Annotated in this window: 38 protein-coding genes and 3 pseudogenes; 24 read left to right on the plus strand and 17 right to left on the minus strand. The window is 63.7% G+C overall.

Translation table 11 applies throughout. The features are described 5' to 3' along the window. A partial coding sequence (locus IVB32_RS03140; protein ID WP_247409748.1) for an AGE family epimerase/isomerase occupies positions 1-793 on the plus strand: 793 nt, incomplete at its 5' end. Here IVB32_RS03140 and IVB32_RS03145 read toward each other — a convergent pair. From IVB32_RS03145 to IVB32_RS03170, 6 genes are all read right to left on the minus strand, one after another. Further along, a complete protein-coding gene (locus IVB32_RS03145; RefSeq protein ID WP_247370117.1) occupies positions 790-1,632 on the minus strand; it encodes an ABC transporter ATP-binding protein in 843 nt (280 codons plus the stop codon). The two genes, IVB32_RS03140 and IVB32_RS03145, sit on opposite strands and share 4 nt — an antisense overlap. A 160-nt stretch (positions 1,633-1,792) precedes the next feature. After that, a complete protein-coding gene (locus tag IVB32_RS03150; protein ID WP_247409750.1) occupies positions 1,793-3,076 on the minus strand; it encodes an ABC transporter substrate-binding protein in 1,284 nt (427 codons plus the stop codon). Positions 3,077-3,122: 46 nt separating this feature from the next. Then, a complete protein-coding gene (locus IVB32_RS03155; protein ID WP_247409752.1) occupies positions 3,123-4,196 on the minus strand; it encodes a branched-chain amino acid ABC transporter permease in 1,074 nt (357 codons plus the stop codon). A 3-nt stretch (positions 4,197-4,199) separates the two neighbouring features. Continuing rightward, positions 4,200-5,093, minus strand: a complete 894-nt coding sequence (locus IVB32_RS03160; protein WP_027519025.1) for a branched-chain amino acid ABC transporter permease — start codon at positions 5,091-5,093, stop codon at positions 4,200-4,202. A 220-nt stretch (positions 5,094-5,313) separates the two neighbouring features. Then, on the minus strand, positions 5,314-7,245 hold the full coding sequence (locus IVB32_RS03165) for a long-chain fatty acid--CoA ligase (RefSeq protein WP_247409754.1): 1,932 nt from the start codon (positions 7,243-7,245) through the stop codon (positions 5,314-5,316). Further along, positions 7,242-8,063: an ABC transporter ATP-binding protein gene (locus IVB32_RS03170; protein WP_247409756.1), complete on the minus strand. Its 822-nt coding sequence runs from the start codon at positions 8,061-8,063 to the stop codon at positions 7,242-7,244. The genes IVB32_RS03165 and IVB32_RS03170 overlap by 4 nt, the downstream gene beginning before the upstream one ends. 331 nt (positions 8,064-8,394) lie before the next feature. On the opposite strand from IVB32_RS03170, the gene IVB32_RS03175 reads away from it, so the two are divergent. The 3 genes from IVB32_RS03175 (at position 8,395) to IVB32_RS03185 (ending at position 13,244) form a co-directional block, all read left to right on the plus strand. Next, a complete protein-coding gene (locus IVB32_RS03175) occupies positions 8,395-9,072 on the plus strand; it encodes a Crp/Fnr family transcriptional regulator (RefSeq protein ID WP_026233339.1) in 678 nt (225 codons plus the stop codon). 146 nt (positions 9,073-9,218) lie between these two features. Beyond that, on the plus strand, positions 9,219-12,542 hold the full coding sequence (locus IVB32_RS03180; RefSeq protein WP_247409758.1) for an adenylate/guanylate cyclase domain-containing protein: 3,324 nt from the start codon (positions 9,219-9,221) through the stop codon (positions 12,540-12,542). A 21-nt stretch (positions 12,543-12,563) separates the two neighbouring features. Next, positions 12,564-13,244, plus strand: a complete 681-nt coding sequence (locus IVB32_RS03185) for a redoxin domain-containing protein (protein ID WP_085348726.1) — start codon at positions 12,564-12,566, stop codon at positions 13,242-13,244. 16 nt (positions 13,245-13,260) lie between these two features. On the opposite strand, the gene IVB32_RS03190 is transcribed toward IVB32_RS03185, so the two are convergent. Then, on the minus strand, positions 13,261-14,100 hold the full coding sequence (locus IVB32_RS03190) for a uroporphyrinogen-III synthase (protein WP_247409760.1): 840 nt from the start codon (positions 14,098-14,100) through the stop codon (positions 13,261-13,263). A gap of 141 nt (positions 14,101-14,241) precedes the next feature. Here IVB32_RS03190 and purU point away from each other — a divergent pair, with 141 nt between their 5' ends. After that, entirely contained in the window at positions 14,242-15,105 is an 864-nt protein-coding gene (purU, locus tag IVB32_RS03195) for a formyltetrahydrofolate deformylase (RefSeq protein WP_085348724.1), read from the plus strand. Positions 15,106-15,139: 34 nt separating this feature from the next. Here the strand turns inward: purU and IVB32_RS03200 are convergent, their stop codons facing one another. After that, the gene (locus tag IVB32_RS03200) at positions 15,140-15,424 is read right to left on the minus strand and encodes a hypothetical protein (protein WP_018457287.1); all 285 of its coding nucleotides are present in this window, start codon (positions 15,422-15,424) and stop codon (positions 15,140-15,142) included. Between the two features lie 531 nt (positions 15,425-15,955). Between IVB32_RS03200 and IVB32_RS03205 the strand changes: the two genes are divergently transcribed. The 6 genes from IVB32_RS03205 (at position 15,956) to IVB32_RS03230 (ending at position 21,818) form a co-directional block, all read left to right on the plus strand. Continuing rightward, positions 15,956-17,146 carry an ABC transporter substrate-binding protein gene (locus IVB32_RS03205; RefSeq protein WP_247409762.1) on the plus strand — a complete coding sequence of 397 codons (1,191 nt, stop codon included), beginning with the start codon at positions 15,956-15,958 and terminating at the stop codon, positions 17,144-17,146. A 166-nt stretch (positions 17,147-17,312) separates the two neighbouring features. Beyond that, on the plus strand, positions 17,313-18,182 hold the full coding sequence (locus IVB32_RS03210) for a branched-chain amino acid ABC transporter permease (RefSeq protein ID WP_007601971.1): 870 nt from the start codon (positions 17,313-17,315) through the stop codon (positions 18,180-18,182). 8 nt (positions 18,183-18,190) lie between these two features. Continuing rightward, complete coding sequence (locus tag IVB32_RS03215) at positions 18,191-19,219, plus strand: branched-chain amino acid ABC transporter permease (protein ID WP_247409764.1); 1,029 nt, start codon at positions 18,191-18,193, stop codon at positions 19,217-19,219. Beyond that, entirely contained in the window at positions 19,216-19,971 is a 756-nt protein-coding gene (locus tag IVB32_RS03220; RefSeq protein WP_085384715.1) for an ABC transporter ATP-binding protein, read from the plus strand. The genes IVB32_RS03215 and IVB32_RS03220 overlap by 4 nt, the downstream gene beginning before the upstream one ends. Next, complete coding sequence (locus IVB32_RS03225) at positions 19,964-20,680, plus strand: ABC transporter ATP-binding protein (RefSeq protein ID WP_085384716.1); 717 nt, start codon at positions 19,964-19,966, stop codon at positions 20,678-20,680. The genes IVB32_RS03220 and IVB32_RS03225 overlap by 8 nt, the downstream gene beginning before the upstream one ends. Before the next feature lie 19 nt (positions 20,681-20,699). Further along, complete coding sequence (locus IVB32_RS03230; RefSeq protein ID WP_247409766.1) at positions 20,700-21,818, plus strand: cobalamin-independent methionine synthase II family protein; 1,119 nt, start codon at positions 20,700-20,702, stop codon at positions 21,816-21,818. Positions 21,819-21,912: 94 nt separating this feature from the next. On the opposite strand, the gene IVB32_RS03235 is transcribed toward IVB32_RS03230, so the two are convergent. Next, positions 21,913-22,998 carry an acyltransferase gene (locus IVB32_RS03235; RefSeq protein ID WP_247370137.1) on the minus strand — a complete coding sequence of 362 codons (1,086 nt, stop codon included), beginning with the start codon at positions 22,996-22,998 and terminating at the stop codon, positions 21,913-21,915. A 541-nt stretch (positions 22,999-23,539) separates the two neighbouring features. Next, positions 23,540-25,241: pseudogene (locus IVB32_RS03240) on the minus strand (caspase family protein). Between the two features lie 172 nt (positions 25,242-25,413). Between IVB32_RS03240 and IVB32_RS03245 the strand changes: the two are divergent. The 4 genes from IVB32_RS03245 to IVB32_RS03260 all read left to right on the plus strand — a co-directional run bounded on the left by IVB32_RS03245 (position 25,414) and on the right by IVB32_RS03260 (position 31,193). Further along, a complete protein-coding gene (locus IVB32_RS03245; RefSeq protein ID WP_018457294.1) occupies positions 25,414-26,769 on the plus strand; it encodes a hypothetical protein in 1,356 nt (451 codons plus the stop codon). Between the two features lie 60 nt (positions 26,770-26,829). Beyond that, on the plus strand, positions 26,830-28,026 hold the full coding sequence (metK, locus tag IVB32_RS03250; protein WP_204511798.1) for a methionine adenosyltransferase: 1,197 nt from the start codon (positions 26,830-26,832) through the stop codon (positions 28,024-28,026). A 126-nt stretch (positions 28,027-28,152) separates the two neighbouring features. Further along, positions 28,153-29,574, plus strand: coding sequence for an adenosylhomocysteinase (ahcY, locus tag IVB32_RS03255; protein ID WP_007601979.1), 1,422 nt, complete (start codon positions 28,153-28,155; stop codon positions 29,572-29,574). 158 nt (positions 29,575-29,732) lie between these two features. Beyond that, positions 29,733-31,193 (plus strand): NAD(P)/FAD-dependent oxidoreductase, encoded by a 1,461-nt coding sequence (locus IVB32_RS03260; RefSeq protein WP_247409768.1) that lies wholly within the window; start codon positions 29,733-29,735, stop codon positions 31,191-31,193. A gap of 19 nt (positions 31,194-31,212) precedes the next feature. Here the strand turns inward: IVB32_RS03260 and IVB32_RS03265 are convergent, their stop codons facing one another. Further along, complete coding sequence (locus tag IVB32_RS03265) at positions 31,213-32,448, minus strand: YbfB/YjiJ family MFS transporter (RefSeq protein ID WP_247409771.1); 1,236 nt, start codon at positions 32,446-32,448, stop codon at positions 31,213-31,215. 29 nt (positions 32,449-32,477) lie between these two features. Then, a complete protein-coding gene (locus IVB32_RS03270; protein ID WP_247409773.1) occupies positions 32,478-33,188 on the minus strand; it encodes an SDR family NAD(P)-dependent oxidoreductase in 711 nt (236 codons plus the stop codon). Between the two features lie 214 nt (positions 33,189-33,402). On the opposite strand from IVB32_RS03270, the pseudogene IVB32_RS03275 reads away from it, so the two are divergent. The 3 genes and pseudogenes from IVB32_RS03275 (at position 33,403) to IVB32_RS03285 (ending at position 35,692) form a co-directional block, all read left to right on the plus strand. Next, positions 33,403-34,326, plus strand: a pseudogene (locus IVB32_RS03275) (LysR family transcriptional regulator). Positions 34,327-34,472: 146 nt separating this feature from the next. Then, positions 34,473-34,676 carry a hypothetical protein gene (locus IVB32_RS03280; RefSeq protein ID WP_247409860.1) on the plus strand — a complete coding sequence of 68 codons (204 nt, stop codon included), beginning with the start codon at positions 34,473-34,475 and terminating at the stop codon, positions 34,674-34,676. Between the two features lie 85 nt (positions 34,677-34,761). Then, positions 34,762-35,692 (plus strand): annotated as a pseudogene (locus IVB32_RS03285) (aspartyl/asparaginyl beta-hydroxylase domain-containing protein). A gap of 37 nt (positions 35,693-35,729) precedes the next feature. Here IVB32_RS03285 and IVB32_RS03290 read toward each other — a convergent pair. Then, positions 35,730-36,242, minus strand: coding sequence for a hypothetical protein (locus IVB32_RS03290; RefSeq protein ID WP_247409775.1), 513 nt, complete (start codon positions 36,240-36,242; stop codon positions 35,730-35,732). 131 nt (positions 36,243-36,373) lie between these two features. Between IVB32_RS03290 and IVB32_RS03295 the strand changes: the two genes are divergently transcribed. Next, complete coding sequence (locus IVB32_RS03295; RefSeq protein ID WP_247409858.1) at positions 36,374-36,832, plus strand: nuclear transport factor 2 family protein; 459 nt, start codon at positions 36,374-36,376, stop codon at positions 36,830-36,832. A 141-nt stretch (positions 36,833-36,973) separates the two neighbouring features. Then, positions 36,974-38,314, plus strand: a complete 1,341-nt coding sequence (locus IVB32_RS03300; RefSeq protein WP_247409778.1) for an MFS transporter — start codon at positions 36,974-36,976, stop codon at positions 38,312-38,314. A gap of 64 nt (positions 38,315-38,378) precedes the next feature. On the opposite strand, the gene IVB32_RS03305 is transcribed toward IVB32_RS03300, so the two are convergent. The 3 genes from IVB32_RS03305 to galE all read right to left on the minus strand — a co-directional run bounded on the left by IVB32_RS03305 (position 38,379) and on the right by galE (position 42,050). Then, the gene (locus tag IVB32_RS03305; RefSeq protein ID WP_247409780.1) at positions 38,379-39,080 is read right to left on the minus strand and encodes a fumarylacetoacetate hydrolase family protein; all 702 of its coding nucleotides are present in this window, start codon (positions 39,078-39,080) and stop codon (positions 38,379-38,381) included. A 35-nt stretch (positions 39,081-39,115) separates the two neighbouring features. After that, the gene (locus tag IVB32_RS03310; RefSeq protein ID WP_247409781.1) at positions 39,116-40,918 is read right to left on the minus strand and encodes an ABC transporter ATP-binding protein; all 1,803 of its coding nucleotides are present in this window, start codon (positions 40,916-40,918) and stop codon (positions 39,116-39,118) included. Between the two features lie 118 nt (positions 40,919-41,036). Continuing rightward, positions 41,037-42,050 carry a UDP-glucose 4-epimerase GalE gene (gene galE, locus IVB32_RS03315; protein WP_247409782.1) on the minus strand — a complete coding sequence of 338 codons (1,014 nt, stop codon included), beginning with the start codon at positions 42,048-42,050 and terminating at the stop codon, positions 41,037-41,039. Positions 42,051-42,175: 125 nt separating this feature from the next. Between galE and IVB32_RS03320 the strand changes: the two genes are divergently transcribed. Then, entirely contained in the window at positions 42,176-43,213 is a 1,038-nt protein-coding gene (locus tag IVB32_RS03320; protein WP_247409783.1) for a glycosyltransferase family 4 protein, read from the plus strand. 177 nt (positions 43,214-43,390) lie between these two features. Here IVB32_RS03320 and waaF read toward each other — a convergent pair whose 3' ends face one another. Next, a complete protein-coding gene (gene waaF, locus IVB32_RS03325; RefSeq protein WP_247409784.1) occupies positions 43,391-44,461 on the minus strand; it encodes a lipopolysaccharide heptosyltransferase II in 1,071 nt (356 codons plus the stop codon). Between the two features lie 192 nt (positions 44,462-44,653). Between waaF and rfaD the strand changes: the two genes are divergently transcribed. The 3 genes from rfaD to IVB32_RS03340 all read left to right on the plus strand — a co-directional run. Beyond that, positions 44,654-45,634: an ADP-glyceromanno-heptose 6-epimerase gene (rfaD, locus tag IVB32_RS03330; protein WP_247409786.1), complete on the plus strand. Its 981-nt coding sequence runs from the start codon at positions 44,654-44,656 to the stop codon at positions 45,632-45,634. 11 nt (positions 45,635-45,645) lie between these two features. Next, positions 45,646-47,130 (plus strand): D-glycero-beta-D-manno-heptose-7-phosphate kinase, encoded by a 1,485-nt coding sequence (gene rfaE1, locus IVB32_RS03335; protein ID WP_247409788.1) that lies wholly within the window; start codon positions 45,646-45,648, stop codon positions 47,128-47,130. After that, positions 47,127-47,997: ligase (locus IVB32_RS03340; RefSeq protein ID WP_247409790.1), on the plus strand; the 871-nt coding region annotated here is incomplete at its 3' end. The genes rfaE1 and IVB32_RS03340, both read left to right, overlap by 4 nt.

The raw sequence follows: 47,997 nt of genomic DNA on the forward strand, positions 1-47,997 counted from the left end.
GCGCGACGCCTACGACCACGCCTTCATCCTGTTTGCGCTCGCGGCCGTCTATGCGCTCGACCAGGACGCGCAAATTCGCGCCGAGATCGACGCGCTGCTCGCCTTCCTCGACGGCCATCTGCGCTCGCCGCACGGCGGCGTCCACGAAGGCCTTCCGGTCTCGCTGCCGCGCCGGCAGAACCCGCACATGCATCTGTTCGAGGCGATGATCGCGTGCTTCGACGCGACCCACGATTTGTCGTTCCAGAACCGTGCCGGCGAGTTCTTCGCGCTGTTCCTCGCCAATCTCTACGACAAGCGGACGCGCGCGCTCGGCGAATATTTCGAAGAGGACTGGTCGAAGATCGCGCCAGTCAGCGTCGAGCCCGGCCACCAGGCGGAATGGGTCTGGTTGCTGAAGGGGTTCGAACGCATCACGGGCTGCCCGACCGGACAGCGGCGCGCCGAGCTGCTGGAAACCGCGCTGCGCTATCGCGACGACGCCACCGGCTGCCTGATCGACGAGGGTGACGACGCCGGCAACATTCGCCGCACTACGCGCCGGCTGTGGCCACAGACCGAGATTGCGAAGGCGTGGATCGCGCAGGCCGAATCCGGCGAGGCGGGCGCGGCGGAGGAGGCGCGCATGGCGCTGGCGCGGCTCGAAAGCCATTATCTCAGCCATCCCGTGCGGGGCGGCTGGTATGACCAGTTCGAGCGCGACGGCAAATCGCTGATCGACACCATTCCTGCGTCGTCGTTCTATCATGTTCTCTGCGCAGTCACGGAAGCGGAACAGGTATTGGAAGGTTAGAGCCAGCGCTTGCGCCGCTTGAAGCTCTTGAGGTTCTTGAAGCTCTTGCGCTGGTCGCCAGCGCCGCCGAGATAGAATTCCTTGACGTCCTCGTTGTCGCGCAATTCGTCCGCGGTGCCGTCGAGCACGACCTTGCCCTGCTCCATGATGTAGCCGTGGCTTGCCACCGACAGCGCAGCGCGGGCGTTCTGCTCGACCAGGAGAATGGTGACGCCGAGGTCACGATTGATCTTGTGGATGATCGAGAACACCTCTTTCACCAGCAGCGGCGACAGACCCATCGAGGGTTCGTCCATCAGGATCATCTTCGGGCGCGCCATCAGCGCGCGGCCGATCGCGAGCATCTGCTGCTCGCCGCCGGAAAGATAACCAGCCAGTCCGGTGCGCTCCTTCAGGCGCGGGAAATAGTTGAAGACCATGTCGAGATCGGCGCCAACCTCGCGGTCCCTGCGGGTGAAGGCGCCGAGCTTGAGATTTTCCAGCGAGGTCATGTCGGCGACGATGCGCCTGCCCTCCATCACCTGGAAGATGCCGCGGCGAACGATCTTATCGGGATCGATGCCGTTGATGCGCTCGCCCTCGAACAGGATCTCGCCACGCGTGACTTCGCCGTCCTCGGTCTTGAGCAGCCCGGAGATCGCCTTCAGCGTCGTCGACTTGCCGGCGCCGTTGGCGCCGAGCAGCGCCACGATCGCGCCCTTGGGCACGTCGAGGCTGAGACCGCGCAGCACCAGGATGACATCGTCATAGACGACCTCGATGTTGCGCACGGCGAGGAGAGGCGGCGCGGGTACAGCGCCTGGGGAGGGACGAGAAGCTGCTTCATGAATTTCGGTCATGTCTCATACTCCGCTGTCGTCGCCCGGGTTGACCGGGCGACCCTGTATTCCAGAGACGCCTGACACTTACGGAGAGGCCGCGGCGTACTGGATCCCCCGCTCCAGTGCGCGCTGCGCACAAGGCGGGGGATGACATTTGTGTGTGAGGTAAGCGCTAAGCTCACCAGCCCAGCAATTCCGGCTTGCGCGGCAGCTCGACCGTCTTGACCTTCTCGAGTTTGATCGCGCCCTTGGACATGAGGTCGTTGAGGTCGCCGTCGGTCGCGCCCGCAATCTTGGTGCGGTAGAGGTCGACCTTCAGCGTGCCGCGGTGGTCCTTGTCGGTCCAGGTCGAGGGATTGCAGACGCCTTCCATGCCGGCCGGCACCCAGTCCTTCTTCTGGTAGAAGCCCTTGGCGACGTTCTCGCCGGTGGCGCCGCCGTTCTTGGCGGCCCAATCGATCGCCTCCTTCATGTAGAGCGCCGAGCACACCGCCGCGATGTAGTGCACGGGCCGATAGACCTTGCCGGTCGGGTCGGACATCTTCGAGATCTCCATGACCGTCTTCATGCCGGGCGCATCGCCGCCCCAGCTCACAGCGGTGCGCAGCGGAAAGATCACGCCGTCGGCGGCATCGCCGGCGGTCTTGGCGGCGTTCTCGTCCATGCCCCAGACATTGCCCATGAACTGGATGTCGACTCCGGCGGTCTTGCAGGCCTTCATCACCGAGATGTTGGAGGCGGCGGTGTTGCCGAGATAGGCGTAGTTGGCGCCCGAGGATTTCAGGCTCAGGCACTGCGCGCTGTAGTCACCCGGCGCGAGCGCGAACACCAGCGGCGGTAGCACCTCGAAACCGAGTTCCTGCGCCATGGCTTCGCCGGCGGCCTTCGGTGCGTTCGGATAGGGGTGGTTGGCGCCCATGTGGACGAATTTCGGCTTGCCGGACTTGCCCTTGGCCTTCCAGTCCTCGGCCGCCCACATCAGCATGGCGCGGAGCGAGTCCGAATAGCTCGGGCCGTAGAAGAAATTGTACGGCGCGGGCTTTGCCTTGCCGCTGATACCTTCGGGGTCGGTGAGCGCGGCGGCATAGGAGCCGGACATGTCGGGGATCTTGTCTTGTGCGAGGAAGCCGGTCAGCGCCTCGGTGTCTGCCGTGCCCCAGCCCATGATGGCCGCGACCTTGGAGTCGGGCGCCGACCACTTCTTGTAGAGCGCGATCGCGCGCGGCACCTGGTAGCCGTAATCGTTGGTGTCGACATTGAGCTGCTTGCCGCCGACGCCGCCGTTCTTGTTGACCCAGACGAAGGTGTCGGCGACGGCCTGGCCATAGGGTGTGCCGACGTCGGAGGTGCCGCCGGAATAATCGGCGAGGTGCCCGATCGCGATCTGCGCCTGCGCGCTTGCCGAGAATGCGGCGATCGCCAGCGCCAGCGACGCGGTGCTCAAAAGGGATTTTGTCTTCATGGGTTGCCTCCTCCTGTTTATTTGTTGGTTAGCGAGTTGCCCGCGCTCAATGCGAGAACGGGTAGAGTTTCCAGTACGCCTTGATCTGTCGCCAGCGATGGGCGAGCCCGTCGGGCTCGAACATCAGGAACGCGATGATGATCACCCCGATCGCGATCTCGCGCAGGAAGGTGATGTTGTTGTTGAGCGACAGCGCCTTGTCGATTGCGCCGCCCTTCAGCGCAACGCTGAGGAACTCCATCGTCTCGGGCAGCAGCACCACGAACGCGGTGCCCATCAGCGTGCCCATGATCGAACCGCTGCCGCCGATGATGATCATGGCGAGGAACAGGATCGAACGTTCGATGCCGAAACCCTCTTGCGATACCACGAGCTGGTAGTGCGCATAGAGCGCGCCGGCGATGCCGGCGAAGAACGCGGCAAGGCCGAACGACAGCGTGCGATACTTTGTGAGATTGATGCCCATGATCTCCGCGGAGAGATAATGGTCTCGGATTGCCACCAGCGCGCGGCCGTCGCGGGAGCGCATCAGATTGGTGACGAGGACGTAGCTTGCAACCACGTAGGCGAGCACAACGTAGAAATATTGCTTGTCGCCGCGCAGCGTGTAGCCGAAGATCGAGAACGGATTGGCGCTCGCCGGCACCGAGCCGCCGGTGAACCACTCGGCGCGGGAGAAGAAGTCGAGCAGGATGTATTGCGCGGCCAGTGTCGCGATCACTAGGTAGAGCCCCTTCAGGCGCGCCGCCGGGATGCCGAAGATCAGCCCGATCAGCGCCGTGATGATGCCGGCAAGCGGGATCGCGAAGAAGACCGGGATCGGCGTGTTGTTGGAGATGTAGGCCGAGGTGAAAGCGCCGAGCAGGAAGAAGGCGGCATGGCCGATCGAGATCTGGCCGGTGAAGCCGACCAGGATGTTCAGCCCCAGCGCCGCGATCGAGAAGATGCCGATCTGGATCAGGATACTGAGCCAGTAACCGCTGAAGAACTGGGGCGCGAAGCACAGCAGCAGCACGCCGACGATCGCAAAATTGCGGCTGGTCGTGGTCGGAAAGATCGTGGTGTCGGCCGCATAGGAGGTGCGGAAATCACCAGCAGGGATGAGGGCGGGGCCGGCCATGGATCAGATCCGTTCGATGTCGTGGGTGCCGAACAGGCCGTACGGCTTGATCATCAGCACGATGATGAGGACGTAGAACGGCGCGATCTCGTAGAGATTGCCCCAGTGAAGGTATTCGCTGTCGACATATTGCGCGATGTTCTCGAGGAGTCCGATGATGATGCCGCCGAGCACCGCGCCGCCGACGGAATCGAGCCCGCCGAGGATCGCCGCCGGAAACACTTTTATGCCGTAGGCGGCAAGGCCCGAGGATACGCCGTTCACGACCGCGACGACGACGCCCGCCACCGCCGAGACCGTTGCGGAGATCGCCCAGGCCATCGCGAACACGCTTTTGACGGAAATGCCGAGCGACTGCGCGACCTGCTGATTGAACGCGGTGGCGCGCATCGCAAGGCCGTACTTTGACGCGCGGAAGAACCAGGCCATGCCGATCATCATCGCGATCGAGACGACGAGGCTCATGACATAGACGGTTTGGATCTGAAGCCCGAGCAGGCTGACGGACTGGCTCTCGAACACGCGCGGGAACGGCTGCGGATTCACGCCGAACATCCATTTTAGCGTCGCCTGCAGCACGGTGGACAGGCCGATCGTCACCATGATGACCGAGATGATGGGTTCGCCGATCATCGGTCGCAGGATCAGGACCTGGACCGCGATGCCGAACACGAACATGAACACCAGCGTCATCGGCATGCCGATCCAGAACGGCACCTGGTATTTCGCGAGCAAGGTCCAGCACACCCAGGCGCCGACAAGCAAGAGCTCACCCTGCGCGAAATTGACGACCTGGCTAGCCTTGTAGATCAGCACAAAGGACATCGCGACCACGCCATAGAGCGTGCCGACCACGAGGCCGTTGACCAGGAGCTGGATGAGGAAGGCGGTGTTCATGAAGTGGTGCTCGCTGACAAATCCGGCGCGCTCTTCCCCTCTCCCCTTGTGGGAGAGGGTGGCTCCGCGAAGCGAAGACGGGTGAGGGGTTGTCTCAGCAGTAAGGGCGGGGAGAGAGGACCCCTCACCCGAGTGGGGTCTTGGCTAATAGCGGAGATGCCCTCTCCCGCAAGGGGAGAGGGCGCATCGACCCGCATCGCGCTCTCGGTTCGAAGTAGGCTCACTCCGCGGCCTCCGCCATGTGCCCGGGTCCGCCCAGGTCCACGACCCTCAGCGTTGTACGTACGCGCTGCGTGCTGCCGTCCTGGAAGCGGATCACGGTGTCCACGGGGATGTCGGCCTGGCCGCGGTAGATCGCGTCGATGATGCCTTCGTATTTTTCGTTGATGACGCTGCGGCGCACTTTCCGCGTGCGGGTGAGCTCGCCGTCGTCGGCGTCGAGCTCCTTGTAGAGCAGCAGGAAACGGGAGATGCGCTGTGCCGGCGGCAGAGTCGCGTTGACGGTCTCGACTTCCTTCTTGAGTAGCGCATAAACCTCGGGCCGCGAGGCCAGGTCGCTGTAGGTCGTAAACGAGAGCCGGTTCTTCTCCGCCCATTTCGAGATGATGGAGTAGCGGATGCAGATCATTGCGGCGAGCGCGTCGCGGCCCGAGCCCAGCACCACGGCTTCGGCGATATAGGGGGAGAACTTCAGCTTGTTCTCGATGAATTGCGGCGAGAAGCGCTCGCCGCGCGAGGTCTCGGCGAGATCCTTGATGCGGTCGATGACCACGAGCTGACGGTTCGCGTTGAAATAGCCGGCGTCACCGGACAGCATCCAGCCGTCCTTGATGTCGGCTACGCTCGCCTCCGGGTTCTTGTAGTAGCCGAGGAACATGTTGGGATGCCGCACCACGATCTCGCCGACGCCGTGGACGTCGGCATTCTCGATGCGGATCTCGACGCTGTCGGCCATCGGCACGCCCGTCGTGTCGGGATCGACCTTGCCCGCGGGATGCAGCGTGTAGGCCCCCAGCAGCTCGGTCTGGCCATAGAGCGTGCGCAGCGGCACGCCCATGGCCTGGAAGAACTTGAAGGTCTCGGGCCCGAGTGCCGCGCCGCCGGTTGCGGCTGAACGCAGGCGGGTGAAGCCGAGGCGGTCGCGCAATGCACGGAACAGGATCGCGTCGGCAAAGCCGGAACGCTCGCCCTGTTCGAGCGCGGCAAGCCCGCTCTTCATGCCGATGTCGAACAGGCGCTGCTTGAACGGGGTTGCGTCCATCACCCTGGCGCGGACATCGGCGGCGATCGATTCCCAAACGCGCGGTGCAAACAGGACAAACGTCGGTGCGATCTCGCGCAGATCGTTCATCATGGTCTCGGGCTCTTCGACGAAGTTGATCTTCATCCGGCACAAGAGGCCTTTGCCGAGTACATAGACCTGCTCCATGATCCAGGGCAGCGGCAGCACGGATACGTATTCGTCGTCCGGCCCTTTCGGGTCGAAAGCGAGATAGGTCGCGCAATGGCCGAGCACGCGGCCGGCGGCGAGCATCGCAAGCTTTGGATGCGAGGTGGTGCCCGATGTCGTGCAGAGGATCGCGACGTCCTCGCCCTTGGTCGCGTCCACCAGCCGGTCGTAAAGTTCCGGTTCGCGCGCAGCCCGCGCCCGGCCGAGTTCGGCAAACGTCTCCGCCGGCATCAAACGCGGATCGTCGTATTTCCGCATGCCGCGCGGATCGGAATAGATGATGTGCTTCAGCTTTGGGACGCGGTCTGCCAGGGTAAGCAGCTTGTCGACCTGCTCCTCGTCCTCGGCGAAAACGAGCTGCGCCTCGCCATGATTGAGGAGATACGAAGCTTCTTCGTCGAGCACGTCGCGGTAGAGCCCGAGGCTCAAGCCTCCAACCGCATGAGTGGCGATTTCCGCCGCGACCCAGTCCGGCCGGTTGTCGCCGATGATGCCGATGACGTCTTGGCGCCCGAGGCCCAGTTCGACGAGGCCGAGCGCGAAATCGCGCACCCGCGTCTGGTAGTCGTTCCAGGTGAACGGGCGCCACAGCCCAAGATCCTTCTCGCGCAGCGCAATTTCGTTGCCGTACTCCTTCGCATTGAGCCGGAGCATCTTCGGATAGGTGTCGGCCTGAGCAACGCGGCCTGCGTAATCCATCATGCCGCGCTCTCCTGCGCCGGCGGAGCATCGTCAGGATCGACCAGCACCTCGTCCTCTTCGCCAAGGTAGGCGCGCCTGACGTGTGGATCAGCGAGCACGGCGGCCGGATCGCCCTCGGCGATCTTGCGGCCGAAATCCAGCACCATGACGCGGTGGGAGACGTCCATCACCACGCCCATGTCGTGCTCGATCATCACTACGGTCATGCCGAACTCTTCGTTGAGATCGACGATATAGCGGGCCATATCCTCCTTCTCCTCGAAGTTCATGCCGGCCATCGGCTCGTCGAGGAGAATGAGGCGCGGCTCCAGCGCCATGGCGCGGGCGAGCTCGACGCGCTTACGCAAGCCGTAGGAGAGAGTGCCGGCCGGCGCCTTTCGCACCGACTGGAGATCGAGGAAATCGATGATTTCTTCCACCTTGCGGCGGTGCTCGAGCTCTTCCTTGCGCGCGCCGGTGAGCCAGTACAGCGAGCCCGTGAGAAAATTGTTCTTCAGGAGGTGATGGCGGCCGACCATGATGTTGTCGAGCACGCTCATGTGGTGGAACAGCGCCAGGTTCTGGAAGGTGCGGCCGATGCCGAGCGACGCGCGCGCGTTGGGCGTCAGGCCGGTGATGTCGCGGCCCTGGTAGAACAGCTGGCCTTCGGTCGGCTTGTAGCGGCCGGAAATACAGTTCACGATCGAGGTCTTGCCGGCGCCGTTGGGTCCGATGATCGAGAACAGCTCGCCTTCCCTGATGGCGAAGCCGACATCGGTCAGCGCACGAACACCGCCGAATCGCAAGGACACGCCGCGCACTTCAAGACTGGTAGCCACCAAACAGATCCCTCCCGGTGATGGCGCTTTCAGCGGCGCTCTTCGTCCGTTCTATCGGGCGATCCTAGTACGACCGTGCCGGTGAGGCCATGCAGCAGATGGTCTCGACCGGAGCCGCGCCGCTCTCGTTCCCGTTTGGGATCAAAAGCCGCATCGCCCGAGGTGGTCCTCAATAGGGGAAAGCGCTATTTTGAAATGTCTCCCGCCTGACAATTCTGCGACAAAGTTTTTTGGATGGGGATCATCCATCTTTCGTCGGATGGCGGTCGAAAGGGTCATGCTGCGTTGCAGCAAAACAGGAGTGACGAGCGGTGCGGCTGGCTTCGGGATCATGATTTCAGAGGATCAGCTGAAGCGCGTCGCTGCTTGGTCGCGCGAGCTCACGCAAGCGGAGATCGAGGTCGCTCGTACCGGGATCACGGAGCGGTCCTACGGCACTGGCGAGACCGTCTTCATGCGCGGCGATACGTTCGACTATTGGGCAGGCATGGTCTTCGGCCTTGCCCGGATGGGTGGGGTCTCGCGCGACGGCAAGGAGACGAGTCTTGCCGGGCTGACGGCAGGGGCCTGGTTCGGCGAGGGCAGCGTGCTCAAGAACGAGCCGCGCCGCTACGACGTGGTCGCGCTGCGCAACAGCCGTGTTGCGCTGATGGAGCGCAGCGCCTTCATGTGGCTGTTCGAGAACAGCGTCGGCTTCAACCGCTTCCTGGTGCGCCAGCTCAACGAACGGCTCGGCCAGTTCATCGGTATGCTCGAGGTCAACCGCACGCTGGATGCCACTGCGCGGCTTGCCCGCAGCATCGCCTCCCTGTTCAATCCGATCCTCTATCCGGAGTCCACCGCGCATCTGGAGATCACCCAGGAAGAGATCGGTGCGCTTTCCGGCATGTCCCGCCAGAATGCCAACCGCGCGCTGAACCGGCTGGAGAAGGAGGGCTTGCTCCGGCTGGAATATGGGGGCGTGACTATTCTGGATATCGAACGGCTAAGGGGGTACGGGGAGGAGTGAAGCCGCGTTCGCGGCCGCAACTGCGAGCGCCGCAAACCCATTCGCTTGCTCTTCCGGCACGACGCGCCCATCCTTGCCGAGATCCTGGGCCCATCTGACCGGGTCCAGCAGGCTGCGCCATCGCGGCGCCCGCGGGGTCTCGACCCATGAACTGCTCCTGTTGCGGTTCCGAGGTTCAGAGCGGCTTTGCTTTCTGCCCGAAATGCGGCACGAAGCAGCCGAACGCCTGCCCCGGCTGCGGCTATGCGTGCGCACCGGATTTCGCGTACTGCCCGAAATGCGGCGCCCTCGTCAGTGAAGCCTCCAAGTCCGGCGGGCAGGCATCAATGCGGGCCAGCCGCGTGACAGTCCCGACCAGTGCGTCCTCGGCACCGCTGGCGCCGACGGCGGAAGCCCAATACGGGTTTCAATCGCAGCCGGACAAGATCGACAGCGAAGCCAACCGCCGCACCATTACCGTGCTGTTTGCCGACCTTAGCGGCTTCACCACGATGAGCGAGCGACTCGATCCTGAAGTCATGCAGGCGCTTCAGAACGAATTGTTCGAGGAGCTAACGGCGGCGGTGCAAAGCTTTGGCGGCTTCGTGGACAAATTCATCGGCGACGCGCTGCTTGCGCTATTCGGAGCGCCGGCCGCGCACGAAGACGACCCCGAGCGGGCCGTCCGCGCCGCGCTCGACATGATCGGCCGAACGGCGCAACTCAGCGAACGTGCAAAGGCGTATGCTGGGTCACCGCTCCTGCTTCATGTCGGCATCAACACCGGGCACGTGGTTGCTGGCGGACTGGGTGTTGGAGTTGCCAAATCCTACTCGGTCACGGGCGATACGGTGAATACGGCTCAACGATTGCAGTCGATGGCTTCCACGGGCGAGGTGCTGGTCGGGCCGCTGACCTACCGTCTTACGCGGCATGCATTCTCATATGAATCGCTTGGCGAGGTCTCGCTGAAGGGCAAGATGGGCAGCGTCCTGGTCCATCGCTTGAACGGACCGCTTGACACGCCCCGTGCGGCACGCGGCCTCGATACGCTGGGCCTGAGTGCGCCGGTGATTGGGCGCGACGCCGAGCTCGGCCGTCTAGTCGACAATCTTGATCTCGCGTGTGGCGGCGCGGCGCAGCTGGTGCGGCTGGTCGGTGAAGCCGGCATCGGCAAAACGCGTCTGGTGGACGAATTCGTTGCCCACGCCCGCGATGAGGACCGTTTCGCCGGCGTGGCGATCCGGCGCGCTGTCTGCTCGCCGCTGGGCGAACAGTCCTATGGCACCCTTGCCGCTGTGCTGCGCAGCGCCTACGGCATCGCGCAGAAGACGACCGTGGCGGAGGCCCAGGCCAAGCTGGCGACGGCACTGTCGGAGCTCGGCCTTGCGGTCGAAGAGGCCGATCGCCTGATGCCCCTTTATTTCCACGTTCTCGGCCTCGGCGATCCGGAGGCCGCGCTGCAGCACGTCGAGCCCGAGCAGCTTCGGCGGCAGATATTCTTTGCGATTCGTACCGTGTTCGAACGGCGCCTGGTCCTGTCGCCGCTCCTGATCATTGTCGAGGATCTGCACTGGGCCGATGCCGTATCGCTTGAAGCGCTGCGGTTCCTGATGGACCGGCTGGAGCGTACGCGGCTGATGCTGTTGTTTACGCATCGGCCTATGCTGGAACTGGATCAGTTCGGCTCGGGGCGGATCAGCCATACAACCCTTCGATTGCTTCCGCTTGGTGATGCAGACGGACAAAAGCTGCTCGCGGCCTACTTCAGCCACGGTTGGAGTGAACCGCCGGGAAATCTGTTCAGTCGAATCCTGGAGCGCGCGGGCGGCAATCCACTCTTCTTTGAGGAAATCATCCGCGGTCTCATCGAAGCTGGCGCCTTGGAGCGTGACGGCTCACAGTGGCGGATCAAGTCAGATGAAGCCGCCGCCGATATACCGGCAAGCATTCAGGCCCTGTTACTGGCGCGCCTGGACCGGCTGCCGCATGAGGTGCGCCGCTTGGCCCAGGAGGCCGCGGTGATCGGCCCACGTTTCGATGCGGCTCTTCTCGGTGCGATGGCATCGCAGCGGACGAAGGTGGAAGCGGGGCTCGAACTTCTGTGCGATGCCGAGATTGTCGTGGAGGTCGCGGGCGCGAACTCGATCTCGCTGCGATCTTATCGCTTTACGCAAACCATGCTTCAGGACGTGATCTATCAAAACCTGCTCTTGCAGCGTCGGATCGAGCTCCATGGACGGATTGGTGCCGCGCTGGAGCGGCTCTATGGCAATGAGCCCGAGCGCCTCGAGGACCTCATACTGCTCGGACATCATTTCAGTCTGAGCGCGACCAAGCCGAAAGGTGCGCGCTATCTGCGCGCGGCCGGCGATCGCGCCCGCGCGACCTACGCCAATGACGATGCCATCCGCTTCTACCAACAGGCTCTCGCCGTGTTGTTGGCCGGCGGGGAACGGGAGCCCGAACGCCTGATCCTCTGCGAGCGGATCGCGGAGCTGTGTGCCGCGGCCGGCCGGAGGATCACGGCTGAGGAGCACTACCACAGTGCGCTGGAAGGTCATCGCAATGCGGAGGACCGCATCGGCGAAGCGCGAATTCTCCGCAAGCTTGGCCGATTGTTGTGGGACGCCGGCAAGCGGATCAAGGCAGAGGCGCATTATGCCGAGGCGGCCGAACGGCTGGGAGGGACCGACGCGCCCATCGAGTGGGCGCACCTCCTGCAAGAGCGCGGCCGTCTTTCGTTTCGCACGGGCGATCACGTGGCCGCCGCGAGATGGGCGGACGAGGCGCTTGGCTACGCCCGAAGCGTACCGGCGGACGCCGACAGGCAAGTCGGATTCGAGGCGGCGCGCGCCATTGCAGAGTCGCTCAACACCAAGGGGGTGGCACTGGCGCGGCTTGGCCGACACCAGGAGGCGGTGCGCGAGGTGGAGCAAAGTGTCGCAGCAGCCGAGGCCGCCGGGCTCCTCAACGTGGCCTGCCGCGGCTACACCAATCTCGGTGTGCTCTACACGATTGTCGACCCGGCGAAAGCCGTGGAGGTTTGCCGGCGCGGACTCGATGTCGCGTGTCGGATCGGCGATCTCGGGTTCCAGGCGCGCCTTCTTGCCAATTTTGCTGTTGCCTGTTGCACCTTCACGGACAAATGTACTGAGGAGGGGGTGCCGGCCGCCGAAAAGGCGATCGAAATCGACCGCGCGCTTGATCAGCGCGAGCATCTCTCCGTGCCGTTGATCGTGCTCGGGCAAATCCATCAATGCCATTTCCGGCCCGATCTGGCTGCTCGTTGCTACAATGAGGCAATCGAGTTGGCCAGCGAAACCGGCGAGCCGCAGCAGCTGTTTCCATGCTATGATGGTCTTGCGACGCTGAACCTTGATCGAGGCGACATGCCCGAGGCCGAGCGATATTTCGCGCTGGCACAGGACGTCTGCACGCGGCACGGGCTTGATCCCGCAGGGCTGATCGTACTGCCGTTTCTTGACTAGATCATGTGAAGGAGTGCCATCATGTCTGAACGTCACGTCGAGGGACCACTTCAACCGGGCGATCGTGCACCGAACGTCGTGCTGGACGCGATCACACGCGACGGAAAGATCGCGCTCGAAGACTTTCGCGGACAAAGCCCGATATTGGTGGGCCTGTATCGGGGGCTGCATTGCCCATTCTGCCGCCGCCATATCGCGGCACAGGCGCAACTTGATGCCGCCTTGCACGAGAAAGGCGTCGAAAGTCTCACGGTGGTCAACACGCCGATCGAGCGCGCGCGACTCTATTTTCGTTACCATCCGTTGCCCAACCTGCTCGCTGCGTCCGATCCCGAGCGGCTCTCGCACCGCGCGTTCGGCCTGCCCAATCTCGAGTTCACGGAGAACGAGACCGAGTGGCCGCACAAGGTCGGCATGAACGTGGTCATGAGCATGCAAGTCGACATGCCCGGCGAATTGCCCGCCCCGATGAACCGGCCCGCGGCCGCGGAGTACCTGAATAACAAGGACGGCTATGAGATAACGGAAGCCGATCAGCGCATGGCGGCAACCGGCCAGGGCCAGCTCTTCGGGCAGTTTCTGCTCGACCGCGAGGGGGTTGTGCGCTGGAGCTTTACCGAGGTGCCCGAAGGCGGCCATCGCATGTTTGCCGCGCCGAGCCCGCAGGAGCTGATGTCGGCCGCCTCGCAGATGGCAAGCTAGGCACCGCGTCAGGCGATCATTCCGCCACCTTCGGCCGCTTGTCCACCAATGCTGCCGCCATCGCCGAGATCAGCGGGCGCATGAAATAGTGGTCTTCCACCGGCGAGACGTCCGTGCGCAAACCATGCGCGGTGAGCTCGCCCGAGACCGCCGGTCCGACCGACGCGATCAGCGTCCGCTCGAGGCCCGCGCGCAGCTTCGCCTCGCTGCCGTGGGCTCTCGCAGCTTCGATCAGCCGTCGGACCTGGCCGAGATTGGTCAGCGCGATCGAATCGATCCGCCCTTCGGCCATGTCATCAATGGCGGCGACGATGTTGGCGTCCGCCGCCTTGGTGTCATAGGCATAAGGCAGCACGGTATCGACTTCGGCACCTTGCGCCGACAGCGCACCGGTCAGCGCGCTGTGATCCTTGTCGGGATAGAGCTGGAGGCCGAGGCGGTGCCCCTTCAAATCGAGCTTGCCGAGCATCTCGATCACGCCCTGGGTGGTCGGCTTTTCCGTGGTCTGCTGCGCCTCGAGCCCGACTTCGCGCAGTGCCTTGCCGGGCTTCGGGCCGCGGGTGAATTTTCGCGATCTGGCAAGCGCCGCCACGAGGGCCTGATCGAGCCCTCGTGCGACGGCGAGCTTCATGATCCGCCGCAGCCCTTCGCCGGTCATCAGCACGAGATCGTCGAAGGGTCTGTCGATGGCGCGCCGGATCCAGGCCTCGATCGGGGTGGGGTCCGGTGCATCCTGGATGGTGAACATGGGGCATTGCACGACCTCGGCGCCTTGCTCGGCCAGCAGCTTCGAAAACTGCGCCTCCTCGCGCGTTTCCAGGATCAGGATGCGGGTGCCGTTCAAGCGGTGGGCCATGAGCCTACTCCGGTCAGCCAAAGCAATGGTGCGTTCATCCTGACTCCACGGTCGGGATTGGCGCAAGGTGGGGTCGATGATAGAGCAGGGAGCAAATCGCGGGTCGTTCCGCAGCCGCTGCCCAAACCTTCATCAAGGCCCATGCCAGATCATCAATATGTCCTGACCCTGTCCTGTCCGGATCGTCCCGGCATCGTCTCGGCGGTGTCGACCTTCCTGGCGAATTCCGGACAGAACATCCTCGACGCCCAACAATTCGACGACACCGAGACCAACAAGTTCTTCATGCGGGTGGTGTTCACCGCTGCCGATCTCGCCGTGGAGCTGTCGGCACTCCAGACCGGCTTTGCCGCGATCGCCGAGCGCTTCGGAATGGAATGGCAGATGCGCGATCGCGCTGCGCATCGCAAGGTGATGCTGCTGGTGTCGAAGTCCGATCACTGCCTGGTCGACATCCTCTATCGCTGGCGCACGGGCGAGCTGCCGATGACTTTGGCCGCAATCGTCTCCAATCATCCGCGCGAGGTCTATGACGGGCTCGATTTCGGCGGGGTTCCGTTCCACTATCTGCCTGTTACGAAAGAGACCAAGCGCGAGCAGGAGGCGCAGATCCTCGATCTCGTCGCCAAGACCGGGACGGATCTCGTCGTGCTCGCCCGTTATATGCAGATATTGTCCGACGATCTCTCGGCAAATCTGTCGGGACGCTGTATCAACATCCACCACTCGTTCCTGCCGGGTTTCAAGGGCGCAAAACCCTATCACCAGGCCCATGAGCGTGGCGTCAAGCTGATCGGCGCCACCGCGCATTACGTCACGCGCGACCTCGACGAGGGCCCGATCATCGACCAGGACGTCGAGCGCATCAGCCATCGCGACACGCCTGAGGATCTCGTCCGAAAGGGCCGCGACATCGAGCGCCGCGTGCTGGCGCGCGCGATCCGCTACCATCTCAACGACCGCGTCATCCTCAATGGCCGCAAGACCGTGGTGTTCGTGGATTGATTTGCTACGCTCCGCAAGCGGCGAGGGGGCGCGACTAGCGCACCGCGGTGCCGGACGCCGAGCCCGTTGCGCCCTTCTGCGCCTGCTCTTCCTTTTCGCGATCCGCTGCCGGCATCAGTCGCCTGCGCTCGCGCTCCTTCATGTAGGCATCGTATTGCGGCGTGCCCGCCCGCGGCGGGGCGTCCGCCGGCAAGCCGCCGGCCCATTGCGGGACGTAGTCGCCCATGCCGGAGGAGAGCTTTTCGTTGACTGTGCCGCAGCCGGACAGGCCCGCGGAGAGCGCGAGGAGGATCAGCAGGGAACCGAAGGATCTAGGCATTGCACCATTGTACAGAGGCGAGGTCAGTCGTGTTGGACGCCAGGTCAGGCTGTCGCCGGGAGAGTAGCCTTCAACAAGGTAAAATAGGCTTATTCGAGGTAGGTGAATTCGATACCGGAGTGTACCGACCCAAGCCTTGCCGATGTTCCAATTCTGCAAACAAAAGACGAAATCCTCCATCCACCCGGCTGGGAGCGCTTCTAGACTGCGGCAAGGGTTCGCGACAAAGTGGCTTGATCAGCAAAGAGGTTTTTTTGTTGACAGGTCCAGTTCATTTGTACAATCGTACAAATGAAAGCGAGCGCAATCATGATGCCGGCGGTACCCGGACGTGACCCGATATCGCTTCTGCCGTCGGCAATCGGAACGCTCGGCTTGCGCCGAATGGTCGCCAAACGTCCGATTGACAATAAGGGCGCGAAAGACGCCATGTTGCGTGCGACATCACGCGTGCGTGAGCTAGACGTAAGGCAAGGATCGGGCACTCGGTCCGGCGCACAAGAGATCAAGAATGAAGGGGAGGGACATCTGATGTTCGAACGCAAAAAACCGTCTCATAAGGCCGCTTGGGCCGCAGCAGCTGCCGCCATCGCGGGCCTCGTGGCCTTCGCTCCGGCCAAGGCCGAGGACAGCGTCAAGATCGGCCTGATCCTGCCGATGACCGGCGGCCAGGCCTCGACCGGCAAGCAGATCGAGAACGCGATCAAGCTCTACATGCAGCAGAAGGGCGACACCGTCGCCGGCAAGAAAATCGAGATCATCCTCAAGGACGATGCTGCGATTCCCGACAAGACCAAGACCGCCGCGCAGGAGCTGATCGTCAACGACAAGGTCCATTTCATCGCCGGCTTCGGCGTGACGCCGGCCGCGCTCGCGGCGGCGCCGCTCGCCACGCAAGCCAAGATCCCGGAGGTCGTGATGGCGGCGGGCACCTCCATCATCACCGAGCGCTCGCCCTATATCGTGCGCACCAGCTTCACGCTGGCGCAGTCCTCCACCATCATCGCCGACTGGGCGGTGAAAAACGGCATCAAGAAGGTGGCGACGCTGACCTCGGACTACGCGCCGGGTAATGACGCGCTCAACTTCTTCAAGCAGAACTTCACCGCCGGTGGCGGCGAAGTGGTCGAAGAGGTCAAAACGCCGCTTGCAAATCCTGATTTCGCACCGTTCCTCCAGCGTATGAAGGATGCCAAGCCTGACGCGATCTTCGTGTTCGTGCCGGCCGGCCAGGGCGGTAACTTCATGAAGCAGTATGCCGAACGCGGGCTCGACAAGGCCGGCATCAAGGTGATCGGACCGGGCGACGTGACCGACGACGATCTCCTCAACAACATGGGCGACGCCGTGCTGGGCACGGTCACCGCTCACCTCTATTCCGCGGCGCATCCCTCGCAGATGAACAAGGATTTCGTCGCGGCCTACAAGAAGGCCTACGGAAACCGTCCTGGCTTCATGGCGGTGAGCGGCTATGACGGCATTCACCTGATCTACGAAGCGTTGAAGAAGACCAATGGCGACACCGACGGCACCAAGCTCGTCGAAGCCATGAAAGGTCAGAAGTGGGAGAGCCCGCGCGGCCCGATCTCGATCGACCCCGAGACCCGCGACATCGTGCAGAACATCTACATCCGGAAGGTCGAGAAGGTCGACGGCGAGCTCTACAACGTCGAGTTCGCGACCTTCGAGGCCGTCAAGGATCTCGGCAAGACCAAGAAGTGACGCGCGAAAGCGCGTCATCCCCGAGCGCGCATTAGCGCGCATCGGGGATCTCGCCCGCCACTCTCGCCATGCCCGGGCTTGACCCGGGCATCCACGCGAGAGCCGAACCAAGAACGTGGATGGCCAGGACAAGCCCGGCCATGACGCCCAACTCCAAGCTGAGACGATGACCTCTATCCTCACCAACCTGTTCGATGGCGTTGCCTACGGCATGCTGCTGTTCGTGCTGGCTTGCGGGCTCGCGGTCACGCTCGGCTTGATGAATTTCGTCAATCTCGCCCATGGCGCCTTCGCCATGGCCGGTGGCTATGTCTGCATGGTGCTGGTCAACCGGATGGGCTGGCCATTCTTCGCTGCGTTGCCGCTCGCCTTCGTCTCCTCCGCTGCGATCGGGATTGTGCTCGAGCGCACGCTGTACCGACACCTCTATGCGCGCAGCCATCTCGACCAGGTGCTGTTCACGATCGGCCTCACGTTCATGTCGGTCGCGGCCGTCGACTACATCCAGGGCTCGTCGCGGGTCTTCATCAACCTGCCGGCGGCGCTCCAGGGTCAGTTCGACCTGTTCGGCGTCGGCATCGGCCGCTACCGGCTGATGATCATCGTGATCTGCGGGCTGCTCACCATCGGTCTCCAGATGGTGCTGGCGAAGACGCGGTTCGGCAGCCGCCTGCGCGCCGCCGTCGACGATCCCCGCGCCGCGAGCGGCCTCGGCATCAACGTGCCGCAGGTGTTCGCCTTCACATTTGCTTTTGGCTGCGGCCTGGCCGGTCTCGGCGGCGCGCTGAGCGCCGAGATCCTCGGCCTCGACCCGTATTTTCCGCTGAAGTTCATGATCTACTTCCTGATCGTGGTCACCGTCGGCGGCTCATCCTCAATCACCGGCCCGTTTCTGGCCTCGCTGCTGCTCGGTATCGGCGACGTCGCCGGCAAATATTACGTCCCGAAGATGGGACCTTTCGTGATCTACACCATGATGATCGTGATCCTGATCTGGCGCCCGAACGGTCTGTTCGGCCGCACGGCCGCGCGTTGAGTTCGCCCATGAGCGCCTCCTCCGACGTCGGCTATCACGCTCAGCGCCAGGCACGCTGGCACTTTGGCGAGGCCGCTTTCTGGCTGATCGTGCTGGCATGCGGCTTCGTATTTCCCTCGCGCTACTTGATCATGACGGACATCCTGCGGCTCGCACTGTTTGCGATGTCGCTCGATCTGATCCTCGGCTACGCCGGCATCGTCTCGCTCGGCCATGCCGCCTTCTTCGGCGTCGGCGCTTACGCGGCGGGGCTTCTCGCGCTGCACGGGATCATCAACGAGCCCGTGCTTGCGCTTGTCGTCGCCGGCGTTGTCGCGATGATGCTCGGCTTCGCCACCAGCTTCCTCGTGATACGCGGGGTCGACCTCACGCGACTGATGGTGACGCTCGGCATCGCGTTGCTGCTTGAGGCATTGGCCGAACGCTTCTCCAACATCACCGGTGGCACCGACGGTCTGCAGGGTATCGAGATGCAGCCGATCTTCGGTGAGATCCCGTTCGACATGTTCGGCAAGACGGGCTTCTTCTACTCGCTTGCCGTTCTGTTCCTGTTGTTCTTGTTTGCACGCCGCGTCGTGCATTCGCCGTTCGGTCTGTCATTGCGGGCGATCAAGAACAACCCGCTGCGCGCGGCCGCAATCGGCATCCCCGTCAACCGTCGGCTGATTGCGATCTACACGCTCGCGGCGTTCTATGCCGGCATCGCAGGCGCGCTGTTCACCCAGACCACCGCGATCGCCTCGCTCGACGTGTTCGCCTTCGAGCGCTCGGCGGACCTGATGCTGGTGCTCGTGATCGGCGGCACCGGCTATCTCTATGGCGGGCTGATCGGCGCGGTGCTGTTTCGCATGCTGCAGGAGTTGTTCTCCACCATCACCCCGCAATATTGGCAGTTCTGGATCGGCCTCGTGCTGGTCGTGATCGTCCTGGTCGGCCGCCAGCGCCTGCATCGCTGGATGGTGTATGTGCCTAATCTGGTCATCAGGCAGATAGTGGCGCGTAAGGCCGTCGTCGCCGTGCCGGAGAGCGACGCATGACCATCGTGCTCGAAACCCAGAATCTCGAAAAGCAGTTCGGCGGTCTGCGCGTCACCCGCGACTTGTCGCTAAAAATCGAACAAGGCGCCCGCCACGCGCTGATCGGCCCCAACGGCGCCGGCAAGACCACGGTCATCAACCAGCTCACTGGCGTGCTCAAGCCGAACTCGGGCCGCATCCTGCTCGAAGGGCAGGACATCACCGATCTGCCCGTGCACAGGCGCGTGTTGCGCGGCTTGTCGCGTACCTTCCAGATCAACCAGCTCTATCCCGACCTGACCCCGCTCGAGACCATCGGTCTCGCTGTCTCCGAGCGCCTCGGTCATGGCGGCGACTGGTGGAGGCGGATGGGAACGCGCAGCGACGTCAACGGCGAGATCGCCGACCTCCTGACGCGCTTCCACCTGCTCGACGTCATGAACGAACAGACGGTGACGCTGCCTTACGGCAAACAGCGCCTGCTCGAGATCGCGGTCGCGATCGCAGCCGAGCCGCGCGTGCTGCTGCTCGACGAGCCCGCTGCCGGCGTGCCCGAGAGCGAGCGCCATGACATTCTCGCCGTCGTCGGCAGCCTGCCGCGCGACGTCACCGTGCTGCTGATCGAGCACGACATGGACCTCGTGTTCTCCTTCGCCGACCGCATCTCTGTCCTGGTCTCCGGCGCGCTGCTCACCGAAGGCCCGCCCGAACAGGTCGCGCGCGACCCGCAGGTCAAGGCGGTCTATCTCGGCGAGGAGGCGGTCAATGTCTGACCTGCTCGCGATCGACTCGCTTCGCGCCGGTTACGGCGAGGCAGTGGTGCTGCCGAACATGTCCCTGCGTCTCGCCGAAGGCCAGGTGCTGGCGCTGTTGGGGCGCAACGGTACCGGCAAGACCACGCTGATCAACTCGATCGTCGGCGTCACCCGTCGCTTCTCCGGAACTGTCAGGCTCGCCGGTACCGACGTCACGACCTTGCGGCCCGACCAACGGGCGCGCTCCGGGATCGGCTGGGTGCCGCAGGAGCGCAACATCTTCCGCTCGCTCACGGTGGAGGAGAATATGTCCGCAGTGGCCCAGCCCGGTCCCTGGAACGTCGAAAGGGTCTACGAGATGTTCCCGCGGCTGAAGGAGCGGCGAAGCAATTTTGGCAACCAGCTCTCCGGCGGCGAGCAGCAGATGCTGGCAATCGGCCGCGCGCTGACCCTCAATCCGAAAGTGCTTCTCCTGGACGAGCCGACCGAGGGCCTTGCCCCCATCATCGTCGAGGAGCTCTTGAAAGCGATTGGGACCATCACGCGGGCGGGCGGCATCTGCTCGATTATCGTCGAGCAAAATGCCCAAAAGATTCTGGGGCTGGCCGACCGTGTTGTGATATTGGAGCGCGGAACGATCGTCCACGACGCCCCGAGCGCCGCGCTGAAGGCCGACCCGTCGGTCCTCGAGCGCCACCTCGGCGTCGCAGGGGCGGCGACCCACTAAAAATAACTGGGAGTAAGAAATGCAGCGAACCAAAGCCCCCTTCCGCGCCGACGAGGTCGGCAGCCTCCTGCGTCCCGCCAAGATCAAGGAAGCCCGCGCCAGGCTGGAGAAGGGCGCGATCTCGGCCGACGATCTGCGCAAGATCGAGGACTTGGAGATCGAGAAGGTCGTGCATAAGCAGGCTTCGCTTGGCCTGAAGCTCGCAACCGACGGCGAATTCCGCCGCTCCTGGTGGCATTTCGACTTCCTGGCCAAGCTCACCGGCTGTGAAATGTTTCACCCCGACACAGGCATCCAGTTTGCGGGCGTCGAGACCCGGCACGACGCGGTGCGCGTGATTGGCAAGCTCGATTTTCCCGACGACCATCCTATGCTGGATCACTTCCGCTTCCTGAAGAAGGTCGCCGACCAGGCCCACGTCACCGCCAAGATGACGATCCCGTCGCCAGCGGTGCTGCATTTCCGCGGCGGCCGCAAGGCGATATCCAAGGACGTCTATCCCGATCTCGACACCTTCTACGAAGACCTGGGCAAGACCTACCGCAAGGCCGTGAAGGCGTTCTATGACGCCGGCTGCCGCTATCTTCAGTTCGACGACACCGTGTGGGCCTATCTCTGCTCGCCGGACGAATTGCAGAAGGCGCGCGAGCGGGGCGACAATCCCGAGGGTCTCCAGCAGATCTATGCGCGCGTCATCAACTACGCGCTGGCCGAGAAGCCTGCCGACATGGTGGTGACGACGCATGTCTGCCGCGGCAATTTCCGCTCGACCTGGATTTCGTCGGGCGGCTACGAGCCGGTTGCCGAGACCATGCTCGCCGGCACCAATTACGACGGCTATTTCCTCGAATACGACAGCGACCGCGCCGGTGGTTTCGAGCCGCTGCGCTTCCTGCCCAAGGGCAACAAGGTCGTCGTGGTCGGCGTCATCACCTCGAAGTTCGGTGAGCTCGAGAACAAGGACGCGATCAAGCGGCGTCTCGAGGAAGCCGCCAAGTTCGCCCCGCTGGAGCAGCTCGCGCTCTCCCCGCAATGCGGCTTTGCCTCAACCGAGGAAGGCAACATCCTCTCGGAGGAGGAGCAGTGGGCCAAGCTCAGCCTCGCGGTCGAGATTGCGAAGGAAGTGTGGGGGCAGTGATCGGGTGCAGCCGCGTCTTTGCGTAAGCGAGACGCGTTGTGTCAAAGCTGCTCGATCCGCGACATCAGAGCGGGGCCGGACTTGTCCGCCCCGCTTATTTTTTGCGTCGAAGGGTACTGCGGATCAGGCGCTGCGCCGGCGCCTCGAACCAGCGATAGGTAAGGTGCGAGGCCACGAGTGTCGGCAGCACGAAGGCCACCCAGAACAGATGGTCGCCGTAGGGAATCGGTCGCTGCATGGCCACGCAGGCGAGTGCGATGGCGAGCTGAATCGGGAAGTGCAGAAGATAGCAGGAATAGGTCATATTGCCGGCCATCTCGAGTAGTGCCTGGATCCGCCGCGGCAAGGTGAGTTGGCCGGAACAGCAGAACAGCAGGATCGGTGTATAGATCAGCAGCAGCGGTCCGGCGGCCGGGGCGAGCTCGATGCCCGCCAGCCAGATCGCCGCCGGGACTGCGATGGCGGCGAACGCGGCCGTTGCTTCCAATGTCCGCCGATGCCCGGAATCGACGACGGCCTGCCGGGCCATGGCGGCAAGTCCGCCTGCATAGAAGAAGGCGAGGCTGGTCCCGACCTGCGTTCCGATCGTGATCGAGGCAAGGATCACGACCAAATTGAACAGCGGCGATGCCGTTACAAAGCGCAACGCCATGAAAAAGGTCGCATAGTCCATAATCTCGACTGAGACCGACCAGATGGGCCCGTTGAAGCTTTCGCTGCGCGGCGGCAGCCAGTCGCTCGCCATGAAGAGCTGTGCGAGGAAGTGCGGGAGATCGTTGTTCGGATAGACGAAGTAGACTCCATGCTGGGCGAAATAGACCGGTTGCAGCACCGCGACCAGCAGCAACGTTGCGATATGGAGCGGATAGAGGCGCGACAGCCGGTTCACGAAGAAGCTTCGGCCGTCGACCGTGCGATCGGCGATAATGGTGCGATACTTCCAGAAGAATATGAAGCCCGAGATGCACCAGAAGAACCAGACGCCGTACTCGCCGGCCTCATAGAAAGGGAACAGAACGCGGTAGAACGGCAGCTCGCTTCTGGTGAGCTTGACGGCGGGCTCGGCGACAAGGGCAAAGTGCTGATAGTGCCATAACAGCACGGCGAGGGTCGCAAGGAAGCGTAGGCCCTCCAATCCCAAGAGCTTCCGGGCCTCCGGCAGTGGCAATGTTTTCGGCATGATGAATACGGCCTTCGGCTACCTCGGCCGCATCATTGATCCCAGCATCTCGTGGACATCACAGGTCATGACCGCGAGCAAGGCTGCGAGCGCGAGATAGGCGCCGCCATATTCGAGCTTGGTCTGGAGCGGGACACCGTAATAGGCGACGTTCTCGGGTGCATGCGGATCATATCGCCACGCGCCGAGGAGCTGCGGGGCGGAGCGCCTTGTGAGAAAACCGGCTGTAATCCGAACACGACAAACAGGACGATGCCGGCGGCGGCAACGAATTTTCTCACAGAATTCCCCAGCAACCAGTCCACCGCCTGGTCGGTGGTGCAGTCATTATAAGATAACGATAGGCTGTGGGAAAGAGCAGCCGCAGGTTGCGTTCGACTATCTCGCGCGCTGTTGTAATTTTGGCGCGTCGGCGCGGGATGTCAGCAGGATCAAAACCGCAACTTTGGCCGCAAGAGCCTCGCGATGTGCGGGACTGCTTGTTCCCGGATGCTACGCTCGCCAGGGTAAAGGCAGTTTGCCGGGACGATGCCAATTCGCATCATTTCTCCGCCAGATAGACCTCTCCCAGCAGCGACGAGTTCGACCACGGCACCTGCTTGCTCTTCGTGGTCGAAACCACCTCCGCCCGCACACGTGTCAGCATCTGCTGCACCTCGAGACCGGGCGTGCCGATGTGGCGGGAGAGGGCAGCAAAACGGCGAGTTGGCGCCTTCGCCGTCGAGAGCGACCTGGCCCGGCGCAGTGGCGAAAGCGATCAGCGTGCCGGCGCCGAGCATCGCGCCGGCGCCCAGGCTCGGTGGCGCTGCGAGGCCCGAGGCAGCTTCGATGGCGCGGTTGGTGCCGGCTGATGCGACCTGCTGTGCCATCGGATTATTGCGGCAGGCATCGAAGATCAAAATGTTGGTGCGGACCTGGTCGTCGAGGCCGACCATGATCGTGTCCATGTCGATCATCGCGTCCGTCATCCTCGCGCCCGGCTTGAGTTCGAGGTCGACGGGAATGAGATAGTTGCGACCGTCGACCTGCAGGCCGTGGCCCGCATAGTAGACTAATGCGACCTGCGCCCGCGCCGCTTCCCGCAAGAAGTCACGCGTCATCTTCTGCATCGCCGCGCGGTCGAGATCGACGCCTTCTGATACCGTGAAGCCGATATCGCGCAAGGCCCTGGCAATGGCGCGCGCGTCATTGGGCGGATTGGGGAGCGCCTTGACATGCGAATAGGCGCCATTGCCGATGATCAGCGCCATGCGCGTGCCGCGCGCGGCCGGAGCAGGCGAGGGGGGCGGCGCGGCACCGGTCTGCTGGGGAGCCGGTGCCTTTGCCGGCTCGGTCGGTGACGGCGCATCGCGCGGGATCGGTGTGCTTGCGTCGGTGATCAGCGACAGCCGCACCTTTGCGGTGGCTTGATTGGCCTTGCTGCCGGCATCGGACGCCGCGATCGCCAGCGTCGCCTTGTAGTCGTCCCTCGCGAGCGCGTAATCGCCTTTCGCCTAATAGGCCAGCGCGCGATGGGTGTAGCCCGAGATCAGCACGCTGTTCGGCGGCGTCATGATGTTGACGGGCGGCTTCTCCTTCGCGAGCCGGATCGCCTCGCTGCCGTCGGCAATCGCGCGATCGTAATCGCCTCTGACACGCCAGATCGCAGTCCGGTTGATCAGCGGCTGCGGCAGCGTCGGGTCGAGCCGGATCGCCTGGTTGAGGTCGGTCAGCGCGCCGTCGAGGTCGCCGAGCGCCTCCTTGGAGATGCCGCGGTTTTGGAACGAGAACGCCGATCTGGGATCGGCCTTGATCGACATATCGTAATCGGCAACGGCTTTGACGTAGTCGCCCTTGCCGCGCCAGGCGTTGCCGCGATTGTGGGAAATGGTACCGCTCGGCGGACCTAGCTTCAGCGCGTCGTCGAAATCGGCGTACTCGCCTCTGTCGTAATACGCCGAGCCGCGTAGATTGTAGACTGCCTGGCTCGGCTGGAGCCGGATCGCTTCCGTGGCGTCAGTGATGACCTTGGCGTAATCGCCCTTCTTATTCCAGCCCACCGCGCGCCAGAAGTAGACCCTCGCGAGCTGCTCGCCTTTAAACACGTTCAGCGAAATGATCTTGCTGCAGGCGTCGATCATCTGGTCTGCCGGCATGGTGTCGGTGGTGCAGAGCGGCCCAAGCTGGTTGCGCGCCTGCGCAAAAGCTGGCGCCGACCACAGGGTTGCGGCGAGCAGGCAGAGCGCGACGAGCAGGCGACGCATTGGCGGTGGTCCCGTAGAGGAGAGGCGTCTGTTGGTTACCCGGCAGGGGAAGGTGGTTCACGGCTCCCTGTTGTACAAACGGCAAACAGGGGTGGCTCTATCGCTATTCCCTCGGTGGGCAGATTTTGCTAGGAGGCAGTACCCAATCCCTCTGCCCACTGCGTCCCACTCAATGAAGAATGACGAAATCCTGAGCCAGATCACCGAGTTCTGCCGTAAGGCGGATATGGCGGAGTCGACGTTCGGCCGGCGCGCGGTGAACGATGGGAAGCTCGTGCACCGCTTGCGCGAGGGCAAACGCATCACGATCGATACCCTGGACCGGATCCAGGCCTACATGGCTGCATCGATGGCCGGCGGCGTGCCGCCGCCGCGGGGGCTTCAGGTGCCGCCGGAAAAGCGCGATCCGCGCGGCAATTTCCGCTTTTTTGAGAATCGGCAGAAATACCTGCTGTTCGTCCACACTTGCAGTGAGAAGCGGGTGGTCGCCGAGCGCGTGGCGCTGGAGCTTGCCAGCATCCATCCCCGGCCCCCGGCACTGCGCGTATTCGATGCCGGCGTTGGCGACGGCACGGTACTGGCGCGCGTGCTGCGCTCGATGCACCAGCGCTTTCCGCACATGCCGTTCTATGTCGCCGGCAAGGAGCTCAGTCTCGAGGACCTCCGCCTGACGCTGGACAAGGTGCCGGATCGCATTTTCGAGCACCCGGCCTCGGTGTTCGTTTTTACCAACATGCTCTACGCGGAGGCGCCCTGGCTCACGCCGGCATCGCCCGCGGCGGCCGCCGCGACCGTCTGGCACGAGGTTCCCCTGCGGGGTGCTTCCTCCGGCGAGTTCGAGACGCAAATCGCGGAATTGAAGCCGTTTTTGGAGCAGAACTGGCGCGCAGCGGTCAGCCCGCGCACGGGGATGCCGCTTTATGAGCGGCCCGTCGTGCTGGTGCTCTACCGTGAAGATCAGCGGTTTCTGCTCGATTCGACCATTCCACGGCCGGGCCAGGCCGAGGCCAATTTCGACCTCGTTATTGCATCCCAGCCATACCGCGCGCTGTCCTCGGTCAATTTCCGGGCAAAACGGATCATTGCGCCCCTGGCGCGGGCCTTGCGGGCAGGCGGCCGCCTGATCGGAATTCACTCCCACGGCCAGGATCCGGGCATGGAGATGATCCAGGCGATCTGGCCCGGAGAAAATCCTTTCTCGGTGAGCCGTCATGAGCTATTGCGCGCGGTGAAGTACGAGCTCGGCTCGGTGGGCCGCGACCTAAATTTTAATGCTTACGCAGATAACCGCTCGATCTTCAGGTATGATATGGAAGCGCTGCCCAACGAGGTGACAGGCACTATCGGAACCTCGACGGCCTTTGCAGCCTGGAATGCGGCGGTGTATGTCGCTCAGATTGAGGACGACCGGTTGACGGAGATGACTCAAAACGGCCGCACCCTGGATGCCGCCAGGGACGTGCTGCGAAAGTACAATGGGCTCTGGTTTCTCGACGAATCCTACGTCATCTCGCGCCGGCGTGATTGACATCATTCAAAGCTAAATATCGCAACGCCCGCCAGCTAGCGGCGGAACAAGGGGTTACTGATGCGCGCGTCCTATCTCTTCACCAGCGAGTCCGTGTCCGAAGGCCATCCGGACAAGGTGTGCGACCGGATCTCCGACGAGATCGTCGATCTGTTCTACCGCGAAGGACCGAAAGCCGGCATCGATCCCTGGCAAATTCGTGCCGCCTGCGAAACGCTCGCGACCACCAACAAGGTCGTGATCGCCGGCGAGACCCGCGGTCCCGCATCCGTCACCAACGAGCAGATCGAAGGCGTCGTTCGCGCTGCGATTAAGGACATCGGCTACGAGCAGGAAGGTTTCCACTGGGAGAAGGCGGACATCGAGATCCTGCTGCATCCGCAGTCGGCCGACATCGCGCAGGGCGTCGATGCGCTGCAGCCGGGCGAAGTCAAGGAAGAGGGCGCTGGCGACCAGGGCATCATGTTCGGCTACGCCACCAACGAGACGCCCGATCTGATGCCGGCGCCGATCTTCTACGCCCATAAGATCCTGCGCCTCATCTCGGAAGCGCGGCACTCCGGCCGCGAGAAGGTGTTGGGCCCGGACTCGAAGAGCCAGGTCACCGTGCAGTACGAGAACGGCAAGCCGGTCGGCGTGCGCGAGATCGTGGTGTCGCACCAGCATCTGGTCGAGGACATCTCGTCCAAGCAGATTCGCGACATCGTCGAGCCCTATGTGCGTGAGGCGCTGCCGAAGGATTGGATCACGGCGAAGACCATCTGGCACATCAACCCGACCGGCAAGTTCTACATCGGCGGTCCCGATGGCGATTCCGGCCTGACCGGCCGCAAGATCATCGTCGACACCTATGGTGGCGCGGCTCCGCATGGTGGCGGCGCGTTCTCCGGCAAGGATCCGACCAAGGTCGACCGCTCCGCGGCTTACGCTGCCCGCTATGTCGCCAAGAACATCGTCGCGGCCGGTCTTGCCGACCGCTGCACGCTGCAGCTCGCCTACGCCATCGGCGTGGCGCGTCCGCTGTCGATCTACATCGACACCCACGGCACCGGTAAGGTGTCGGAGGATCAGCTCGAGAAGGCCGCGGCCAAGGCGATGGATCTCACCCCGCGTGGCATCCGCAGCCATCTCGATCTCAACCGTCCGATCTACGCGCGCACCTCCGCCTATGGCCATTTCGGCCGTACTCCCGACAACGAGGGCGGCTTCTCCTGGGAGAAGACCGATCTCGTCGAAGCGCTCAAGCGCGCGGTCTGATCACCGACGACCTTTCGGGGCGCCGCGACAGCGGCGAACCCGGAATTCCTAATCGATCGCATCGAGATTCCGGGCTCGCCCTCCAGGGTGACCCGGGATGACCAATTCAACAACAGGACGCCCGCAATGAACGCGAAGCCCGGCTTCACCGATTACATCGTCAAGGACATTTCGCTCGCCGATTTCGGCCGCAAGGAGCTCTCGCTCGCCGAGACCGAGATGCCCGGCCTGATGGCCACCCGCGAGGAGTACGGCCCGAAGCAGCCGCTGAAGGGCGCGCGTATCGCCGGCTCGCTGCACATGACGATCCAGACCGGCGTGCTGATCGAGACGCTGGCCGCGCTCGGCGCCGACATCCGCTGGGTCTCCTGCAACATCTATTCGACGCAGGACCACGCCGCGGCGGCGATCGCAGCCGCCGGCATTCCGGTGTTCGCCGTCAAGGGTGAGAGCCTTACCGAGTACTGGGACTACACCGCCAAGCTGTTCGACTGGCACGGCGGCGGTCACCCGAACATGATCCTCGACGACGGCGGCGACGCCACCATGTACGTCCATCTCGGTCTGCGCGCCGAGAACGGCGACACCAAGTTCCTGGACAAGCCGGGTTCGGAAGAAGAGGAAGTCTTCTTCGCGCTTCTGAAGAAGCAGCTCAAGGAGAAGCCGAAGGGCTACTTCGCGGAGATCGCCAAGAGCATCAAGGGCGTTTCCGAAGAGACCACCACGGGCGTGCATCGTCTCTATGACATGCAAAAGGCCGGCACGCTGCTATGGCCAGCCATCAACGTCAACGACAGCGTCACCAAGTCGAAGTTCGACAATCTCTACGGCTGCCGTGAATCGCTGGTCGACGGCATCCGCCGCGGCACCGACGTGATGATGTCCGGCAAGGTTGCGATGGTCGCGGGCTTCGGCGACGTGGGCAAGGGTTCGGCCGCCTCGCTGCGCCAAGCCGGCTGCCGCGTCATGGTCTCCGAAGTCGATCCGATCTGCGCGCTGCAGGCGGCGATGGAAGGCTATGAAGTCGTGACCATGGAAGACGCCGCGCCCCGCGCCGACATCTTCGTCACCGCGACCGGCAACAAGGACATCATCACGATCGAGCACATGCGCGCAATGAAGGATCGCGCCATCGTCTGCAACATCGGTCACTTCGACAATGAGATCCAGATCGCGGGTCTGCGTAACCTGAAATGGACCAACATCAAGCCGCAGGTCGACGAGATCGAGTTCCCCGACAAACACCGCATCATCATGCTGTCGGAAGGTCGCCTCGTGAACCTCGGCAACGCGATGGGCCATCCGTCCTTCGTGATGTCGGCCTCCTTCACCAACCAGACGCTGGCGCAGATCGAGCTTTTCGCCAACAACAAGGACGGCAAGTACAAGAAGGAAGTCTACGTGCTGCCGAAATCGCTCGACGAAAAGGTCGCGCGCCTGCACCTTGCCAAGATCGGCGTCAAGCTCACCGAGCTGCGCAAGGACCAGGCCGACTACATCGGCGTCAAGCAGGAAGGTCCTTACAAGTCGGACCATTACCGCTACTGATCCGCTGATCGGATCTATTTTCGATGCAAAGCCCCGGAGCGATCCGGGGCTTTGTTGTCTTGAGCGTGACGCACGCGTCTCCCCGAGGTTGTGTCAGGCCGGTTGCCAGTTGACGAGCAATGATCCCGGTCAGACAATCCTTGGCAGCGGAGAAAACAATGGCTCAAGACCATTTCGACGTGGTGATCGTCGGTGCCGGCCTGTCCGGGATCGGCGCGGGCTATCATCTTCAGACCAAATGTCCGACCAAGAGCTACGTCATCCTTGAGGGACGCGACTGTATCGGCGGCACCTGGGACCTGTTTCGCTATCCCGGCGTCCGCTCCGACAGCGACATGTTCACGCTCGGCTATTCCTTCAAGCCCTGGACCGATCCGAAGGCGATCGCCGACGGCGCGCAAATTCTCAGCTACGTTCGCGAAACCGCAGCCGAGAACGGCATCGAGAAGCACATCCGCTTTCACCATCGGGTCAAGCGTGCGGCGTGGTCGACGAGTGAGGCGCGCTGGATCGTCGAGGCCGAGCGCATCACCGGCGAGGGCGCGGCCGAATTCGTGCGCTTCACCTGCAATTTCCTGTTCATGTGCTCGGGCTATTACAAATACGAGGCGGGCTACACGCCGGAGTTTCCGGGGGTCGCGGATTTCGCCGGCCGCATCGTGCATCCGCAGAAATGGACCGACGACATCGACTGCGCGGGCAAGCGCGTCGTCGTGATTGGCTCGGGCGCGACCGCGGTGACGCTGGTGCCGGAGCTCGCCAAGACGGCCGCGCAGGTCACCATGCTGCAGCGCTCGCCGACCTATGTGGTGTCGCGCCCTGCACAGGATCCCGTCGCCAACAAATTGCGGCGCAATCTGCCGACGCGGCTTGCCTATCACCTGATCCGCTGGCGCAACGTGATGTGGGGGATGTTCTTCTTCCAGCTCAGTCGGCGCCGCCCTGCGAAGGTGAAGGAGCTGGTTCTCAAGGGCATGCAGATTGCGCTTGGTCCCGACTACGACGTCGCGAACCATTTCACGCCGCGCTACAATCCGTGGGACCAGCGGCTCTGCCTCGTGCCGGATGGCGACCTGTTCAAGGCGATCCGCGAGCAGCGCGCCTCCGTAGTCACCAAAGAGATCGACACGTTCACGCACGATGGTATCCGCCTGAAGGACGGCAGCGAGCTTGCGGCGGACATCATCGTGACCGCGACGGGACTGGTGCTCCAGGTGGTCGGCGGTCTTGACATCAGTGTCGACGGCCGCGCCGTCGATTTCGCCAACACGCTGACCTACAAGGGCACGATGTATGCCGACGTGCCCAACATGGCTTCTGCGTTCGGCTACACCAACGCATCATGGACGCTGAAATGCGACCTCACCTGCGAATATGTCTGTCGGCTCATCAACTACATGGACCGGCACAATTTCCGGCAGTGCATGCCACATAATGACGATCCCACGATCACGGCGCAGCCGTCGCTCGATTTCACCTCGGGTTATGTGCAGCGCTCGGTCGCAAAGATGCCGAAGCAAGGCTCGAAGCAGCCGTGGCGGCTCTACCAGAACTACGCGCTCGACATCGTCTCCTTGCGGTTCGGCCGGATCGACGACGGCGTGATGCAATATTCCTGATCGCGACGACCGCGGCGTTCTAAGCCTTGCGCGTGGCAAGCGGCAGGGCAAGATCAATCGCGAGTGCGAGCACCACCGCGCCGCCGCCCAGCGTGAACAAGACGAGATAATCGCCGCCGGTCTGTGCGTAGATCCAGGAGAAGCCGTAGGCCGCGGCCGCCTGGAACAGCGCAAAGCTGGTCGTGGCATGGCTCCATGTCGTGCGCTGCTGCTCGGCAGAATGTGGGACCAGCTCATGGATGCGTCCGAGCACGAGCGGTACGATGCCAGGTGTGAAGCCGCCGACCACCACGCTCGATACGATTAGCGGGAGAGGCGCGGTACTGACGGTCGGGAGCAACACGGCGGCCGCTTCGATCAGGAAGGCGGCGCGCAGCGCCGGTCCAAACCCAGCGCGGTCGCCGAGATGACCGGTGACCAGCGGGCCGACGATTGCGCCAAGGCCATAGAGCACCCAGTAGTGCGATCCCGCAACAATACCCTGGCCGAGGCCGCGCGCGACGAAATCGACGATGAAGACCATGTGCGGCACCAGCGCCACCGCGTTGAGGCCGTATTGGACGAGCAAGCCGCGAGCAGCGGGCGAAGCGTGCTTCGCCCGCTGCGATGACACGGTATCGGCCTTGGCCTCAGCGGGCCAGTTCCACCAGCTCACCAGCGTGAGCGTGCCCGCGAGCACGCCAAGACCATACCAACTCTGTTGCAAGCCTTGCTGCAGCAACAGCGGCACCAGCGTGCCGGATGCGGCGACACCGAGCCCGACGCCCGCAAAGATCACGCCGCCGACGATGCCGCGCCTCGCCGCCGAGATATGCGGCAGAATGACGGAGGCCGCCAGTACCATGATGATTCCGCCGGTGAGCCCCGACAGGAAGCGCCAGGCAAAGAACCAGGTGAACGACACCGGGGTCGAGCTGGCAAAAAAGGAGAGGGTCGCGAGCAACATCATCGCCCGCAAGGCGCGAACGGCGCCGATGCGCGCGGCCACGGTCCGCGCCGCGAGCGCGCCGGCAAGATAGCCGGCCAGGTTCGCTGCACCGAGATAGACGACGTCGAACGGGTCGAACCATTTTGCGGCGATCAGGGCCGGGATCAGCGGCGTGTAGGAAAAGCGCGCGAGGCCAAGCCCGACCAGCGATGCGGACAATCCTGCTACCGCATATCGCCAGGTTTGCTGTGAGGAAGTCTGTGATGTCGAACCCGACCGCTGATGCGATCGGGGGTGGACTTGCTGCTTGGCATCTGCGTCTGTCATGTCGTCCTCGTGCGCGAAGGCGCTAGCGTTCAGTGGCCGGCGCTCTGGCCGCCGTCGACATGCAGGATTTCGCCGGTGACGAAGGAGGCGCCCTCGAGATAGAGCACGGCATCGACGATGTCGGACATCTCGCCCATATGGCCGACGGGATGCAGCGCATCGAGCTGGGCGTGCGTCGCGACGGGATGCATCGGCGACTTGATGATGCCGGGCGACACCGCGTTCACGCGGATACCACGCTTGGCATATTCGATCGCCAGTGACTTCGTCGCGGCGCTCAACCCACCCTTGCTCAGCGAGGCCAGCACCGAGGGCACGTTCGAATTGGCCTGGTCGACCAGCGTCGTCGTGATCTGGACGACGTGGCCGGACCCCTGCTTTTCCATCTCGGCGATGCCAAGCTGCGTGACGTGGAAGAAACCTGCGACGTTGGTGCCCATCACCGCCGCATAATCCTCCGCCGTGTACTGCGTGAACGGCTTTGCGACGAAAATGCCGGCGTTGTTGACCAGCGTGTCGACGCGGCCGAAGCGGGCGACGGCTTGCGAGACCACGCGTTCGGCGGTGCTCCGGTCGGCGATGTCGCCGGCAATGGCGAGGACGTCTTCGTCGCCCGACGGCTTGATGGAGCGCGCCGTCGCGACGACGCGATAGTTGCGATCGCGAAAACCCCGGACCAGGGCGGCGCCAATACCCTGCGAAGCACCGGTGATGATGGCAACCTTCTGTTCGATACCCATGATGGGCTCCTGTTGTTGGCTTTCAGAACCTGCGCCAGCAGCGGCTGGCTTAGCCTATGAGGTACGCCGCAGCGGGCCGGCTGCGAATACGCGCTGTCCGGCAGACACTCTTTCGCGGCGCGAACGAATGCCGGGCGGGCTCCCGGCGGTGGTTGTCGCGGCAGGAGCGAACGCCTAGCTTCCAGTCTGACCTCGATGGGCTGGCGGGAAACGTATGGATCGTCTGGACGCGATGAAGGTGTTTGTCCTTGCGGTGGACGAGGGCAGCCTCGCGGCCGCGGGCCGCAAGCTCGGCCGTTCGCCGGCGGCGGTCAGCCGCGCCATTGCTTTCCTGGAGCAGCGGGTCGGTGCCGAGCTGCTGCACCGGACCACACGCTCCATCAAGCTGAGCGAGGAGGGCGAGCGCTATGTCGCGGTCTGTCGCCGCGTGCTCACCGAGTTGGAGGAGGCCGACGACATCGCGGCCGGGCCGCGCACGGCCCCCCGCGGCCTGCTCACGATCACTGCGCCTGTGGTGTCGGGTGAGATGGTGCTGCGGCCGATCCTCGATGCGTTTCTCGACGCCTATCCGACCGTCTCGGCAAAACTCCTGCTGTTCGATCGCGCGGTCAATCTGATCGAGGAGGGGGTCGACGTCGCGCTTCGCATCGGTCATCTCGCGGATTCGGCAATGGTCGCGATGCGGGTCGGTGAGATCAGCCGCGTCGTGGTAGCATCACCGCGCTATCTGAAGCAGCACCCGCGCATCACCGAGCCCGGCGACCTCGCCAAGCACTAGATCGTCGCGATGGCCCACCTTCCCAATTCCTGGACCTTTGCACCGCAGGCGGGGTCGTCGGCCGCCCGCACGGTGCAGTTCACGCCGCGGCTCGTCGTCAACAGCACCTACGCGGCAGTGGCCTCGGCCGTCGCCGGCCGTGGTGTGGCGCGCATGTACTCGTATCAGGTGGGCGAGCAGGTCGCGCGCGGCGAACTCGAGATCGTCCTGCCCGGCCACGAGGATCCCGAGATGCCCGCGCATTTGATCTGTCCGCAGGGCCGGCTCTCGGTGCCGAAGGTGCGGACCTTCACGGAATTTGCGGTGCCGCGGCTGAAGAAGCAGTTTGCTCGGCTCAAGAACGGCATCACCGCCCGGTGAGCCGCTGCGCGCACGGGCAATGCGTTGTTTTGCGTATACGGCGGGTCGGGTGAATCGGCCATGTTGCCCGAACGGTTAACGCCGGATTAACCGCGGAGTCCTAGCCTGTCTCGGCCGGGGTTACTTGCAAGGCCGAGGTGAGCCCAATGGAAGCCCAGAGAATCGCGGTCGACGCCGTCGTCGCGTTGACCGATTGCGACCGCGACGCCGTCATCGCGTTCATCCGCCGCCTGTATCTTGCCGGCGTCACCGACCCCAAGCGCCTGACCTTCAAGGGCCTCCAGGCGCTGTCACGGCCTGATTCGGCTCGGTTCGGCCTCAAGTTCCCCGCCCTGATCTCCGGAGCGTGATTGCAACCCACCGGCGAATATCTTGCCGCTCGGGCCGCGTCGGGATAGATCACGTCCCCGGTTGAATCATCGGGGAACGGGGGAGATGTTAAAACAGCTTTTTGCGCCGCAACTCGTCATTCTCTATGTGCTGGCGGCATCGACGATCTACGTTCATTTCCGCGGCAAGCAGCGACTGCGCTTAGCGCGCCCGCTCGGGGACCACTCCACCTATCTCGCGCCCTACAATGTGCTGATGTACGCGGGCTCGGCGGTGCCGAACAAGCCGGTGATCCCGGTGGAGCAGTTTCAGGAGCTGAAAGCCCTCAGCGAAAATTGGGAGACCATTCGCGACGAGGCCGTTCGCCTGTTCGACGAAGGCTTCATTCGCGCGGCGGCGAAGAACAACGATTGGGGCTTCTATTCGTTCTTCAAGAGCGGCTGGAAACGCTTTTACCTGAAATGGTACGATGACTTCCTGCCCTCGGCGCGCACGCTGTGCCCGAAGACGGTGGAGCTGCTCAACTCCATTCCGAGCGTGCATGGTGCGATGTTTGCGATGCTGCCGCCGGGCGGCAAGCTCGGCGCCCACCGCGATCCCTTTGCCGGTTCGCTGCGCTATCACCTCGGCCTTGTCACGCCGAACTCGAACAAGTGCCGCATCCTGGTCGACGGCGTCGAATGCGTCTGGCGCGACGGTGAGGCCTTCATGTTCGACGAGACCTTCATCCACAGTGCGGAGAATGCCACCGACGTCAACCGCATCATCCTGTTTTGCGACGTCGAGGGCGCCGATGAAATACGGCTTCATGACCGCGATCAACCGTTGGGTCAGCCACCACATCGTCAAGGCCTCTGCAACCCAGAACGTCGACGGCGAGAGCGTCGGCCTGCTCAACAAGGTGTTCGGCAAGCTCTACGAGATCCATCTTGCGAGCCGCAAGGTCAAGGAATGGAATCGCAACGTCTACTACACGCTCAAATATTCGCTGACGGCGCTGATCCTCGGTCTCATCGTGCTGTCGGCATTGCGGTGATCGCCTTTAGTGACGGTGCTTGTGTTCTTCGGAGCCATCAGGGCGTTGGTAACCGCGCAGCTCCGCGTATCGCTGCATTTGGCTCTGATCGAGCAGGGGCGGTTGTCGATAGATGGTATTTGAGGTGGCTTTCGCGGAGCAGTGCCTGGGTTTCCGAAATGGCAACGAGGGCTGCCTTGAGTGAGTCCGATGTCACGACGCGGGCGGAGAAGAGGCGGTCCAACTCCGTTTCCTGCTCGACCAGCTTGTTACCTAGCGGGACCGCCTCTTGCTTCATGGCATCGAAGAGGCGCTGAACCCGGATGCGCTGATCCGCAGTCAAATCAAGCCGATCACCGAGCTCGAGAACATGGCTCGGACCGGGATATCCATTGAGCTCGGCGGCAAGTGCCAGGCCCATGCCACGTCCGACTCGCAGATCGTCGATCTGCTGCGGCGACAGCGCCTTGATGGGGCGATGCTCAAGACCGGCATAGGGCTGAACGGACTGCGCGCTGGCAACGTTGCACGAGACGATAAGCGTGGCTGCAAGCAGGAGAAGGCGTCTCATGAGTCTGGCTCCATGAAATCGGCCCGGCTGGTCGATCGATCTCCACCGGTGCTCTCCACATATCTTGCTGGACGGTTCGCCTCATGGCAACAAAGATTGCCGCGATTGAGTTGCCGAACATGGAGCAGACGATGGCCTCCTTGCCGACCGCGAATACCGAGATCACGCAGTTCTTTCGCCACTGGCTGGACACCTTCGCGGGCTATGTCCGCGACGTCGACTATGCTTCGGCGCGGCCGCTTTTCCATCCGGAAGTGCTGGCCTTTGGCACGCACAATGACGTCATTCCCGGCCTCGACCAATGGGTCACCACGCAATGGGACAACGTGTGGCCGAAGACGTCCGACTTCCGTTTCGTCATCAACCAGGCCTCGGTCCTGGCATCGTCCGATGGCACGATAGCGACCGTGGTCGTGCCGTGGACGAGCACCGGCTATCATCCCGACGGCAGCGCGTTTCCGCGTCCCGGCCGGGCCACGATGGTGTTTTCAAGACATGGCGATGGTTGGCTGTGCGTGCATTCGCACATGTCGCTCAATCGGGGTGTGCCGCAGACAAGCCACGCCAATCGGCCGGTGAAGGCTTGGTAGTGCCGCCGGGCTTGCGGGCCGACTAAAGTTTTACCCTCTCATTCCAGCTCGGTTGGAACCCTTGGAACCCAATGTCGTTTTTTTCAGCAACAATAACAGGTGAAACCACGCAAGCGGGGGCCTATCTGAGGATGCGCTCCCATGGCAACCCTTGATCTCGACGCCACCCGACTTACCGCCCCCGAGCATCAGCGCCAGCTTCGCCGCGCCGTGATCGCCTCCACAATCGGCACCGCGATCGAGTGGTATGACTTCTTTCTTTACAGCACCGTCACGGGTCTGGTTTTCGCAAAGCTCTTCTTCCCTCACTCAGATCCCTGGGTCGGCACGCTGGAGGCGTTTGCGATCTACGCGGTCGGATTCGCCGCGCGGCCCGTCGGCGCGGCAATCTTTGGCCATTATGGCGACCGCGTCGGACGTAAATCCACGCTGATCGCGACCTTGCTCTTGATGGGACTGGCGACCGCTGCGGTCGCCGTGGTGCCGACCTATGCCAGCATCGGTATCTGGGGCGCCGTGATCCTGACCGTGCTGCGGTTCATTCAGGGCGTCGGAGTCGGTGGTGAGTGGGGCGGCTCGGTACTGATGTCGATGGAATGGGCGCGCAACGACCGATCCCGTGGATTGATCGCATCATGGCCGCAGTTCGGTGTGCCCTGCGGGCTTTTCCTGGCCAATCTTGCCGTGCTGGTGTTCAGCCAGATGGCGGGTGATCAGTTCCTGGCATGGGGCTGGCGTATTCCCTTCGCGCTCAGCATCATCCTGGTCGGCGTGGGCCTCTATATCAGGCTCGGCATTCTCGAAACCCCGGTGTTCTCTAGGCTCGTGGCCGAACGCCAGGTCGATCGCACGCCGATGCTCACGGTGATCCGGGAATACCCGAAGGAGATTCTACTGTCTGCGTTTGCGCGCATGTCGGAGCAGGCGCCGTTCTACATCTTCACGGCCTTCGTGTTCTCCTATGGCATCGGCACCCTGCACGTATCGCGCGATTTCCTGCTGACCGCGGTGCTCTCGGCCTCGGTGCTGTCGTTCGTGTCGATCCCGCTGTGCGGACATATCTCCGATCAGATCGGCCGCAAGAACATGTATATGCTCGGCGCTGCCGTGACGGGCATCTTCGGCTTCGTCTATTTCGCCCTGCTCAATACGGGGTCGCTGACCATCATCTTCCTCGCGATCATCCTGTCGCTGATTCCGCACGACATGCAGTATGGACCGCAAGCCGCCTTGATCGCCGAGAGCTTCACCGGACGCCTGCGCTACAGCGGCTCCTCGCTAGGCTATCAGCTCGCATCCGTGATCGCCGGCGGCCCCGCACCGCTGATCGCTACCTGGCTGTACGGCACGTTCCACTCGGCGACCGCGATCGCGGTCTACATCGCGATTTGCGCGGTCGTGACGCTGGTGGCGACCGCGATGATGACCGATTACACGGGAAAGGACATCAACGCCGCGGGGGCGTACGAGCGGCGAACTTGAATCCGCAAAAAAGCCCCGGACGCGATGCCCGGGGCTTTGCTGTCCCGTGATCTCGAGCCCAGCCTTATTCCGGCTGACCGATGCTCACCTTCAGCGTGCCGACGCCGACGACGCCGCATTCGAGCCTGTCGCCGGGCTGGAGCTGCGACACGCCGGCCGGCGTGCCCGTCATGATGATGTCGCCGGCGGCGAGCTTCACCTGCTGCGAGAGCTGCCAGATGATCTCGGGCACGTTCCAGATCAGCTCGGTGAGGTCGCCCTTCTGCGCTTCCTTGCCGTTGACCGTGAGCCAGATCTTGCCCTTGGCGGGGTGGCCGATCATCGATGCCGGCTGCACTGCGGAGCAGGGCGCCGAATAATCGAACGACTTGCCGACCTCCCACGGACGCTCCTTCTTGCGCGAGGCGATCTGCAGGTCGCGGCGGGTCAGGTCGATGCCGACGGCATAGCCGTAGACATGGTCGAGCGCTTTCTCGGCGGGAATGTTGAGGCCGCCGCTCTTCATTGCGACGATCAGCTCGACCTCGTGATGGAGATCCTTGGTCAGCGGCGGATAGGGAATGGTGGCGCCGTCGGGCACCAGCATGTCGGCGTGCTTGGCGAAGAAGAACGGCGGGGCGCGCTCGTCATTGCCCATCTCGCGGATGTGCTCGAGATAGTTGCGGCCGACGCACCAGATGCGGCGCACGGGATAACGGCCGCTTTCCCCGACGACGGGAAGCGAAGCCTGGGTCGGAAGCGGGATGACGTAGGAGGCGGCGTTCATGGTGCGATCTCGCTGCTCTTGAGGTGAAGGGAACTCTATGCGGTTGCGCTGATCGGCGCCAGAGCACCGGCGTCGTGATGCTGCAGGCGGAAGAACGAGGCGTAGCGGCCGCCGCGGCGGAGCAGCTCGTCGTGCCGGCCCTGCTCGACGATCTCGCCGCCCTCGACCACCAGGATCGCATCGGCGTGCATGATGGTGTGCAGGCGGTGCGCGATCACGATGGTGGTGCGGTTCTGGCAGAGATGCTCGATCGCCTCCTGCACCTGCCGCTCGGACTCGGAATCGAGCGCGGCGGTGGCTTCGTCAAGCAGGATGATCGGCGCGTTCTTGATCAGCGCGCGCGCAACCGCGATGCGCTGGCGCTGGCCGCCGGACAGCTGCGTGCCGTGCTCGCCGACGGGCGTGTCGTAGCCGAGCGGGAAGCCCATGATGAAATCATGCGCGCAGGCCGCCTTGGCGGCGTCGATGATCTGGTCTTCGGTCGCGCCGGCGCGGCCGAACGCGATGTTGCTGCGGATGGTGTCGCGGAACAGATAGACGTCCTGACCGACATAGGCGGTCTGGGCCCGCAGCGATTTTCGCGAGACCGCGCCGATCGACTGGCCGTCGATCACGATGTCGCCTTGCGTCACCTCGTAGAAGCGCAGTAGCAACCCCAGCACGGTCGATTTGCCGCCGCCGGACGGGCCGACCAGCGCAGTGACCTTGCCGGGCTCGGCAACAAAGCTCATACGGTTGAGCACGGTCTCACCGTTGCGATAGGAAAAGCTGACGTCGCGCAGCTCGATGCGCGCAGTCGACAGTTTCAGCGCCGGCTTGTCGTCGTCGGAATGCTCGCTCGCGGGGCTGTCGACGACTTCCAGCAGCATGCGGGCACCGACGAGTTGGCTGTTGAGGTCGATGTTGAGCCGCGCCAGCCGCTTGGCCGGCTCGGTCGCCATCAGGAACGCGGTCATGAAGGAAAAGAACGCGCCGGGCGTGGCGTTGAGGGCGACTACGCTATAGCCGCCGTAAAGCAAACAGCCGGCGACCGCGAAGCCGCCGAGCATCTCCATCAGCGGATTGGAGCGGTTGGCGACGCGGGCCATCTTGTTGGCGTTGCGCTCGACGATCGCGATGTTCTCGTCGATGCGGTTCTGCATGGTGTCTTCGAGCGTGAACGCTTTCACCGTGCGGATCCCCTGCAGCGATTCCTGCATCGTCTCCAGGATGTCGGCGGTGCCGGTGAACTGGTTGTAGGCGAGGCCCTTGATGCGCTTGACCAGCTTGCGCAGCACCAGCATTGCCGGCGGCACGGCGACGAGGCCGATGAACGACATCACCGGATCCTGCCACACCATCACGCCGATCATGGCGAGCAACATCATGAGGTCGCGCCCGACCGCATTGACCAGCATGTTGAGGACGTCGGTGATGGACTTGGCGCCGGCCGTCAGCCGCGCCAGGAATTCCGACGAATGCCGCTCGGAGAAGAATCCGACGCTCTCGCGCATCAACTTGGCGAACAGCTGGCGCTGGTTGGTGGCGAGGATGGCGTTGGAGATCTTGGTCAGGATCACCATGTGGCCGTAAGTCGCCACGCCCTTGATGAAGAGCAGGATCACGGTGATGCCCGAGAACATCGCGATGCCCGGGATGTTCTTGTCGACATAGGCCTGGTTGATGACCTGGCCGAGCACGTAGGTCGCGCCCGCGGTCGATCCGGCGGCAAGCGCCATCAGCGCGAAGGCGACGAGGTAGCGCCGCCAGTAGATGATCCCCTGTTCCGTGACCAGGCGGCGAATCAGCACCGCTGCCGCATAGGGATCGTCGGTGATTTTCTTTGGAAACTGAGCCATCCGCAGTCCATTGACGGCACAGGAATAAGCCTGCCCGCGCGTCAGGGATCGAACGGCCTCTGTGCCCGCTAAGCCAGCGCTTTTCAAGCCCAATTAAGGGCTTGCGCTGGAATGGAATCTAGGCCGAGGCGGCCTGGCGGAGCTCGCCGTGACGCTCGCGGAACAGCTTGTCCTCCCATGCCAGCGCGTGCGCTGCGATGGTCTCGAGGTCGTCGTATTGCGGCTTCCAGTCGAGCAGGCTGCGGATGCGGCTGGTGTCGGCGACCATGGTCATGATGTCGCCGGGCCGGCGCGGGGCGTATTGCACGGCGAAGCTGCGGCCCGAGACACGGCGCACCGCGTCGATGGTCTCCAGCACCGAGTAGCCGCGGCCATAGCCGCAATTGAGCGTCGTCGAGGCGCCGCCGTTGCGCAAATAAGCGAGCGCCGAGCGATGCGCCTGCGACAGGTCCGTGACATGGATGAAGTCGCGGATGCAGCTGCCGTCCTGGGTCGGATAGTCGGTGCCGAACACGTCGATCTTGGCGCGCTGGCCGGTCGCGGCTTCCACCGCGATCTTGAGCAGGTGCGTGGCGCCGACGGTGGCCAATCCAATGCGCGCCTGCGGATCGGCGCCGGCGACGTTGAAATAGCGCAGGGTGACGTACTGCATGCCGTAGGCGGCGGCGACGTCGTGCAGCATGATCTCGGTCATCAGCTTCGACGAACCGTAGGGCGACAGCGGCCGTGTCGGCGCATGCTCGGGCACCGGCACCAGATCCGGATCGCCGTAGACCGCCGCGGTCGAGGAGAAGATGAAGCGGTCGATGCCGCGCTTGACCGCGACATTGAGCAGGTTGCGCGCGGTCGTGAAATTGTTGCGGTAATAGCCGAGCGGATCACGCATCGAATCCGGCACGACGACCGAGCCCGCGAAATGGATGATGCTCTCGATGTTGTGCTGGGCGATCACGCCCTCGAGCAGGTTCTCGTCGCCGGCATCGCCAATGAACAGCGGCACGCCTTCGGGCAGATAGGCCGAGAAACCGGTGGAGAGATCGTCGATCACGACGACGTCCTCGCCGGCTTCCGCCAGCGCCAGAACCGTGTGGCTTCCGATATAGCCGGCACCGCCGGTGACAAGCACAGTCATGATCTCACCCGTCTTCGATCAACGCTCCAAGCTAACGTTTACGTGGTGAAGAGTGGGTATCGGCGCGGCTGAACTGGTCACTATGCTTAATGTTGCGTATAGGAACTTTCGAAACGGAGCGTGGCGTGGCGAATTCCCCAGGCGATCTCGAAGTGATCGTGCCAAATCTGCACAGGCGCTATTCGGGGGTCACCGCGACCAACCGGATGGTGGCGCCGCGGCTGGCAAAGCTGTTTCGCGCCGCGTGGTTCGGCTCCGACGCGCCGGAGGGGATCGCGCGCCTGAACGGTGCCGATCTCCTGAGATTGTGGCGCCGCAGCGCGCCGCTGATCTGGCACGCGCGCCGCAACAACGAGATGATCGCGGGCGTGCTGTTGCGCGCGCTCGGCTGGCCGCTCAAGCTCGTCTTCACCTCGGCGGCACAGCGCCATCATAGCTGGATCACGCGCTGGCTGATCCGGCGCATGGACGCGATCATCGCGACATCAGATCTTTCGGCCTCGTTCCTGAAGGTGAAGGCGACGGTGATTCCGCATGGCGTCGACACCGCCGTCTATGCGCCGCCGCTCGACCGCACTGCTGCCTTCGCGGAAACCGCGTTGCCGGGCCGCTACGCGATCGGCTGCTTCGGCCGGGTACGCGCGCAGAAGGGCACCGATGTGTTCGTCGATGCGATGTGCCGCTTGCTGCCGCGCTATCCGGATTTCACCGCAATCATCGTCGGCCAGGTCACACCCGAGCAAGCCGTTTTTGCAAACGACCTGAAGAAGCGGATCGAGGCCGCCGGTCTGCAATCGCGCATCGTCATCACTGGCGAGCTACCGATCGAAGACGTGCAGCGCTGGTATCAGCGGCTGACCATCTACGCCTTCACCTCGCGCAACGAAGGTTTTGGCCTGACATTGATCGAGGCGATGGCGGCCGGCAGCGCGCTGGTCGCCGCGCGCGCCGGGGCGGCCGAACTCGTGGTCGAGGATGGCGTGACCGGCGTGCTGATCCCGACCGGTGATGCGGACGCGCTGGCTGCAGCGGTCGAACCGCTGATGCGTGACGTGGCCGCCGCGATTGCTATGGGCGAGCGCGGGCGGGCACGGGTGCTCGAACGGTTCAGCCTCGATGCGGAGGCGTCACGGATCGGGGACGTCTATCGGCCGCTGCTTTGAGCATCGCCTTCAGGGCAGCAAACAAAAAATCGCGAAAACAACCCCATGCACAGTAGCCGAGGCCAACGAAATCAATGGCTTGGCCGGCATCCCGAAGCTGCGGATTTTACGAAGTCGATTTGACTCATCGGGCAAAACACCGGTATGATGTCATCGTCGGCGTAGCCTCGACGGCCCTCAGGTCGAAGCCCGCATCCCCACCTCACCCAGCACCCGCTGCGCAATCTCCACCACCTCGCTCGCCGCGATATCTCGCATGCAGCGGTGGTCGTTCATCTTGCAGATCGTGCTCTGGCAGGGTTGGCAGGAGAGCACGCTCTTGTCCTGCACCACGGTCGCGGCGAGGCCGTTGAGGGGGGCCCAGAGATAGGGGCTGGTCGGCCCGAAGATGCCCATGGTCGGCGTGCCCAGGGCGGCTGCGATGTGCATCAGGCCGGAATCGTTGGAGATCGCGACGCCGGCTGCAGCCATGGCCAGCACGCCGTTGCGCAGATCATTGCCGGTGAGGTCCCGGACCCCCGGGCCGCCGGCCCCGACGATCTCCTGGGCCAGGCCCTTTTCCCCGGGGCCGCCGACAACCCAGACCTCAAGGCCGCGCTCGGCCAGCAAGCGGGCGGCCTCGGGATAGTAGGTCCAACGTTTTGAGACGCCGACCGAGCCGGGGGCCAGGGCCACCGCGGCGCCGGCGCTGAGGCCATTGGCCTGCCGCCAGCGGACGATGTCCTCGGCCTGAACCCGCAACTGCGGCACCGGCCATTCCGGAGGCAGCGGGGCGCCATCGGGCTGGGCGAGGGCGGCGTTCTTGTCGATGAAGCGGGGCAGCTTCTTTTCGCCCCAGCGCCAGCGATTGAGCAGGCCGAACCGGAACTCGCCGACGAAGCCGACCCTTTCCGGAATGCCGGCCAAAGCGGGCGCAATGGCGGCCTTCCAGGTCCGGGGCAGCACCAGGGCGGTGCCGTAGTTCCGCTCGCGCAGGAGCTTCGCCAGGCCGAGCTGGCGGCCCACGGCGAGCCGGCCGCGCGGCAGGTCCCAGACGATCGCTGCGCGCACGCCCGGCATGTAATCGACCAAGGGCGCACATAGGGAGGTCGTGAGCAGATCGACCGGCCGGTTCGGCCAGCGCTCATTCAGGACCCGCACGACGGTGTGATTCCGGACGAAATCGCCGATCCACATGTAGGGGACGATCAGGATCGGGCGCGTGTCGCCCCGATCTGCCTCCCCACTAAATTGCGAATCTTGGTTCATTCGTTAAAAAGGCCGGGGTGCGCTGATGTGGCGGTTCGGTTAGCCGCTCCGGGCCGGCAGGTAAAGCCGGCTGAGTGGCAATCCCAAAACCGCTTACACTTTGGCGGATCATGCGCTAGGGCAGAACCGGGCCGCAAAACTTCGGGCAGGCGGAAAAACTTCGGGCAGGCGGAATCTGGCAGGGAAGTTGGAATGTTGCTGGTGACCGGCGGGGCCGGTTTTATCGGATCGAATGTCGTCGCCGCGCTGAACGAGGCCGGCCGCAGCGACGTGGTCGTCTGCGATTTCCTTGGCAACGAGGGCAAATGGCGCAACCTCGCCAAGCGGCAGCTTTTGGATATCGTGCCGCCGGCTGAGCTGCCGGACTGGCTGCGGGGCCGCAAGCTCGATGCCGTGATCCATCTCGGGGCGATTTCCGCGACCACCGCGACCGACGGCGACCTGGTGTTCGAGACCAATTTCCGCCTGTCGATGCGCCTCCTGGACTGGTGCACGGCGAATGCGGTGCCGTTGATCTACGCCTCCTCGGCGGCGACCTACGGCGACGGCGAGGCAGGATTTGACGACGATGCCTCGGTCGCTGCGTTGAAGAAACTGCGCCCGATGAACCTCTACGGCTGGAGCAAGCACCTGTTCGATCTTGCCGTCGCCGAGCGCGCTGCGAACGGCGAGAAGCTGCCGCCGCAATGGGCCGGACTGAAGTTTTTCAACGTGTTCGGCCCCAACGAATACCACAAGGGCTCGATGATGAGCGTTCTGGCGCGCCGCTTCGACGACGTCAAAGCGGGCCGCGTCGTGCAATTGTTCAAGTCGCATCGCGAGGGCATCGCCGACGGCGATCAGCGCCGCGATTTCATCTATGTCGACGACGTCGTGCGCGTGATCATGTGGCTGCTGGCAACGCCCTCGGTGTCCGGGTTGTTCAATGTCGGCACCGGCAAGGCACGCAGCTTCAGGGACCTGATGTTGGCGGCTTATGCTGCGCTCGGCGCCGGCCCCAACATCGAATACGTCGACATGCCCGAGCAGATCCGCGGCAGCTACCAGTACTTCACCCAGAGTGAGGTCGATCGCCTCCACCGCGCCGGCTACAATGGCGGTTTCATGACGCTCGAGGACGCGGTGAAGGCCTATGTCGGGGATTATCTCGACCGGCCCGACCGCTTCCGCTGAGGTCCATCGCCATGCCGACGCCCATTCTCGATTTCGATGCCCTCGCGCAAGCCATCTCAGGCTGCACGGTGCTGTGCATTGGCGACATCATGCTGGACGAGTTCGTCTATGGCGAGGTGTCGCGGATATCGCCGGAGGCGCCGGCGCCTGTCATAGCGGCCCAGCGCAGCGAGATCCATATCGGCGGCGCCGGCAATGTCGCGCGCAACGTCGCCGCGCTCGGCGCGCGCTGCATCTTCGTCGGCCTCGTCGGCGAGGACGAGGCGGGCAGGCAGCTCGCCTCGACGCTTGCGGAGCAGGACGCAATCGAAAGCGTGCTGGTGTGCGATCCCTCGCGTCCGACCACGCGAAAAGTGCGTTTCGTCTCCGAGCATTTTTCCACGCATATGCTGCGTGCGGATTGGGAGCAGGCACAGCCTGCTTCCGATACGATCGAGACCAAGCTGATCGAAGCAATCCTGCCGCAGATCGCGCGCGCCGACATCGTGCTGCTGTCCGACTACGCCAAGGGCGTGCTGACCGCCCGCGTCATCCGCCACACCATCGACGCCGCGCGAAAACTCGGTAAGCCCGTGATCGTCGATCCCAAAAGCCTAAACTGGGCGATCTATCGCGGCGCGACGCTGCTCACGCCCAATCGCAAGGAATTTTCGGAAGCGACCCGAAGCCGCGCCGACACGCCGCAGAGCATCGTCGATGCCAGCGAGGACGTGATGCGGCTCGCCGATTGCGAAGCGATCCTGGTCACCCAAGGCGAGCACGGCATGACGCTGGTGCCGCGCAACGGCGAGGCCGTTCACGTTCCGGCGTTTCCGGTCAAGGTGCGCGACGTCTCCGGCGCCGGCGACACCGTTGCCGCGGCGCTCGCGGTGTCGCTGGCCACGGGCGCGGACTGGGACACGGCGCTGCGCATGGCCAGTGCCGCGGCCGCCGTCGCCGTCGGCAAGCAGGGCACCGCCAGCGTGAGTGCGGCCGAGCTGAAACGAAAAATATTGCCGCATGCCTATCTCGCGGCCGAGGAGAAGATCGTGCTCGAGCCCGGCGCGCTCGACGCGCAGCTCGCGGAATGGAAGAAGCAAGGCCAGCGCGTCGGCTTCACCAATGGCTGCTTCGACATCCTGCATCCCGGCCACGTCAAGGTGCTGACAGCGGCGCGCTCCGCCTGCGACCGCCTGATCGTGGGGCTGAACAGCGACGCCTCGGTACGGCGGCTGAAGGGCGCCGACCGCCCCGTTCAGGACGAGCGAGCGCGTGCGGAAGTGCTGGCGGCGCTCGAAGCCGTCGATCTCGTCGTTATTTTCGATGAGGATACGCCGATCGACCTGATCACCCGCATCAAGCCGAGCGCGCTGATCAAAGGGGGCGATTACACCCGCGAGCAGGTGGTCGGCCATGAGGTCGTCGAGGCCGCGGGCGGGACCGTGGTGCTGGTCGACATTCTCCAAGGCTTCAGCACGACGGCGCTGGTTCATCGCGCGCGGGGAGAGGGCAAGTGACGACGCTCGCCGGGGCGACGACCGGCCAGGTGCTGTGGCGGCGTCTGCGCAGTCCGGCGGCCTGGTCCGAGACGGTCGATCTGTTTGCGATCCTGACTGCGGCCTCGCTACCATGGTCGACGTCGCTTGCGGCGATATTCAATGTCCTGATGCTGCTCTGCATGGTGCCGTTCCTCGACGTCCGTGAGTTCCTGCAATCGCTCAAGCGTCCGATCTGTGCGGCGCCGATTGCGCTAGTCCTGCTCGCGCTGGTCGGGACGCTGTGGTCGGACGCGGCCTGGGGGGCGCGCTTCTACGCGGTCAATCCGACCGTCAAGCTGCTGGTGCTGCCGATCCTGTTCTATCATTTTGCGCGCTCGCCGCGCGGACATTGGGTGTTTGTCGCCTTCCTGGTGTCCTGCGCGCTGTTGTCGGTGATGTCCTGGCTCGTCGCCTTCTACCCAGACCTCGCGCTCAAATCCGACCGCGTCGAGCGCGGCATCTTCGTCAAGAACTACATTGACCAGAGCCAGGAGTTCACGCTGTGCGCGGTCGCGCTCGCCTATTCAATCGTGCAGTTGCTGCGCCAGAAGCGCTACTGGATCGCCGCGCTGCTCACGGCGCTTGCGCTCGCCTTCTTCGTCAACATGGTGTTCGTGGTGGTATCGCGCACCGCGCTGCTCACCATTCCGATCCTGTTCGGTGTGTTTGCGTTACTTCATCTGAGATGGCGCAGCATCGCGATCATCTCCGCCGCCCTGCTCGCGGGCGCGGTTCTCGCCTGGCAGGCCTCGCCGCAATTGCGCAAGACCGCCGACAGCTTTGCCAGCGACTACACGCGCTATGTCGAAAAAGGCGCGCCGACCTCGGCCGGCTTGCGGCTCGAAT

Origin of the sequence: Bradyrhizobium sp. 23, from assembly GCF_023073295.1 — a bacterium.
GTDB lineage: Bacteria > Pseudomonadota > Alphaproteobacteria > Rhizobiales > Xanthobacteraceae > Bradyrhizobium > Bradyrhizobium canariense_D.

Bases quoted from the DNA above. Each gene is read 5' to 3' on its own strand.
- IVB32_RS03230 (WP_247409766.1), top strand. From the start codon at position 20,700: ATGCAGCGAACCAAAGCCCCCTTCCGCGCCGACGAGGTCGGCAGCCTC.
- rfaD (WP_247409786.1), top strand. From the start codon at position 44,654: ATGTTGCTGGTGACCGGCGGGGCCGGTTTTATCGGATCGAATGTCGTC.
- IVB32_RS03175 (WP_026233339.1), top strand. From the start codon at position 8,395: ATGATTTCAGAGGATCAGCTGAAGCGCGTCGCTGCTTGGTCGCGCGAG.
- ahcY (WP_007601979.1), top strand. From the start codon at position 28,153: ATGAACGCGAAGCCCGGCTTCACCGATTACATCGTCAAGGACATTTCG.
- IVB32_RS03310 (WP_247409781.1), bottom strand. From the start codon at position 40,918: ATGGCTCAGTTTCCAAAGAAAATCACCGACGATCCCTATGCGGCAGCG.
- IVB32_RS03260 (WP_247409768.1), top strand. From the start codon at position 29,733: ATGGCTCAAGACCATTTCGACGTGGTGATCGTCGGTGCCGGCCTGTCC.
- IVB32_RS03270 (WP_247409773.1), bottom strand. From the start codon at position 33,188: ATGGGTATCGAACAGAAGGTTGCCATCATCACCGGTGCTTCGCAGGGT.
- IVB32_RS03245 (WP_018457294.1), top strand. From the start codon at position 25,414: ATGAAGAATGACGAAATCCTGAGCCAGATCACCGAGTTCTGCCGTAAG.
- IVB32_RS03225 (WP_085384716.1), top strand. From the start codon at position 19,964: ATGTCTGACCTGCTCGCGATCGACTCGCTTCGCGCCGGTTACGGCGAG.
- IVB32_RS03235 (WP_247370137.1), bottom strand. From the start codon at position 22,998: ATGCCGAAAACATTGCCACTGCCGGAGGCCCGGAAGCTCTTGGGATTG.
- IVB32_RS03205 (WP_247409762.1), top strand. From the start codon at position 15,956: ATGTTCGAACGCAAAAAACCGTCTCATAAGGCCGCTTGGGCCGCAGCA.
- IVB32_RS03300 (WP_247409778.1), top strand. From the start codon at position 36,974: ATGGCAACCCTTGATCTCGACGCCACCCGACTTACCGCCCCCGAGCAT.
- waaF (WP_247409784.1), bottom strand. From the start codon at position 44,461: ATGAACCAAGATTCGCAATTTAGTGGGGAGGCAGATCGGGGCGACACG.
- IVB32_RS03210 (WP_007601971.1), top strand. From the start codon at position 17,313: ATGACCTCTATCCTCACCAACCTGTTCGATGGCGTTGCCTACGGCATG.
- IVB32_RS03305 (WP_247409780.1), bottom strand. From the start codon at position 39,080: ATGAACGCCGCCTCCTACGTCATCCCGCTTCCGACCCAGGCTTCGCTT.
- IVB32_RS03165 (WP_247409754.1), bottom strand. From the start codon at position 7,245: ATGATGGATTACGCAGGCCGCGTTGCTCAGGCCGACACCTATCCGAAG.
- IVB32_RS03145 (WP_247370117.1), bottom strand. From the start codon at position 1,632: ATGACCGAAATTCATGAAGCAGCTTCTCGTCCCTCCCCAGGCGCTGTA.
- IVB32_RS03265 (WP_247409771.1), bottom strand. From the start codon at position 32,448: ATGACAGACGCAGATGCCAAGCAGCAAGTCCACCCCCGATCGCATCAG.
- rfaE1 (WP_247409788.1), top strand. From the start codon at position 45,646: ATGCCGACGCCCATTCTCGATTTCGATGCCCTCGCGCAAGCCATCTCA.
- IVB32_RS03185 (WP_085348726.1), top strand. From the start codon at position 12,564: ATGTCTGAACGTCACGTCGAGGGACCACTTCAACCGGGCGATCGTGCA.
- IVB32_RS03295 (WP_247409858.1), top strand. From the start codon at position 36,374: ATGGCCTCCTTGCCGACCGCGAATACCGAGATCACGCAGTTCTTTCGC.
- IVB32_RS03290 (WP_247409775.1), bottom strand. From the start codon at position 36,242: ATGAGACGCCTTCTCCTGCTTGCAGCCACGCTTATCGTCTCGTGCAAC.
- IVB32_RS03280 (WP_247409860.1), top strand. From the start codon at position 34,473: ATGGAAGCCCAGAGAATCGCGGTCGACGCCGTCGTCGCGTTGACCGAT.
- purU (WP_085348724.1), top strand. From the start codon at position 14,242: ATGCCAGATCATCAATATGTCCTGACCCTGTCCTGTCCGGATCGTCCC.
- galE (WP_247409782.1), bottom strand. From the start codon at position 42,050: ATGACTGTGCTTGTCACCGGCGGTGCCGGCTATATCGGAAGCCACACG.
- IVB32_RS03160 (WP_027519025.1), bottom strand. From the start codon at position 5,093: ATGAACACCGCCTTCCTCATCCAGCTCCTGGTCAACGGCCTCGTGGTC.
- IVB32_RS03200 (WP_018457287.1), bottom strand. From the start codon at position 15,424: ATGCCTAGATCCTTCGGTTCCCTGCTGATCCTCCTCGCGCTCTCCGCG.
- IVB32_RS03220 (WP_085384715.1), top strand. From the start codon at position 19,216: ATGACCATCGTGCTCGAAACCCAGAATCTCGAAAAGCAGTTCGGCGGT.
- metK (WP_204511798.1), top strand. From the start codon at position 26,830: ATGCGCGCGTCCTATCTCTTCACCAGCGAGTCCGTGTCCGAAGGCCAT.
- IVB32_RS03150 (WP_247409750.1), bottom strand. From the start codon at position 3,076: ATGAAGACAAAATCCCTTTTGAGCACCGCGTCGCTGGCGCTGGCGATC.
- IVB32_RS03190 (WP_247409760.1), bottom strand. From the start codon at position 14,100: ATGGCCCACCGCTTGAACGGCACCCGCATCCTGATCCTGGAAACGCGC.
- IVB32_RS03215 (WP_247409764.1), top strand. From the start codon at position 18,191: ATGAGCGCCTCCTCCGACGTCGGCTATCACGCTCAGCGCCAGGCACGC.
- IVB32_RS03180 (WP_247409758.1), top strand. From the start codon at position 9,219: ATGAACTGCTCCTGTTGCGGTTCCGAGGTTCAGAGCGGCTTTGCTTTC.
- IVB32_RS03155 (WP_247409752.1), bottom strand. From the start codon at position 4,196: ATGGCCGGCCCCGCCCTCATCCCTGCTGGTGATTTCCGCACCTCCTAT.